The organism is Mobiluncus sp. (assembly GCF_985070215.1).
On record NZ_CFKZQR010000004.1, the window covers coordinates 1 to 57,671 of the forward strand.

51 protein-coding genes and 1 riboswitch (1 of these 52 running past the window's edge) are annotated in these 57,671 nt (G+C 56.2%); of the genes, 42 read left to right on the forward strand and 9 right to left on the reverse strand.

All coding sequences use genetic code 11. The features are described from left to right. From AC5LBQ_RS01430 to AC5LBQ_RS01445, 4 genes are all read left to right on the forward strand, one after another. A partial coding sequence (locus tag AC5LBQ_RS01430; protein WP_493264416.1) for a preprotein translocase subunit SecD occupies positions 1-702 on the forward strand: 702 nt, incomplete at its 5' end. Then, positions 699-1,814: a protein translocase subunit SecF gene (gene secF / locus AC5LBQ_RS01435; protein ID WP_297345844.1), complete on the forward strand. Its 1,116-nt coding sequence runs from the start codon at positions 699-701 to the stop codon at positions 1,812-1,814. The genes AC5LBQ_RS01430 and secF, both read left to right, overlap by 4 nt. Next, positions 1,811-2,356, forward strand: a complete 546-nt coding sequence (locus tag AC5LBQ_RS01440; protein WP_282921632.1) for an adenine phosphoribosyltransferase — start codon at positions 1,811-1,813, stop codon at positions 2,354-2,356. The genes secF and AC5LBQ_RS01440 overlap by 4 nt, the downstream gene beginning before the upstream one ends. Positions 2,357-2,489: 133 nt before the next feature. Next, complete coding sequence (locus AC5LBQ_RS01445) at positions 2,490-4,832, forward strand: RelA/SpoT family protein (protein WP_493264417.1); 2,343 nt, start codon at positions 2,490-2,492, stop codon at positions 4,830-4,832. A gap of 44 nt (positions 4,833-4,876) precedes the next feature. Here the strand turns inward: AC5LBQ_RS01445 and AC5LBQ_RS01450 are convergent, their stop codons facing one another. Further along, entirely contained in the window at positions 4,877-6,427 is a 1,551-nt protein-coding gene (locus tag AC5LBQ_RS01450; protein ID WP_493264418.1) for a DUF349 domain-containing protein, read from the reverse strand. Positions 6,428-6,577: 150 nt separating this feature from the next. Here AC5LBQ_RS01450 and AC5LBQ_RS01455 point away from each other — a divergent pair, with 150 nt between their 5' ends. The 6 genes from AC5LBQ_RS01455 (at position 6,578) to AC5LBQ_RS01480 (ending at position 14,858) form a co-directional block, all read left to right on the forward strand. After that, positions 6,578-7,288 carry an MBL fold metallo-hydrolase gene (locus AC5LBQ_RS01455; protein ID WP_491680491.1) on the forward strand — a complete coding sequence of 237 codons (711 nt, stop codon included), beginning with the start codon at positions 6,578-6,580 and terminating at the stop codon, positions 7,286-7,288. Positions 7,289-7,307: 19 nt separating this feature from the next. Then, entirely contained in the window at positions 7,308-8,627 is a 1,320-nt protein-coding gene (gene hisS / locus AC5LBQ_RS01460; protein WP_493264419.1) for a histidine--tRNA ligase, read from the forward strand. A gap of 16 nt (positions 8,628-8,643) precedes the next feature. Then, positions 8,644-10,314, forward strand: a complete 1,671-nt coding sequence (locus AC5LBQ_RS01465) for a dynamin family protein (RefSeq protein ID WP_493264420.1) — start codon at positions 8,644-8,646, stop codon at positions 10,312-10,314. Continuing rightward, positions 10,314-12,173, forward strand: a complete 1,860-nt coding sequence (locus tag AC5LBQ_RS01470; protein ID WP_493264421.1) for a GTPase — start codon at positions 10,314-10,316, stop codon at positions 12,171-12,173. Before AC5LBQ_RS01465 ends, AC5LBQ_RS01470 begins: the two co-directional genes overlap by 1 nt. Positions 12,174-12,314: 141 nt before the next feature. After that, a complete protein-coding gene (aspS, locus tag AC5LBQ_RS01475) occupies positions 12,315-14,132 on the forward strand; it encodes an aspartate--tRNA ligase (protein ID WP_493264422.1) in 1,818 nt (605 codons plus the stop codon). A gap of 102 nt (positions 14,133-14,234) precedes the next feature. Beyond that, positions 14,235-14,858, forward strand: coding sequence for an L-threonylcarbamoyladenylate synthase (locus AC5LBQ_RS01480; protein ID WP_493264423.1), 624 nt, complete (start codon positions 14,235-14,237; stop codon positions 14,856-14,858). Between the two features lies 1 nt (position 14,859). Here AC5LBQ_RS01480 and AC5LBQ_RS01485 read toward each other — a convergent pair whose 3' ends face one another. Then, positions 14,860-17,202: an MMPL family transporter gene (locus tag AC5LBQ_RS01485; RefSeq protein ID WP_493264424.1), complete on the reverse strand. Its 2,343-nt coding sequence runs from the start codon at positions 17,200-17,202 to the stop codon at positions 14,860-14,862. Positions 17,203-17,252: 50 nt separating this feature from the next. On the opposite strand from AC5LBQ_RS01485, the gene AC5LBQ_RS01490 reads away from it, so the two are divergent. From AC5LBQ_RS01490 to AC5LBQ_RS01525, 8 genes are all read left to right on the forward strand, one after another. Continuing rightward, a complete protein-coding gene (locus tag AC5LBQ_RS01490; protein WP_493264425.1) occupies positions 17,253-18,590 on the forward strand; it encodes a replication-associated recombination protein A in 1,338 nt (445 codons plus the stop codon). 139 nt (positions 18,591-18,729) lie between these two features. After that, positions 18,730-19,350 carry a 30S ribosomal protein S4 gene (rpsD, locus tag AC5LBQ_RS01495; RefSeq protein WP_282921621.1) on the forward strand — a complete coding sequence of 207 codons (621 nt, stop codon included), beginning with the start codon at positions 18,730-18,732 and terminating at the stop codon, positions 19,348-19,350. A gap of 115 nt (positions 19,351-19,465) precedes the next feature. Continuing rightward, complete coding sequence (locus AC5LBQ_RS01500; protein ID WP_321076162.1) at positions 19,466-19,822, forward strand: DUF948 domain-containing protein; 357 nt, start codon at positions 19,466-19,468, stop codon at positions 19,820-19,822. An 8-nt stretch (positions 19,823-19,830) separates the two neighbouring features. Then, positions 19,831-20,124: a hypothetical protein gene (locus AC5LBQ_RS01505; protein ID WP_295026786.1), complete on the forward strand. Its 294-nt coding sequence runs from the start codon at positions 19,831-19,833 to the stop codon at positions 20,122-20,124. A gap of 105 nt (positions 20,125-20,229) precedes the next feature. Continuing rightward, the gene (gene alaS / locus AC5LBQ_RS01510) at positions 20,230-22,917 is read left to right on the forward strand and encodes an alanine--tRNA ligase (RefSeq protein ID WP_493264426.1); all 2,688 of its coding nucleotides are present in this window, start codon (positions 20,230-20,232) and stop codon (positions 22,915-22,917) included. Between the two features lie 60 nt (positions 22,918-22,977). Next, positions 22,978-23,439: a Holliday junction resolvase RuvX gene (gene ruvX, locus AC5LBQ_RS01515; protein WP_493264427.1), complete on the forward strand. Its 462-nt coding sequence runs from the start codon at positions 22,978-22,980 to the stop codon at positions 23,437-23,439. 21 nt (positions 23,440-23,460) lie between these two features. Further along, positions 23,461-24,909 (forward strand): endolytic transglycosylase MltG, encoded by a 1,449-nt coding sequence (gene mltG, locus AC5LBQ_RS01520; protein WP_493264428.1) that lies wholly within the window; start codon positions 23,461-23,463, stop codon positions 24,907-24,909. Between the two features lie 6 nt (positions 24,910-24,915). Continuing rightward, a complete protein-coding gene (locus AC5LBQ_RS01525; protein ID WP_493264429.1) occupies positions 24,916-25,758 on the forward strand; it encodes a shikimate dehydrogenase family protein in 843 nt (280 codons plus the stop codon). Between the two features lie 29 nt (positions 25,759-25,787). On the opposite strand, the gene AC5LBQ_RS01530 is transcribed toward AC5LBQ_RS01525, so the two are convergent. The 6 genes from AC5LBQ_RS01530 to AC5LBQ_RS01555 all read right to left on the reverse strand — a co-directional run bounded on the left by AC5LBQ_RS01530 (position 25,788) and on the right by AC5LBQ_RS01555 (position 32,275). Continuing rightward, complete coding sequence (locus AC5LBQ_RS01530) at positions 25,788-26,453, reverse strand: hypothetical protein (RefSeq protein ID WP_493264430.1); 666 nt, start codon at positions 26,451-26,453, stop codon at positions 25,788-25,790. A 16-nt stretch (positions 26,454-26,469) separates the two neighbouring features. Beyond that, positions 26,470-27,555, reverse strand: a complete 1,086-nt coding sequence (locus AC5LBQ_RS01535; RefSeq protein WP_295026781.1) for a LacI family DNA-binding transcriptional regulator — start codon at positions 27,553-27,555, stop codon at positions 26,470-26,472. 26 nt (positions 27,556-27,581) lie between these two features. Then, positions 27,582-29,093, reverse strand: coding sequence for a 4-alpha-glucanotransferase (malQ, locus tag AC5LBQ_RS01540; RefSeq protein WP_282921612.1), 1,512 nt, complete (start codon positions 29,091-29,093; stop codon positions 27,582-27,584). A gap of 2 nt (positions 29,094-29,095) precedes the next feature. Next, the gene (locus tag AC5LBQ_RS01545; RefSeq protein WP_374043466.1) at positions 29,096-29,950 is read right to left on the reverse strand and encodes a carbohydrate ABC transporter permease; all 855 of its coding nucleotides are present in this window, start codon (positions 29,948-29,950) and stop codon (positions 29,096-29,098) included. Positions 29,951-30,000: 50 nt separating this feature from the next. Next, positions 30,001-30,846, reverse strand: coding sequence for a carbohydrate ABC transporter permease (locus AC5LBQ_RS01550; RefSeq protein WP_282921610.1), 846 nt, complete (start codon positions 30,844-30,846; stop codon positions 30,001-30,003). Positions 30,847-30,940: 94 nt separating this feature from the next. Then, complete coding sequence (locus tag AC5LBQ_RS01555; protein WP_295026779.1) at positions 30,941-32,275, reverse strand: ABC transporter substrate-binding protein; 1,335 nt, start codon at positions 32,273-32,275, stop codon at positions 30,941-30,943. 321 nt (positions 32,276-32,596) lie between these two features. Here AC5LBQ_RS01555 and AC5LBQ_RS01560 point away from each other — a divergent pair, with 321 nt between their 5' ends. The 6 genes from AC5LBQ_RS01560 (at position 32,597) to nusB (ending at position 37,927) form a co-directional block, all read left to right on the forward strand. Then, the gene (locus AC5LBQ_RS01560) at positions 32,597-33,280 is read left to right on the forward strand and encodes a prepilin peptidase (RefSeq protein WP_493264431.1); all 684 of its coding nucleotides are present in this window, start codon (positions 32,597-32,599) and stop codon (positions 33,278-33,280) included. A 69-nt stretch (positions 33,281-33,349) separates the two neighbouring features. After that, on the forward strand, positions 33,350-34,597 hold the full coding sequence (aroC, locus tag AC5LBQ_RS01565; protein WP_493264456.1) for a chorismate synthase: 1,248 nt from the start codon (positions 33,350-33,352) through the stop codon (positions 34,595-34,597). Continuing rightward, positions 34,594-36,204 (forward strand): 3-dehydroquinate synthase, encoded by a 1,611-nt coding sequence (gene aroB, locus AC5LBQ_RS01570; protein WP_493264432.1) that lies wholly within the window; start codon positions 34,594-34,596, stop codon positions 36,202-36,204. Before aroC ends, aroB begins: the two co-directional genes overlap by 4 nt. Then, positions 36,201-36,647, forward strand: a complete 447-nt coding sequence (locus AC5LBQ_RS01575) for a hypothetical protein (RefSeq protein WP_493264433.1) — start codon at positions 36,201-36,203, stop codon at positions 36,645-36,647. The genes aroB and AC5LBQ_RS01575 overlap by 4 nt, the downstream gene beginning before the upstream one ends. 70 nt (positions 36,648-36,717) lie before the next feature. After that, positions 36,718-37,281: an elongation factor P gene (gene efp / locus AC5LBQ_RS01580; protein ID WP_282921604.1), complete on the forward strand. Its 564-nt coding sequence runs from the start codon at positions 36,718-36,720 to the stop codon at positions 37,279-37,281. Between the two features lie 70 nt (positions 37,282-37,351). After that, complete coding sequence (gene nusB / locus AC5LBQ_RS01585) at positions 37,352-37,927, forward strand: transcription antitermination factor NusB (protein WP_282921603.1); 576 nt, start codon at positions 37,352-37,354, stop codon at positions 37,925-37,927. 9 nt (positions 37,928-37,936) lie between these two features. On the opposite strand, the gene AC5LBQ_RS01590 is transcribed toward nusB, so the two are convergent. Continuing rightward, positions 37,937-38,158 carry a hypothetical protein gene (locus tag AC5LBQ_RS01590; protein ID WP_282921602.1) on the reverse strand — a complete coding sequence of 74 codons (222 nt, stop codon included), beginning with the start codon at positions 38,156-38,158 and terminating at the stop codon, positions 37,937-37,939. 173 nt (positions 38,159-38,331) lie between these two features. Here AC5LBQ_RS01590 and pyrR point away from each other — a divergent pair, with 173 nt between their 5' ends. From pyrR to AC5LBQ_RS01680, 18 genes are all read left to right on the forward strand, one after another. Next, positions 38,332-38,901, forward strand: a complete 570-nt coding sequence (gene pyrR / locus AC5LBQ_RS01595) for a bifunctional pyr operon transcriptional regulator/uracil phosphoribosyltransferase PyrR (RefSeq protein WP_282922657.1) — start codon at positions 38,332-38,334, stop codon at positions 38,899-38,901. Positions 38,902-38,906: 5 nt separating this feature from the next. After that, a complete protein-coding gene (locus tag AC5LBQ_RS01600) occupies positions 38,907-39,875 on the forward strand; it encodes an aspartate carbamoyltransferase catalytic subunit (RefSeq protein ID WP_282921601.1) in 969 nt (322 codons plus the stop codon). Beyond that, positions 39,872-41,182 (forward strand): dihydroorotase, encoded by a 1,311-nt coding sequence (locus AC5LBQ_RS01605; RefSeq protein ID WP_493264434.1) that lies wholly within the window; start codon positions 39,872-39,874, stop codon positions 41,180-41,182. Before AC5LBQ_RS01600 ends, AC5LBQ_RS01605 begins: the two co-directional genes overlap by 4 nt. Before the next feature lie 70 nt (positions 41,183-41,252). Further along, the gene (carA, locus tag AC5LBQ_RS01610; RefSeq protein WP_493264457.1) at positions 41,253-42,458 is read left to right on the forward strand and encodes a glutamine-hydrolyzing carbamoyl-phosphate synthase small subunit; all 1,206 of its coding nucleotides are present in this window, start codon (positions 41,253-41,255) and stop codon (positions 42,456-42,458) included. Next, positions 42,458-45,787, forward strand: a complete 3,330-nt coding sequence (gene carB, locus AC5LBQ_RS01615) for a carbamoyl-phosphate synthase large subunit (RefSeq protein ID WP_493264435.1) — start codon at positions 42,458-42,460, stop codon at positions 45,785-45,787. The genes carA and carB overlap by 1 nt, the downstream gene beginning before the upstream one ends. Before the next feature lie 69 nt (positions 45,788-45,856). Next, complete coding sequence (pyrF, locus tag AC5LBQ_RS01620; protein WP_493264436.1) at positions 45,857-46,747, forward strand: orotidine-5'-phosphate decarboxylase; 891 nt, start codon at positions 45,857-45,859, stop codon at positions 46,745-46,747. 85 nt (positions 46,748-46,832) lie between these two features. Further along, positions 46,833-47,144, forward strand: coding sequence for an integration host factor, actinobacterial type (gene mihF, locus AC5LBQ_RS01625; RefSeq protein WP_295026758.1), 312 nt, complete (start codon positions 46,833-46,835; stop codon positions 47,142-47,144). After that, positions 47,144-47,716 (forward strand): guanylate kinase, encoded by a 573-nt coding sequence (gmk, locus tag AC5LBQ_RS01630; protein WP_493264437.1) that lies wholly within the window; start codon positions 47,144-47,146, stop codon positions 47,714-47,716. The genes mihF and gmk overlap by 1 nt, the downstream gene beginning before the upstream one ends. 48 nt (positions 47,717-47,764) lie before the next feature. Further along, positions 47,765-48,133, forward strand: coding sequence for a DNA-directed RNA polymerase subunit omega (gene rpoZ / locus AC5LBQ_RS01635; RefSeq protein WP_297346787.1), 369 nt, complete (start codon positions 47,765-47,767; stop codon positions 48,131-48,133). After that, complete coding sequence (locus tag AC5LBQ_RS01640; RefSeq protein WP_493264438.1) at positions 48,120-48,707, forward strand: flavoprotein; 588 nt, start codon at positions 48,120-48,122, stop codon at positions 48,705-48,707. The genes rpoZ and AC5LBQ_RS01640 overlap by 14 nt, the downstream gene beginning before the upstream one ends. Positions 48,708-48,725: 18 nt before the next feature. Further along, a complete protein-coding gene (locus tag AC5LBQ_RS01645) occupies positions 48,726-49,385 on the forward strand; it encodes a phosphopantothenoylcysteine decarboxylase domain-containing protein (protein WP_493264439.1) in 660 nt (219 codons plus the stop codon). Between the two features lie 9 nt (positions 49,386-49,394). Further along, on the forward strand, positions 49,395-50,588 hold the full coding sequence (metK, locus tag AC5LBQ_RS01650; protein ID WP_282921592.1) for a methionine adenosyltransferase: 1,194 nt from the start codon (positions 49,395-49,397) through the stop codon (positions 50,586-50,588). 93 nt (positions 50,589-50,681) lie between these two features. Continuing rightward, a complete protein-coding gene (locus AC5LBQ_RS01655; protein ID WP_493264440.1) occupies positions 50,682-52,733 on the forward strand; it encodes a primosomal protein N' family DNA-binding protein in 2,052 nt (683 codons plus the stop codon). 52 nt (positions 52,734-52,785) lie between these two features. Then, positions 52,786-53,751 (forward strand): methionyl-tRNA formyltransferase, encoded by a 966-nt coding sequence (fmt, locus tag AC5LBQ_RS01660; protein ID WP_493264441.1) that lies wholly within the window; start codon positions 52,786-52,788, stop codon positions 53,749-53,751. Beyond that, positions 53,748-55,274, forward strand: a complete 1,527-nt coding sequence (locus AC5LBQ_RS01665; RefSeq protein ID WP_493264442.1) for an RsmB/NOP family class I SAM-dependent RNA methyltransferase — start codon at positions 53,748-53,750, stop codon at positions 55,272-55,274. Before fmt ends, AC5LBQ_RS01665 begins: the two co-directional genes overlap by 4 nt. 65 nt (positions 55,275-55,339) lie before the next feature. Continuing rightward, positions 55,340-56,002 (forward strand): ribulose-phosphate 3-epimerase, encoded by a 663-nt coding sequence (gene rpe / locus AC5LBQ_RS01670; RefSeq protein WP_297346415.1) that lies wholly within the window; start codon positions 55,340-55,342, stop codon positions 56,000-56,002. A 57-nt stretch (positions 56,003-56,059) separates the two neighbouring features. Beyond that, positions 56,060-56,181: riboswitch (FMN riboswitch) on the forward strand. A gap of 98 nt (positions 56,182-56,279) precedes the next feature. Beyond that, on the forward strand, positions 56,280-57,083 hold the full coding sequence (locus AC5LBQ_RS01675; protein WP_307741586.1) for an ABC transporter permease: 804 nt from the start codon (positions 56,280-56,282) through the stop codon (positions 57,081-57,083). Positions 57,084-57,109: 26 nt separating this feature from the next. Next, positions 57,110-57,671, forward strand: partial view of an ABC transporter substrate-binding protein gene (locus tag AC5LBQ_RS01680; RefSeq protein WP_493264443.1) — the 5' portion only. It continues 554 nt past the right edge of the window; only the first 562 of its 1,116 coding nucleotides appear in the window; its start codon is at positions 57,110-57,112; the stop codon falls past the right edge of the window.

Here is a 57,671-nt window from a genome sequence, read left to right on the forward strand (position 1 = left end):
ATGGGATATCGTTTGTCTCTGGCGGGCGTGGTCGGTTTGATTGTGGCCGTCGGCGTGACCATGGACTCATTCATCATCTATTTCGAACGTATTCGAGACGAGGTACGCGATGGTAAGCCCTTGGCTACCGCGGTGGAAACCGGCTGGGATCGCGCGAAACGAACCATCGTGGTGTCCGACATCGTGAACATTGTGGCTGCGGTAGTCCTTTACGTTCTGGCTGTTGGCGGCGTACAGGGCTTCGCCTTCACCTTGGGCTTGACCACTCTGGTTGACCTGGGAATCATCTTCCTGTTCACCCACCCGATGATGTCGTTGCTCATCAAGACTCGTTACTTTGGTGAAGGCCGGAAGTTCAGCGGTCTGGATCCGCTACACCTCGGTGCCAGCAGCGACCGCATCTATATGCAGTCTGCCGTGACGGCGTCTTCGCCCCGTAAAAAGAAGTCTGCGCAAAAGGTCGCCGCTCCAGCCATTTCTTTGGCTCGCCAAAAGGCCGGTCTGCCTCAGTCTGATGAGGAGAACGAAATCGAGGAAACGTCTGCGGCTCCGGCTGAGAACACCGAGCCGGAAACTCCCGCGAAAGAACCCGAATCGGACACTTCCCCGGCAGAACCCACTTCCGAAACTGCGGAATCCGACGGAAGCGAGGAGACCGCCCCGAAAGATGAACCCACCCAGACAGAGGAGGACGCGAAATGATGAGTTACGCCCAGTGGGGTAATGCGCTTTACTCCGGGAAAAAGTCTTACGGAATCATTAAGAATCGCCGAATTCCGCTCACTGTCGGAGCTATTTTGATGGCTATTTCCGTCATCGGGATTGCGATTTTTGGGTTGAATCCGTCTATCGAGTTCACCGGCGGTGCCGAGTTCGTAGTCACTAACACAGCAACGAATCCGCCCCAGCAACCCGCCTACGATGCGGTGAAAGCCGCCGGCCTGAACGAACAGACCAAGGTTGCCCAGATGGGCACGAACGGTCTGCGCGTCCAAACCAGTCAGCAACCCACCGACGTGGAGCTGAAGATTCAAAAGGAGCTGGCCAAAGCCTACAACGTGGACATTTCAAAAGTCTCTAAGACTTCGATTGGCCCGTCTTGGGGGGCTTCGGTGTCCAAGCAGGCTCTGGTTGGTTTGCTGGTATTCATGGGCATGATTGCGCTGCTGTTGATGGCGTACTTCCGCACCTGGACCATGTCATTCTCAGCACTGTTTGCGTTGATGCATGACTTCCTGATTACTTTGGGCGTGTTCGCCTACACGCAGATTGAGATTACTCCGGCAACGATTATCGGTTTGCTGACCATCTTGGGTTACTCCCTGTACGACACGGTGGTGGTTTTCGATAAAATCCGCGAAAACACCCGCGATATGTTCAATCAGTCGCGCTCCAAGTATAACGAGCTGGCGAACCTGTCCATCAACCAAACGATGGTGCGTTCCATCAACACCTCTATAACCGGTATTTTGCCGGTGTCAGCGATTCTGTTCCTGGGCGCGGCATTGCTGGGTACCTCCACTCTGTTGGATATTTCGATGCCGCTGTTCATCGGCATGATTGTTGGTACTTTCAGTTCTATCTTTATCGCCACCCCGATGCTGACGCTGGTCCGGGGTCGTTCGCAAGCTATCAAAGACCACAACGCCAAGGTTGACAAGGCTCGTGCCGCCGCTGTGGAATCGGGTGCCGCCACTCTCAACGAGGACGGCTCGTTCAAGGAGGTCACGCCTGCCGTGGTGGCGGCCCCCATGGTTCCTGGACACCATAAGGGGCAGGCTGCGCAACCGAAACGGAAGAAGACCAAGAAATGAATTTCCCCGTTGACTTCGACTCGCGTCTGCACGAGATTATCGTTACGCACCTGACTGAGATTCCTGATTTTCCCCAGCCCGGTATCCTGTTTCGGGATTTTTCCCCGCTGCTCGCTTCCGGGGAGCCTTTTCAGGAATTGATTCAAGGAATTGCCCAGCACTATCGGGGGAGAATCAACGCGGTAGCCGGGTTGGAGTCACGCGGGTTTATCCTGTCCTCTCCTCTGGCTGTCGAACTGGGTGTGCCCATGATTATGGTGCGTAAGGCCGGAAAGCTGCCCGGACACGTGGTTAGCGAATCCTACGATTTGGAATACGGTTCCGCGACGATTCAAGTCCAACCGGAAACGGTGCAAGGCTTTGACAACATTCTGGTGGTTGATGACCTCTTGGCAACGGGAGGAACCGCCGCCGCTTCCGTGAAACTCTTGGAAAAAGCCGGGGGACACGTCTGCGAAATTATGGTATTGATGGAGTTGAAAGCCCTCAACGGACGTACTCACCTGGGCAATACGCCTTTCCACTCACTCGTGGAACTGTAAACGCGCTCAGCACCTGTCACCCGTATGGGATAGGCTGAGGAATTCATTGATTTCACGCTCGATTTTTGGAAAAGAATCCAGGTCACACCCCATTAAACTAACGTTTACCGGGCAAAAGAATTAGAATCTCTGTATGGAGCAAGCGCCGGAGATTGTCAACGAGCCCAGTGAGAATACTGGTGCTCTGCGCGGCTCTCTGTTTCGATTGGTCCGTTCCCGTAGTTCATACCGCGAGCTCGAACCCGTGTTGCGGGCAGTCAAGGAAAACCATCCCAAAGCTGACTTTGACCTTTTGGAACGGGCTTATGTGACCGCTGAACGTTACCACCGGGGACAATTCCGCAAGTCGGGAGAGCCCTACATTACGCATCCGGTCGCGGTCGCGACTATCCTGGCCGAACTGGGCATGTCGGAAACAACGGTTGCGGCGGGGCTGCTGCACGACACCGTAGAGGACACCGACTATTCTTTGGAACAATGTCGGCGTGACTTTGGCGAGGATATTGCCGCTTTGGTCGACGGGGTCACCAAACTCGATAAAGTGAAATATGGGGATTCCGCCCCGGCAGAGACTATCCGAAAAATGCTGGTCGCGATGGCTAAGGATATCCGAGTCCTGCTCATCAAACTCTCTGACCGTCTGCATAACGCACGTACCTGGCGCTACGTCAGTAAAGAAAGTGCAGCGCGCAAAGCTAAGGAAACCCTGGAAATTTATGCCCCGTTGGCTCACCGGATGGGGCTCAACGCCATTAAATGGGAGCTGGAGGATCTGGCGTTTAAAACCCTCTATCCTCAGATTTACCAAGAAATCGACAAGCTCATTCAGGAGGCCGCGCCCCGCCGAGAGGAACAGCTCAGCGCCATCATCCAGACTATTGAAGGCGACTTACGGGATGCGAAAATCAAGGGGACTGTGACCGGGCGCCCGAAACATCACTACTCGATTTATCAAAAGATGATTGTGCGCGGTCGTGATTTCAACGATATTTACGACTTGGTGGCGGTGCGCGTGCTGGTGGAATCCGTGCGAGATTGTTATGCCGTGCTGGGGTTGATGCATTCGCGGTGGTCTCCGATGCTGGGTCGGTTCAAGGACTATATCGCAATGCCGAAATACAACCTGTACCAGTCGTTGCACACCACGGTTATCGGCCCTAAGGGAAAACCTGTCGAAATTCAGATTCGCACCTATGAAATGCACCGCCGCGCCGAATTCGGGATTGCCGCCCACTGGAAATACAAGGAAAATCCCAATGCCAAATCGTTGAAAAAATCAGAGGGCGGCAAAGTCTTGGATTTGGAAAATGAGATGGGCTGGCTGCGGCAACTGGTTGACTGGCAAAAGCAAACCCAAGACTCAGGAGAGTTCCTAGACTCGCTGCGTTACGAAATTAACTCTGCCCAGGTCTATGTGTTCACCCCGAAAGGCCAGGTAGTAGTGCTGGCTGCCGGATCCACTCCGGTCGATTTCGCCTATTCCGTACACACCGAAGTGGGAAATAAGACGGTCGGCGCCAAGGTCAACGGCAAGCTGGTTCCCCTGGAATCAAAACTGGAAAACGGTGACACGGTGGAAATCTTTACGTCCAAGTCTCCCGATGCATCCCCCAGTCGGGACTGGTTATCCTTCGTGGCAACCCCGCGCGCAAAATCAAAGATAAAAGCCTGGTTTTCAAAGGAACGCCGCGAGGAATCTATCGATAAAGGCCGGGAAATTCTGGCGAAAGAAATTCGTAAACAAAAGTTGCCGATTCATCAACTTGCCAGCCATGAATTTTTGGAATCCGTAGCGAAACAGTTGGGATTACCCAATGTTGACACTCTCTATGCGACCATCGGAGATTCCCACGTCAGCGCCCAAAATGTGGTGGAACGCCTGCTGAACTTTACTGGTTCCCTGACAGAAGATGACGATGAGGAGGTTTTGGCCGAGGAAGAAGCCGTCCCCACCCATACGCCTACGACTGAATCTCGTGCCGGGGGCTCCGGGGTATTGGTCGACGGTCAGGACGCTGACGATTTGTGGGTTAAGCTGGCCAAGTGCTGCACCCCGGTTCCCGGAGATGAAATCATGGGATTTGTCACCCGGGGTCATGGGGTTTCCGTACACCGCGTCGATTGCGTGAATGCCAAGAATCTCAGCGTGGCTCAACAGGAACGCGTCATTTCCGTCAAGTGGGCGCAGCATTCCAAGACACCGTTCCTCGTCCAGGTGCAAATTGAGGCTCTGGATCGAGGAGGGCTATTGAGCGACGTGACCAGGGTTCTCACCGACAATCACGTAAACATTCTCTCAGGCAATATTTCCACCACACGCGACCGGGTGGCGTATTCCCGTTGGGCTTTTGAGCTCGCCGAGCCTTCCCATCTGCAAGACATTCTCAATGACTTGGGACGCATTTCGGGGGTATATTCCGCAACTCGAGTGACACCCGGACAAAACGGGGCCGCAGAGCCGACCCCGCAGCCTTAGACTGGGGGAGATAACCCAGAAAGATACGGGATTCTCGGAGCGGATTATTCCGCCGCGGCTTTACGAGCCTGGTCGAGCCAGCCCTTGCGGGCCTGCAAATCCTCTTCGAGCTTTTTGGTGTCCTTGCCGTCTTGCTTCGCAGCGGCAATCTCAGCTTCGAGTTTGGCGATTTTCTCTTCGAGCTGCCCGACCAGACCCTCAGCGCGAGCTTTCGTTTCCGGATTGGACTTAACCCACGCCTCGTTTTCAGCTTTCGCAATAGCCTGTTCCACGGAACGCAAACCGTTTTCCAAACGCTGTATATCTCCGCGGGGAACCCGCCCGGCTTCATCCCACTTATCCAGCAGGTCGCGGAATTTTGCCTTGGTGGTTTCCAAGTCTTTCACCGGCATGAGGGCTTTCGCCTGTTCCAGCAGCTTTTCTTTCACCTCAAGGTTGGCTTGTTCCTCGGTACTGGTCTTGGCGTTGTCGGCGCTGCGAGCATCGAAAAAGACCTGCTGAGCGGCGCGGAAACGTTCCCACAGCGCGTCGTCGTCCTTGCGGGAAGCCCGCCCGGCAGCTTTCCATTCCGTCATCAAATCCCGGTAAGCTGCGGAGGTTCGCGCCCAATCGGTCGAGTTTGCCAGCTCCTCAGCGCGTTTGATCAGGGCTTCTTTCGTAGTGCGAACTTCTGCCCGTTTGGTATCAAGCTGCGAGAAGAATGACTTACGATGCCGGTCAAAAGACGTGCGGGCTGCTGAAAAACGCTTCCATAAAGCGTCCTCGGTGGCACGATCGATACGCGGTCCCTTGCGTTGGGATTCTTTCCATGATTCCAGCAGTTCGCGCAAGCGTTCCCCGGATTGCTTCCACTGGGTGCGTTCCGGATCTTGGGCGGCAATTTTTTCGGCTGCCTCCACGATCTTGTTGCGTGTCTCCAGGGCTTGTGCCTTGGCGACTTCACGTTCCTCAGCCAGCTGTTCCTTGCGAGCTGCACCCAGTTCCCGCAGTTTTTCAATGCGAGAACGCAAACCGTCGAGGTTGCCCACCACCATGGGGGACTCCATCGCCTTGTCTAAGGACTTTAGGGTGGCATCGATATCGTGAGCCTTTAACGTTGCCAAACGTGCTTGAGCCAAATCGACTTGGGCTTGCAGGTCGAGGAAACGACGTACGTAAAGCGCTAAGGGTTGCTCCGGGATTCCGTCCGCGTATTGGCCGACTTCCCGCTCGGTATCGCCGTCTTTGACAAAAACCCGACCCTGGTCATCAACGCGCCCGTATTTGGAGGCTTCGTCCATAGCGATTTTCTCGATGGGTCCCAGGGGCTTGTTTTTATTGGTGTCTTCCAGGTGTACCGGCGTGATTTGCGGGGTTTTTTCACCGGTTTGGGGCGCGGATGCTGCGGGAGATGCTTCAGTCGGTGTTGGTGTAGGAGCGGTGGGAGATTCCGGTGCCGCCGTGGGTTCCGGGAGGGAAGCGGCTGGCGATTCAGTCTGAGGTAAACTATCGGCCTCAGCTGCTGTCTGGGCAGGTCCTGTTGAGGTTTTACCAGGTTGGTTTTCCTGCGTTTCCTTGATTTCGCTGGTGATGGATTCCTGTTCAGACGTGGCCATGAATTTTTCCTCCTGACGGGGTTGGTGCCGCGGCACGTTCCGTTCGCGTTGGTAAGTATATTTCCAGGATTACTTTACTTGAAAAGACACGGTTTCGGGAAACTGGGTGAAAGAAAATTCGTGACGGAAAAAATCAGTTAGCCTTGAACTATGGATGTGTTACGGATTGTTTCGCCGATTTACGGGGAAAATTGCTATGTTTTGGTCACTGCGAACAAATCCGCTCTGGTTATTGATCCCGGCGCGAAAACCGCCACGCGGATCAAGGAACTATTGACACAGCTCAATGCTGAGTTGGCTGCAATCTTGCTGACTCACGGCCATGCTGACCACCTGTGGAATACGGCTCAGGTTGCTGCCTGCAACACCGAGGCACCCATTTATTTGGCAAAACCGGATCATTTCTGGATGGATGCTCCCGGTCCGGGAGTTCAGCTAGGTGTTAACAATTACTTCACCGAAATGGACGGGGCGTGGGAACCGGTTACGGTCCAAGCTCCGCCCGATGCGCTGTTTGCCGGTGGGGGAGCGCAAATTATTCCCGATTTAGTGTTGCGTGCCCTGCCGGCTCCGGGACATTCGCCCGGATGCACCATGTTCTTTGGTGCTGACAAAGGCGAGGACCACGGTCAGGGGCTCGGTTTTGACGGCCGCGACGACCAGGCATTTTGTTTTTCCGGGGACGTAGTTTTCAAAGGCTCGATTGGCCGTACCGACCTGCCCCATTCCGACCCTGAGGTGATGACGGAAACTTTGCGAACCCTCAAAATCAGCGTCAACCCCGACACTCTGCTGCTGCCCGGTCACGGAGAGACGACCACCTGGGCGGCAGAGCTCGCGAACAACCCATTTCTGAGATGACTTGGGAAAATGAGAGAATATGCCCATGATGACATCACTTTCAGGTTTTCCCGAGTTCACCCCGGAGGAAAAAATCCTTGAGGACGAGTTGATTTCCCGTCTGACCAGGGTATTTGAACTGCACGGATTTTCCCACCTGGAGACGCGTGCCATCGAACCTCTCAGCGAGCTGGAACGCAAGGGAGAAACTTCCAAAGAGGTCTACGTACTGTCGCGGCTGCAGGATAAGGAAGGCAAAGAGGATCGCAAGAACGGGCTCCACTTTGACCTGACCGTGCCGTTGGCGCGTTACGTGCTGGAAAATTCCCACCTGTTGCGTTTCCCCTTTAAGCGTTACCAAATTCAAAAGGTGTGGCGCGGCGAACGACCCCAGGAAGGTCGTTTCCGCGAGTTTGTCCAGGCCGACATCGATATGGTCGCTGCGGAAACTTTACCGCCCCAGTTTGAGATTGAAGCCCCGCTGATTATGGCTCAAGCGCTGGAATCTCTGCCGATTCCCACCCCGGTGGTGCACGTGAATTCCCGTAAGATTTTGCAGGGAGTCTGCAATGCTCTAGGTATCACGCAAGTGGACGAGGTTCTGCAAGTCATCGATAAACATGACAAGGTGCGCCCCGAAGACTTCACACAGATACTCAGCGAACTTGGCCTCGATGCGTCTCAGATACAAACTCTGGTCAGTCTGGCAGACATCAGCGGAGCCGACGAACGCGTCATCCAGCAGGTGCGCGATTTGGGACTGCACGATGACCTGTTGGAGGAAGGTCTGTCGGACGTGGCGAGAATGCTGCGTAGCGTTCCTGATCATGAGAAAGGCAACGTGGTAGCGGACTTTAAGATTGCTCGCGGGCTGGATTACTACACCGGCATGGTCTACGAAACGTTTATTACAGGGGCTGAATCTTATGGTTCGATCTGTTCCGGGGGGCGCTACGATAACTTGGTTTCCCAAGGTAAGCGTCACTTTCCCGGGGTGGGGATGTCTATCGGTTTGACCCGGCTCATCTCGATTATTCTGGCTAATGATTGGGCTAAAGTGTCCCGTCCGGTTCCGACCTGTGTTTTGGTTGCGGTGGATAGCGAGGATACACGGGGACAAGCCGAGGCGGTGGCTTGGCAGTTGCGGGCTCGCGGCATCAGCACGGAAGTAAGCCCCACCGCCGCCAAGTATGGGAAACAAATCAAATACGCGGTGACCCGCGGCATTCCCTACGTGTGGTTTGTGGAATCCGGGGAAGTAAAGAATCTCATTAGCGAGACCCAGGAAAGTGCCCAAGCCGACACGTTTACCCCCGCCCCCGAACTTTTGAAACCGCAGGTGATTGCCAACTATGAGTAGATCGCCATCGAAGAGTATGGATGAGTTAGCTCAGCAGCTGGAGGACCTAATCTTTGGTTTTCCGGTGGCGCAGGCTCCTGCCGTAAAGCTGCGAAACACGGCAGTCTCCCGGCTTCGCGAGCATTTGCGCGCGCGGGGTACTGACCTGGACGGTCCCCTTGTAGCGGTACTGGCCGGTTCTACTGGGGTGGGCAAATCGACGCTCCTGAACTCTTTGGTCGGTGCGCAAGTTCCGACTTCCGTGAGGCGTCCCACGACTTTGACCCCGGTACTCGTGTACCATCCTGACGACGAGTTGTGGCTGGCGGCAGACCGCATCTTGGAAGGATTTGAAAAGATACGTCTGTTAGACGATGATGCCTGGGACGATCCCGCCGTCGCGTCTGCCGTACCGGAACGTGTGCCAGCGGGCGAGGAGGCTGCGACAGCACCGGCGCCGCAGCTCATCTTGCGTTCGACTCCCAAGATGCCTCCGGGAATGTGCCTCATCGATTGTCCCGATTTGGATTCCTATTTGGACACGAACCGTGAATTAGCTCAGCACCTGTTGGAAGTTGCTGACTTGTGGATTTTTGTGACTACCGCCAACCGTTACAGGGACGAGCCGGGGCTGGAGCTGCTGCGGAAGGCTGTCCGGCGCGATGTCGCTATCGGTGCGGTGCTGAACAGGGTCACACAAGGTTCCCTCCTGGCGGCTAAGCAGGATCTCAGCGCGGAAATCGCTGCTAGCAACCTCAAAGATGTTCCGATTTTTGCCATTATGGAAACTCAGATTGCTGACGGAGAACTGCCCGCCGAAGATTTAGTTTCCCTGCGTAACTGGCTCGATAACTTGGCTGGTGACGCCTTGATGCATTCCGCCATGGCGCGTCAGACCCTGTTTGGGTCTCTGCATGAAGTCCTGGATTTGAGCGAAAAAGTGTTCGATGCCGCCGCCACTGAGGGACAAATGCGCAGCGATGTCCAGCAAACCGTGGAGCAACTGGAACAGCAACTGCTGGTATTTGTTGATGCTCAGATTGTGGCTCCCACCTGGTTCCAAGGTGAGCCTGCCGACCTTTTGGAGCCCTGCGTGCGCTGCCAACTCGAGGAGTACCAGGCTGAAAACAGCTGGGTACGCCAGCGGCTGAAATGGAAAAATGCCTGGCTCAATCAGCAACCCCAACCTGATGCGGCGCTGGATGCTGTAAAGCGGGCGGTGGCGAGCAGCGTGTCGAACCTCGACTTTCAGATAGAGCAAATGATTGCTGACGCTCTCCAGGACTCTGTGTTGCCCGACTCCGTTCAGATTGTAGACGAAACCGCGCAGTCCTTGGACGGTAGCGAACTCTTGGAGCAGTGGTCTCTGACCCCTGCGGAATGTTGCCGCCAAGCTGGCTGGAATCACGATGAGAAGCTCTCGACAGACGATGCCCAGACGCTTTTCTTGGCGGTTCTCTTTGCTGGAATGGCCTCGCCCGAAACTTGCCAGTTCACCGGAGTTGACGAGCTTTTGGGAGCTTTTTTTGATATCTCGACACGTTTGCGACTGCGGTCGTGGAGCCGATCCACGCTTCGCCGCGGGCTGCACGCTCGGGTCAACCAGCGCATCGCCACCTTGCGTCAAAGCATTCCTGATTCCGACAACTCTGAACTAATCGCCGCGGGACGAAAAACGCTGCGTACCCTGCGAGAGGAGTGGTCCTAGTGCCGCGGAATAATCCCGAACAACGCAAAACTCGAATGCAAGCAGCGCTGCACCGCGCGGCGGAGTGTCTCGATGTCGTTCAGGGAACGTGTAGCTCCGAGACGTTCCTGGTTCAGGCTCGCGAAGATTTACGCCGTTTAGAGAACCAGCTAGAACGCCGGGATGCCTTAGACCCCCGAGTAACCGTGATAGCGGTAGCCGGACCGAGCGGCACCGGAAAATCCACGGTGGTAAACACCTTGGCCCGTCGCAACAGCTTGGTGCCAACGGGGATGCACCGACCGACCACAACTGAGCTGGTGGCCTATGTCGACGCGGAGGTGACTGCCGCACCGTTTTTAGAACTGAGCGGAATTCCGCGCAGTGTCAGCGTGGAGTTTTGTACCACCCGTTCCAATCCACTCCGGGACAGTTTGGGAATGGTAGGCGAGGGTCACCAGGTACGGTCGGTTCTTACACAGTGCGGTCACCCGATTGTGGTCGAAGTTCCCGATACACTGCTGGTTCCCGAACTGACATCAGCGGCATCCCAGGTCCTAGAAACAGCGGATCTCATCTTGTGGACTACGGATTCCCAAAAATATGCCGATGCCGTTTTCCACAGCCGAATTTCGGCGTTCCCACGTCACCCGAACTCGTACTTTGTCCTGACCCACACCGAGGGCTTGACTGAGTCTCAGCTACAAACCCTGAACCAGGAGCTGGCCGCCATTGCCGAACGGATAGGGGTCAGTCCTGAAATTTTGCAGATTTCGCTTTACGATGAGTCAAGTTTGGCGCGATTCCGCGAAACCGTAGCCGAGTTATCCCACGCCCCGGAAGCCCGCTGGAGGGGCGAACAAGCCGCGATTCATCACGCCGCCACGAAGCTAGGCCAAGATTTGGAACTGGATGTGACCGGAGAGTTCTCAACGCAGCCCGTTCAGGCTTCGTCCGTTGCTTCGCCGCTGTCTCCAGCCGAAACAAAACTGGTGGACCAGGTGACCCAGGTCAGCGGTCTGTCGGCCGTGGAAGCGAACTTTTCCAAACAATACTTGAGGGCGGGAGGCTTTTGGACGCTGTGGCCGGTGCTGAACTGGTTGGCGGGAATCAAACCGTTGGCACATGTCAATCAGGATAATTCGGCCACGCCCGGCGAACCTGAAGCGGACAAACCCGTCGGCCCTTCTGCGGACCCCTCCCCAGAACAAACGGCCGACGAGAGCGCGACCCCAGCCGTAGCTGACTCCACTCCAGACCCAGACCTTCCTTCGGTAGCCCCGCAAGCCGACTCGCTCAACCGTTTCTTCCCCCGCGTCAACGTGGCGGGAATTACCAGCGCGGCTCGCACCTACGCGGCGACCGCCAGTGCGCACCGTCCGTCCAAATGGGTGGACTTTGCTCAGCTCAAGGCCGTGGAACTGTCCGGAAATCTGGTCAGCGCCCTCAACCTAGCTTTGGAATCCTGGAAATTCCCGGCTCGTCCCGCCCGGACCTGGTGGCGGATTTGGCGACTCGGACATTGGTTCTGGTTAGCTGCGTTAGTGGTGGGACTGCTGTGGAGTCTCGTTGCGGGGGTGGCGTTCCTAGGCGGGGCTGGCACCAGTGCGGCCGTGTGGATGGTGGGACCGGTGCCGTTCCCTCTCCTGGTCTTGGTTGCCGCAGTTGCGGGCACCCTGGTGTGGAGCCTGGTGGGAACTAAGATACTGCACTGCGGGGCGCGAAACTACGGGAGAGAATGTGCCGACAAATTCCGCTCGCTGATCCAGGAAGTGACTCGTCAGGGTTTCCTGGTCAAAATGAACCAGAATTTGGATTTGTACCCCCAGCTGTCCGAACTGGTTTCAGAAATGCGTTCGCGAGACGCCCAATCGCGTTAGCTTTCGTCTCACCCGTTCAAGGAACAGCTTCCAGGGTTTCCCCTCAGCTCAGATAGGCGTTAAACTTTAGAGAGCCCACTTATGGGAACGGGGTGTCGCACCCCGATTGACTTGAGACGAATTTTCAAAGGAAGGCATAAGTTGCTGCGAACTCACAAATGTGCGGAATTGAACCTGAAACACGATGGTCAGACCGTCACCCTCTGCGGTTGGGTGGATCGTCGCCGAGACCACGGCGGGGTAGCTTTCATGGACTTGCGTGATGCCTCCGGAATTGTCCAGCTGGTCGTCAGTGAAGAAGTGGTCCGGGAAGTTCGTAACGAATACGTGCTCAAGGTCACCGGCAAGGTGCGCAAACGCCCCGAAGGCAACGAAAACCCCGAAATCGTCACCGGCGATATTGAGGTTATGGCCGATGATGTCGAAATTTTGAACTCCTGCGCGACGCTGCCTTTCCAAGTTTCTGAACATGCCGAGGACTCCAATGTTGGTGAGGATATCCGGTTGCGTTACCGTTTCGTTGATCTGCGCTGCCGTCAGCTGCACGACAATCTGGTGCTGCGCTCGCGGATTTCTCAGATTGCCCGGCGGGTTATGGAAGAACACGAATTTATTGAGATTGAAACCCCAACTTTGACGCGTTCCACCCCGGAAGGGGCGCGAGACTTCGTAGTCCCGGCGCGGATTCGGCCCGGTTCGTGGTACGCCTTGCCGCAGTCGCCCCAGCTGTTTAAACAGCTGCTGATGGTCGGCGGTATGGAACGCTACTTCCAGTTGGCTCGCTGCTACCGTGACGAAGATTCCCGCGCCGATCGTCAACCCGAATTTACGCAGCTCGATCTGGAAATGAGTTTCGTCGACCAAGACGATGTCATCGAGGTAACCGAACACCTGCTGAAAGAGATTTGGAAAGTTATCGGCTATGACCTGACCACTCCGATTCCGCGGATGCCTTTCCAGGAAGCCATGGATCGTTTCGGTTCGGATAAACCGGATTTGCGTTTCGGCTACGAACTCGTTGATTTGACCGAATTCTTTAAAGACACTCCGTTTAAGATTTTCCAAGCACCCTACGTGGGGGCAGTGGTCATGCCCGGTGGCGGTTCCCAGCCGCGGCGTACTTTTGACAAGTGGCAGGAATGGGCGAAAGCCCGCGGTGCGAAGGGTCTGGCCTACGTGACGTTGAATGAAAAGGCCGAAACTGCCGGCCCGGTAGCCAAAAATATTTCTGACGCGGAAAAGGCCGGCCTGGCTGCTGCCACCGGAGCCCAGCCGGGGGACTGCATTTTCTTTGCCGCCGGGGACAAGACCGCTTCGCAAACGTTGCTGGGGGCAGCTCGCCTGGAGATTGGGAAGCGTTGCGACCTCATTGATGAAAAGGCGTGGGCCTTCACTTGGGTGGTGGACGCGCCGCTGTTCAAGCCCTCCGGCGAGGCAGTAGCGGAAGGCGACGTGGCGCTGGGCCACTCCGCTTGGACCGCCGTACACCACGCTTTTACTTCGCCCAAACCGGAATGTCTCGATACCTTCGATACCGACCCCGGCAATGCCTTGGCGTACGCGTATGACATCGTGTGCAATGGGGTGGAACTCGGTGGTGGTTCTATCCGTATCCATCGCCGCGATGTTCAGGAACGGGTGTTCAAGGTTATGGGATTTTCGCAGGAGGAGGCGCAGGCACGCTTCGGATTCCTGCTCGACGCTTTCAAGTACGGCGCTCCGCCGCACGGCGGTTTGGCTCTGGGGTGGGATCGCATTGCCGGAATGCTGACGGGTTCCCCGTCGATTCGCGATGTTATTGCCTTCCCGAAGGCTGGCGACGGCTTAGATCCGCTCACCGGTGCGCCCGCCCCGATTACGGACGAACAGCGCAAAGAAACCGGCGTGGATTACGTGCCGGAAGATGACGAAGACGCCGAGGACGCTGAGGAAGCCGAGGACAGCGAAAAAACGCTGTAAAAGCTACTTCTGAGGAAAATCACCGCGAGTTGTCTCTCAACTGCCAACTGTCCCCTCTAGAATAGATGGAATAGTTGGCAGGGTTTCACCAAGGGGGAAATTATGAGCGCAAAAATTTTTGAACTGCACCCGGCAAATCCGCAGACGCGTTCGTTGAACCAGATTGTGGAGATTATCCAGGACGGCGGCATAATGGCGTATCCCACTGATTCGGGATACGCGCTAGGCTGTGCTTTGGCCAACGGGGCTGGCCTGGAACGCATCCGGAAAATCCGCCAGCTCGATGATAGGCACCATTTCACGCTGGTGTGCCACGATTTCGCCCAGCTGGGTCAGCTGGTGATGGTGTCGAATTCCCAGTACCGGCTGATTAAATCGTTGACTCCGGGGCCGTACACGTTTATTTTGAAAGGTACCAAGGAAGTTCCGCGCGCCACGCTGAACAAAAAGAAGCACACTGTCGGCGTGCGGATTCCCGCGCACAAGGTAGCCTTATCGCTGGTAGAAGCCTTGGGGGAGGCTATCTTATCCTGCACCCTGCTGCTGCCCGGAGATACGGAACCACTGAGCGATCCGGTCGAGGTCATCGCCAAGCTGGGGCACCTGCTCGATATTATCGTCGATGCGCCGATCGGTTCGGACCAGGCCACTACCGTTATCAACATGGAGGACGACGTCCCGGTGGTAACCCGCGAGGGAGCCGGTCCGGTTGATTTCTTGCAGTAGATTACTCGCCGGTGCTCTCGGCGGCGTCACTGTGCTGATTGTGTGCAAGCGCGGTTGAGTCGTCCACCGTGTCGGAATCGGCCAGATTGGGAAGGTCGTCTTCCCACACCAAACCGGGGTCTTGCGGTTTTTGATCCGGGTAGGGCTCCAGGAGGGGAGAGAGAAACAGGCGGCTGAACAGCACGTTGAGCAGCACCACGATAACCAGGGCAAAAGCCGACTGTTTCACGGGCACGGCGTTCATTGGCAGGAAAGCCAGGAAAATCGCCAGGTGGATGACTGAGCGTGTCCACAGTGCCCCGCGGGTTTGGGTCAACTCGTTCAGCAGCGGGTCGTCGTCCAGTTCCGCCAGTTCCTCCGGCAGATGATGTTTCGCTCTATTCATGGCATAGAACTGGTAATCCAGGGATAGCGCGAAACCGAAACCCGCCAGTAACACTGCCACGTTAGGGTCGACACCTCCGGAACGCGCCAGTTTGGGCAGGAACGCGCCCCACCCGTCTTGGAACACCAACGCCGTCAGCCCCAAAGCCACCAATAGGTTCAGGGAGTTCAATAAAGTCGCCCACACCGCAGCCGAAGCACGCCTGGTGGCGCGCAAAATGACCAGAAAAGTCGCCAGCACCATGATTCCGGCCAGCGGGGGAACAAACTTAGTGAGTTGGTAGGCAAAGTCAACCTGGTTAGCAGCCTGGCCGGTGGTCCACTTGGGGAAATCCGAAGGTAAGCTGCGAATAGTTTTCACGATTTCACCGGCTTGACGATTGGTGACGCCCGGCTTCAAATCTACGTCCAAGACGCTATAGTCCCCAGCAATTTCAGTGTTTCCGGCAGTCATCGCATCGACACCGGGAATCTTGCCCACCGCAACAGACCAGCTTTGCATATTTGCGGCGGTGGTTTTCCCTAATATCTGGATATCCGGAGTGGCTGCGGTAGTGCCGTAGTGAGCTGCGCGTAGAGCTTCAAACTTCGCGGCATTCGTTCCTGGAGGAAAAGTTGTCTGCCCTGAGGTGTGCCAGGTAATTCCGAAGGCGGGAATCGCCATCACTAACAGAAAAACTACCAGGACACCGGTCAAAATGGGTTTGGCAGGTTTCCGTGAGCCGAAAAGTTTCCGTAGCCGGTCGTTCAGAGAACGGAACCAGGAGGAAATAGTGGTAAAAATCCGCCGATGCCATTGCGGACGGGGGTATTCCAGCCACCTGATGCCGAGGTACAGCAGCGAGGGAATCAACGTCGTCCCAATTGCGTAGCATCCCAGGATAGAGAACATACTGACCAGAGCCACCCAGCGCAGGCTGCTAGCAGGGAAGATAGCTACCATAATCAGACCCAGCACAATTAGTGCCGTGGAAATAAGCATAGCCGGAGCCGAGTGGGTAAACACCTCGTCTAAGGGCGTGAGAGAGTCACGGCGCTTGCGCAATCGACGTTCATGTGGCTTGGAAATACGCGGAATCTCGGCGGTGTATTTGACCACTGCCAGACGGGAGCGGCTGCGGCTGATGAGAAACACCGTATAACTGGTCACCACGCCTAGTGAAAGCATGGTGACCAGGGCAGAATCACCGGGAGCGGGCTTGACGATGAGGGAAGCCAGGGTGGCGATGGTCCGCGTCACAATCCATCCGCAAAAGGTCGGAATGAAAGCGAGAAAAGCCAGGCGCAGACGTCCCATAGCCCCGAACAGCACCACAAAAATCATCAGCAAGGCAATGAGATTCGCCTTGAGAGAATCATGGTGTGCGCTCGCGGCAACTTCTTGATTGTTCAGGTCTTCATCCGTGACGATGCCCTCGGCGTGAGGTGCGAAAGAACGCATATCGCCGGCAATTTGGCTCAAAGCATTCTCAGTCATGGCGCGGATGTCGTCGGCGCGTTGGGGGAACTGGGTCAAGTCCAGCAGCACCACCATCATGAAACCCTGCTTATCCGCGGCAATAAATTTGTCCATCAAAGTTTTTGCATCGGGGTTATTAACATCGTCGCCTTTCGCAAACGGATACAGCACTCCCGCCGGAATAACCCCCGGAACCTCACTGAAACTCGCCGCCGCGGAGTCCAGCACGTTCTTGACTTCCGCGCGCTGTTTATCCATGTCCACCCCGGTGACGATGAGGTAAGCCTGATAGTTGGAGCTGCGGCTGTCATTCAGGATTTGTGACGCGACGTAGGATTCCGAACCGGGGATAGAAACCAGGCGGTTTTCGACACGATTCCACATGTTTCCGAAGCCAAAACCGGTCAATGTAAAGGCTGCACAGATGACTATCACCAAAGCCCAAATCAACACCGTGGGCAGAGGGCGTCGATTCAAACGGCGATATAGTTTCAGGAACATGTTATGCATTGTCTCACACACTTTAGGGTAGTTTTCACTAGGGTGGTTTCATGGACTTGTTTGATTCCTTGAGCGATACCGGCAGAGGGGTTCCGGAGTTTCGTCCGGATGCTCCTCTGGCGGTGCGGATGCGTCCACGTAACGTAGCAGAATTGGTGGGACAGTCACACCTTTTGGCGCCCAATTCGCCGTTACAGCGGCTGTTGCGGGCAGACACCGAGATGACTTCCTCCGTGATTCTCTACGGTCCGCCCGGAACTGGCAAAACAACCTTGGCATATATGGTGGCGCAGGCAGGGGGCCGGGAATACGCCCAGCTTTCCGCCATCAACGCGGGAGTCAAGGAAGTCCGTGAGGTCATTAACGCGGCGAAGCAACGGCTGAGCCTGAGCGGTCAAGAAACGATTTTATTTTTAGATGAGGTTCATCGGTTTTCTAAATCGCAGCAGGACTCGCTGCTGCCGGCAGTGGAAAACCGGTGGGTTATTCTGGTCGCCGCCACCACCGAAAATCCGGCTTTTTCCGTCATTTCTCCACTGTTGTCCCGATCCCTGCTGCTGACGTTGAAACCACTGACAAACCAGGATATCGAGACCATTATGGACCGGGCTTTGGCGGACGAACGCGGACTGGCTGGAAAGTACACCCTGACCTCGGACGCTAGGGAAAGCCTCATCAGATTGGCCGGCGCGGACGGGCGTAAAGCCTTGACCCTGTTGGAAGCTGCCGCCGGGGGAGCGGATTCCCGCGAGGCCAGCGAGATTACCGAAGACGATGTTGCGGTTGCGGCAGACACGGCCGTGGTGCGTTACGGCATTGACGAGCATTATGACGTGGCTTCGGCGTTTATCAAGTCGATGCGAGGTTCCGACCCCGATGCCGCCCTGCACTATTTGGCGCGGATGATTAAGGCCGGGGAAGATCCGCGCTTCATTGCCCGCCGAGTCGTCATTGCGGCGGCAGAAGACGTTGGGTTGGCTGATCCGACCGTGCTGCCCCTCGCGGTCGCGGCGGCACAAGCGGTGCAGTTGATTGGGATGCCGGAAGGGCGGATTCCGCTGGCTGAGGCGGTGGTCGCGGTAGCGACGGCCCCGAAGTCGAATCGGGCTTATGTCGGCATCAACACCGCGGTGGCTGACGTGGAGGCCGGAAACATTGGCACCGTTCCTTCCTATCTGCGTGACCAGCATTATCCGGGGGCTGACGCCGACAGGAAAGCTCTGGGGACCTATAACTATCCACACGATGACACCCGCGGGATAGTCGCGCAGCAATACCTGCCTGACCCGCTGAAAGACAAGATTTATTACGAACCTTCTGCCCACGGGTGGGAAGTCACGTTGGGCGAGAGACTGGCCAAAATACGCAAGATTCAAAAAATGCGGTAAGATAGCCAAGTTGCCCGGTGTTTTGTCCAACCCTCGGTTGGTTGACGCCCGGACACCTGGGGTCTTAGCCAAAAAGGTGACCCCTCCCCGCCGAGATGCCCTCGCGGGGTGACTTTGCAATAAGACAGGAAGAATATAAATGGGAAACCGTTCTCGGAAAATGGTGCGTTTGTCGCGCGCCTTGGGGATGCCGCTGACCCCGAAAGCTAAGCGGTACTTTGAACGTCGTCCTTACGGACCCGGTGAACACGGCCGTGCCCGCCGCCGTAGCGAATCTGACTACGCGGTGCGTTTGAAGGAAAAGCAGCGTTTGCGCGCCCAATACGCGATTCGTGAGGCGCAGCTGGTCAAGACGTTCCAGGAGGCGCGCCGGATGGAAGGCCAGACCGGTGACAACCTGGTGGAATTGCTGGAAACTCGGCTTGATGCCCTGGTGTTGCGTGCCGGTTTCGGACGCACCATGTTCCAGGCTCGTCAGGCGGTAACCCACCGTCACATCTTGGTCGACGGCAAGATTGTGGATCGCCCCTCTTACAAGGTGCGTCCCGGCCAGACCGTCCAGGTCAAGCCGTCCTCCCAGGTCAAGGACCCCTTCGTGGTGGCTGCCCGCGGTTCTCACCGCGATGTGCTGCCTGATGTACCGCCCTATTTGAAGGTTGATTTGGAAAAGCTGCGCTTTACTCTGGATCGCCAGCCTAAGCGTGAAGAAGTCCCGATTCAGTGTGAAGTGCAACTGGTTGTGGAGCACTATTCCCGCTAAAACTTTCAGTGACCCCGGGATTTTCCCGGGGTCACTTGTTTAAAGTTAGAATATCACGGTGCGTTACGCGCAGACTGCGCGGAATTCGGTCGCTACACCGGGACAGGAGAATGACATGATTGGTGAAATTGCCGGGATTATTGCCGCCGTGGCTTTCGCGGTATTGGTGCTTTTTTTGGCAGTGCCGCTGTGGAAACTGGGTGGGGTGTTTTCCCAACTGGAGCAATCCATCAAAACTGTCGCCGACGAAACGGTGGTGGCGGTCAAACAGGGACAGACGTCTTTGGACCAGGTCAATAATCAGTTGGAACGGGTCGATTCCATGACCTCGGCGGCGAATCGTTCTGTCGAGGATCTTTCGGCTCTGACGACCTTGTTTACGGCAACGCTGGGCCGGCCGCTCATTAAAGTCGCCGCGTTTAACTATGCGGTGCGTAAAGCCATGGGCATTGACGCGAAGAAAGCGAAGTAGGGGGACCGATGTCGAATACAGCAAAAGCAGTCGGGACGACGCTGCTGCTTTCCGCGGGGGCGGCGCTGGCCGCGTACTTTACCGTGACCCCGTTTCGGCAGACTGTCGATCAGATGACCCAGGGGTTTCGTGCGGATATGTCGCAGCGCGAGGGAGAACTCATCGAGGCTCTGAGCTCCAGTGATTCAGAAATCGAGCAAGCCCGCGACACTTGGAGCGCCCGGAAGGAAGATCGCGGCGGCTTTAAAGTCGGACGTGGACGTCACCGTGACTCCACGCTGGACGACGAACTGGACTTTTAGCGAAACTAACTGACAATACACGAAAGTTGCCCGGAGCAAACTGACCGGGGGACCAGGACAGATAATCCGGGAAACTGCCCGGACACGAAGGAAAGATACATATACATGCGTACTGCGGAAGTTCGTCAGCGTTGGCTGGATTTTTTTGCAAAGAACGGTCATGAGGTTCGCCCCTCGGTGCCGCTCATTTCGCCCGACCCCTCGATTTTGTTCACCATCGCGGGCATGGTTCCGTTCATTCCCTACATTGTGGGAACCGAACCGGCGCCGTGGCCGCGAGCCACCTCGGTACAAAAATGTATCCGCACCAACGACATCGACGAGGTCGGGAAAACCACGCGTCACGGTACGTTCTTTCAGATGTGCGGGAACTTTTCTTTCGGCGACTACTTTAAGGAAGGCGCGTCTCAGTATGCCTGGGATTTGCTGACCGGTAGTCAAAAGGACGGCGGCTATGGCCTGGACGGCGACAAGCTCTGGGTCACGATTTGGGACCAAGACGAGGCCGCTTGGGATATCTGGACTCGGCAAATCGGTTTGGATCCGACCCACGTCCAAAAACTTCCACGCGAAGAAATCTTTTGGGATACCGGCCAGCCCGGCCCCGCCGGCCCTTGTGCGGAAATCCACCTGGACCGCGGACCTGAATACGGTCCCGAGGGCGGTCCGGAAGTTGACACGCAAGGCGACCGTTACCTGGAACTGTGGAACCTGGTTTTTGATGAGTTCCTGCGCGGCGAAGGCTCCGGCAAAGACTACCCACTTTTGGGCAAGCTGGACCAAACCGCTATCGATACGGGCTTGGGCCTGGAACGTCTGGCCTTTGTCCTCCAGGGCAAAGACAATATGTACGAAATTGACGAGGTGTTCCCCGTCATCGAAGTCGCTCAGGAAATGTCTGGGCGCCGCTACACTTCCAGCCCCGACCCGATGGACGTTCACTTCCGTATCGTGGCTGACCACGTGCGTTCCAGCCTGATGCTGATTGGCGATGGGGTTCGTCCCAGCAATGAGGGACGCGGCTACGTGCTGCGCCGCCTCATGCGCCGCGCGGTGCGTTCCATGCGGCTGTTGGGCGTAACCGAGGCCGTAATGCCGCAGCTGTTGCCCGCTTCGATGAATGTGATGAAAGCCTCTTATCCCGAGCTGGAGAAGGACTGGAACACCATTTCTGACGTGGCTTACGCTGAAGAAGACGCTTTCCGCCGCACCCTCGACGCCGGAACCCTCATCTTGGATACCGCGGTGACGAAAGCGAAACAGTTGGGCGCGGCCCTGAGCGGCGACGACGCTTTCCAACTGCACGATACCTACGGTTTCCCGTTGTCTCTGACGCTGGAAATGGCGGCGGAAGCCGGGGTCAAGGTGGACGAAAAGCGTTTCACCGAGTTGATGAACGCACAAAAGCAGCGCGCCCGGGCGGACGCGGTGGCCAAGAAAACCGGACACGTCGATGCTCACGTCTATCACGAGCTGGCGGCGAAACTTGGCGAGAGCAACACGGTGGAGTTCCTGGGGTATACCGAAACCAGTGCTCCGGCGCGGGTGGTCGGTATTTTGCAGGACGGCAAACCGGTACCGGTCGCAACAGCCCCGGCTACCGTTGAGGTCCTGCTGGACCGGACCCCGTTCTATGCGGAGGCCGGCGGGCAGCTGGCTGACCAGGGTCAGGTGACCTTTGCGGGCGGTGGAGTACTGGATGTGGCTGATGTGCAGGCTCCGGTGAAGGGACTGCCCATGCATCGGGGGACTTTGACGGAAGGTCAGGTTGCTCTCGGTGAGGATGCCCAAGCTACGATTGATGTGGAGCGCCGCGGCGCGATTGCCCGAGCCCACACGTCTACCCACGTCATTCACCAAATTCTGTTGGATTCCCTGGGGCAGGGTGCGACCCAAGCCGGGTCGGAAAACGCCCCGTGGCATGTCCGTTTCGATTTTCGTAACGCGACGGCTTTGCCGGATTCTTTGGTGGCGGACATTGAGGCGGAAGCAAACGAACGAGTCCAGACCAATATGACTGTTACCGACTATCAGATGCCCATCGAGGAGGCGCGAAAGACCGGCGCGCAGGCCATTTTCGGGGAAAAGTACGGCAAGATTGTGCGCATCGTTGATATTGGCGATGGTTGGTCTCGAGAGTTCTGCGGCGGCACCCACGTCCCACTGACCGGGCATATCGGCTCTATAGCCGTGTTGGGAGAATCCTCGATTGGTTCAGGAGTGCGGCGTATTGAAGCACTGGTCGGAAATGGTGCTTCCGGATTCCAAGCTAAGGAGCACGCCTTGGTGTCTCAGATCACCCAGCTGGTCGGCGCCAAGCCGGAAAGCCTGGTGGAGCGCATTACTTCCCTGATGGATCGACTCAAGGTCGCAGAAAAAGAACTCGAAAAGACCCGGTTGGCAGCTTTGCTGTCCAATCTGGACGATTACGTAAAATCCGCCGAAACGCTCCGCGGCGTGCAGGTCATTCACCAGGTCGCTCAGGCAGGTTCCGTGGACGATTTGCGTCAGGCAGCCACCACTTTGCGCGGGCGGTTCTCTAACGCGGATCCGGTGGTCGTTGCGCTGGCGGCCGATATCGGTGGAAAACCGATGCTGGTCGTGGCCAGTAACGAAGCGGCTCGCGACAAAGGTGTGAAGGCCGGGGCATTGGTGAAGGCCGGGGCTGCGGCCATGGGTGGCGGCGGCGGCGGCAAGGACGACTTGGCGCAAGGTGGCGGAGCTCCCGCAGGCAAACCGGAAAACGGTTTGGATGCCGTAGTGGCCGCACTGCAGTCAGTACTCGCCAAGTAAACAACCGCCGGTTCGGGGCTTTCCGCCGAGCCGTCACACCGATAGGGGATAACGCACAGGATGGTCGCCGGAAACTTTCTCGCCATAGACGTGGGTAAGGCGCGCGTGGGTGTCGCCCGCTCGGTCGCGGGGACGTCCCTGGCGTTGCCAGTGGAAACCTTGCAGGTTCGGCCGGACGGTTCCGAACTGGACGAACTGGTGGGAATCATCGAGGAAAGCGATCCTCGGGCCGTATTTGTGGGTTTACCGAAATTGATGAACGGCAAGGAGGGCGAGGCTGCCCGGATGGCGCGGTCTTACGCCCGACGTCTGGTCAGACGGCTTGACACACTGCCGGTCCATCTCATTGATGAACGGTTGAGCTCGGCTGACGCCCACTCCAAACTGCGCGATGCCGGGGTTAGTACCCGCCGGCAAAAGGAGATGGTTGACCAACTTGCCGCTGTGACCATCCTCACTCGAGCTTTAGAAACTTTGACTCAAACAGGGAACTTACCTGGCGAGTTGGTTATCATTGAGTAAACCACGTAACGAGGGAAGTACATGTCAGACACTGAAGATCTAGCATCGATGGGACCGCGGCGCCGACGTCGGTATTTAGCGCAGCACGGTCAAGCCGCCTTAACCCAGACTGACTCGCCGGCCCCCTCTAACCCGGAACTTCCGCCCCAGGCGGCATCCTCTCAATCCCCCAATCCCGCGATTGAACCAACGCCGCGCACACTTCCCAGCCGACGCAATCGCCCAGAGGAACTTGACACCCCGTCTTTTCCTCGCGTGACCTCTGGAGTATCCCAGGTCGCGGACACAACCGTAGAATCTCTCCTGCAAGAGACGCAGGTTGCCCCCGCTGAACAACCGGAAGTAACCCCGAGCGAACACCATCGGCGTGACAAACGTTCTCGAATTCGGCGTCGTAAGACCATGCGGAATCGCACGTTTATCGTCCTGACGATTGTGGTCACGCTGCTGGTAGTAGCCATTGTTTTTGGCGCAATCATTTTTAATCGTTGGCTCAGCGCCAAGGGAGCCGATTACGAAGGTAGCGGCACCGGTCAGGTGATGGTAACAGTTCCCGAGGGTGCGCTGGGCTCAGACATTGGCAATATTCTAGCTAAAGCGCAGGTCGTAGCGTCCTCACAGGCGTTCTTTAACGCGTGCCGCGACCAGGAAGCCGCCTGCTCGGCGATTCAGCCCGGAACCTACGCGATGGCCAAACACATGTCTGCCGTCAATGCTTTGTCCATCTTGATTGACAAAGCGAACCGGGTTGACGATCAGATTACGATTGGTCCGGGTCTGACAAAGTGGCAGGTCAAAGAGCAACTGGTGACGAATGCAGGTTTTAGTGACGCTGACGTGGAAGCTGCTTTTGCCAACGCTCCGGGACTGCCCAAAGTCGCCGGTGGAAACATCGAGGGGTGGCTAGCACCCGGAACTTACCTGGTGGGACCCGGTCAGGACGCGACCGAAACGGTGCGCCAGATGGTAGCCGCCAATGTCAAGCGACTGCGGGACGCGGGAATTCCCGAGGCCCAGTGGGAGACGTTCCTGACCAAGGCGTCTATCGTCCAGCGTGAGGGCAGCGACCTGCAAAAACAGGACTACGCAAAGATTGCACGAGTGTTAGAAAACCGGATGGATACCAGCAAGGAAACTGTTGGATTTATGAATATGGATTCCACGGTTATATACGGTTTGGGCGAATCCTCGAAGTCCCGCAAAATTCCGACCGCCGCAGAGGTCGCTGACGCTTCCAATCCGTACAATACCTATCGTCACAAGGGGCTGCCGCCCGGTCCTATCGGGGTCGTGGGCCAGGACGCTTTTGACGGCACCCGCAACCCGCCGCCGGGGGACTGGCTGTACTTCACCACGGTGGATTTGAATACGGGTGAGACTCGTTTCAGCGCGACCATGGAGGAACAGAAAGCCAACGTGGAGCTGTTGAAACAATTTTGTAAGGACCACCCCGAAATCTGTAAAGGGTAGCGGGTAGTGCCGTATTGTCTGGTTGTGGGAGATCCGATTGCGCATTCCTTGTCTCCCGTAATTCATCTGGCTGCGTATCGTGAGCTGGGTCTGAACTGGGATTTTCGCTGCCAGCGCGTTCGGTCGGGAACGCTCAACGCATTCCTAACCGAGGCGGATGCACAGCTGCGTGGCTTGGCAGTGACTATGCCTTTGAAACCGGAGGCGCTACAGGCTGCGACTTTCGCTGACGGCTTGGCCAAGGTCACCGGGGCGGTGAATACGCTGGTCCCCGCCGCGGGAGGAGATTGGACCGGATTCAACACTGATGTCCGCGGCGTCGTCGAGGCTTTCCGCCAAGGTGGCGCGACGAATCTACCGTCCGGGGGTAGCGGGGTTATCTTCGGTTCGGGTTCCACAGCGGCTTCGGCCTTGGCGGCTTTCACCGAGTTGGGACTCACAGAGCTGACGGTCATTTCCCGGACTACTGCCCAAACGGGCGCGGCTTTTCAGGCGGCACAACGGATGGGCTTGAGCGTCCGGGCGGTGGCATGGCACCAGGTTGAGGACGTTAACCGGGCACTGCGCGCGGCACAGCTGGTGATGGGGACTGTGCCCGCCCCCGTCCAAGATGCTCTGCCCCTGTCACTGCTACAGATTATCTCCCACGCAATTTTTCTTGATGCGGCATATGCGCCGTGGCCAACCCCGCTTGCCAGTTGGGCACAGAGGTGTGGAGCGCAGGTCATTCCCGGATGGGAAATGCTGTTGCACCAGGGCGTCGCCCAGGTAAAGCTGTTTACGGGACAGGAAGTCAACGCCGAAATTTTGCGTCCCGCTTTGCTGAGGAATTTGCCCAATCGGCACTGAAACTCGACAGTGGGGGCGAAGCCAGACATTTAGGACGTAAACGGCCGTGTTGGGGCGCCGGGTTCTGTACAAAAATCGCCTAGAGGCTGGTGAATCAGCAAAACTATGAGATAAACACCAAAAGATACGCCAAAACAGATTAGCCAAGTCGCTACTTGCCAAAAAAAACTGGGAAAAATCATCATTATGAGGGCTGGCACGGTGATTATAGCGATACAGACGACGGTACGACCCAAATAGTGAAAAGAGAGCAACAAGCAGGTACGTAGGTAATCAAGAATCTCAGCTGAGGCAATTTTCCTTTTCACCAACATCGGCCAAATCCACACATTTACGCTCAATACAAGGAATACCGCGAGGCAAAGCAACGCCCCCCACAGGAGCTTGAATACCCCAGACTTGAGGCTACCTAGGGCATAAAATTCCCAAATCACCAAGGCAAAAAACAGTAAGTCAACGAACCATAGCAACGTAGCTATCAACCAATTTTGCCTGATTGCTGTCCATACTGAGCGAAAACTTGCGGTGTTGTTTTCAATGAGGGATAAGTTGATGGCAAACAGCATCAACCATGCCCAGCCACCGGTGAGGATTAAGCCTAGACCCAGCATGGCTGCCAAGTTAGACAAAAATACCGTGATGATGAAAGCTAGAACCTGGTTCAGGCGAGAATCTGGCGCGAACGGGTTTGCCATGAAAGACTATGCCTCACTATCTGTTCTCTCTAATATCAGAAAGCTGCGCAGGGGCAGCGGTAGTACCTTTCGGTAACAGGTGACCGGGTACGATGATATGTCGGGGCTGCTCTCCATTGAGCTGAGAGAATAATAAATCGCAGGTGATTTCGGCAATCTCATCAGCCGGTTGATTAACAGTCGTGAGAGCTGGATAGACGTAGGAACCCAAGGGAATTCCATCAAAACCGACAATCGAAATATCTCGAGGAATACATAGATTCATATCTCTGGCTGCTTGCATTGCTCCGATTGCCAGCACATCGGCAATGGCAAAAATGGCAGTGACATCAGGGCATTCTTGCAGCAGGTCACGGGTCATTCGATAACCATTTTCAAACGAATAGGGGGAATCTTCGGAGTTGTCAAAAGACCGCACCCATTGGGGATGTGGTTCTATTCCGTGTTTGCGTAAGGCGTCGAAGTATCCAGCCAGACGGAGAGAACCTACGGAATTATCCAGAGAATCTGAACCAATGATGCCTATCTGACGGTGTCCTAGTTGATAGAGATAATCGACTACGCGACCGGCTTCTCCATAGTCGTCAATGGCAACCGAAGCGTAACGTTCACGATGCGCGCTGTCTTTCATGCTGACCGTAGAAACCACGAAAGGAACCGAAAGTTTCTCTAAATCATCCACGCGATGTTGGAAATGCGCACCCAAGAAAATGACGCCGAGAGCGGAATCTTCATCGACTGTTTGAATGGCGTCTCTCAGCTCATCCGACCAGTGTGGAACCGAGACGATGTTGACTTGATAGTCGTGGCTGCGGATAGCCCTCTCTAACTGATCTAAAATTCGTGCAAACAGGGGATTCTCTAAACCCTTGATGACAACTGCTATCGAGCGGTTTGAGTTGAGTTTTAAAAACCGCGCGTGACGATTGGGCTGGTATCCCAAAGTGGCAGCGGTTTCTTCAATACGTTTACGTGTCTGTGCAGAGACCCCCTCTTGACCATTGAGAGCTCGGGAGACAGTGGCTATACCGACCCCGGCTGCCCGGGCAACGTCTTTGATATTTGCAACTTGGTGTTTATCCGGGTATTCCGCAGGTAACATGGCTCCCATTCTATTAGAGATGATGGTCAGTGCTGGGTATGATGCGTACCCGGAGCACGTCCAGAGATGGCAGTAAGCTGTGCAATTTCATCCCATGGATAGGCATTCCAGTCAGATTGCGACAATCGCCACCCCCAGTTGCCCTGCATTTGCCCCGGAGTGTTTATACGTGCCGAGCTGTCCAGCCCCAAGTAGTCCGCAGCGGGGATAATGCAGGTATCCGCCACGGAGGTCATTGCCCGGGCTATGAAGCACTGGGGCATGTCCTCAATTGCGGTGTGTGAAGCTCCGCAATAGATCCTGGCTAGTTCTTGATCTTCTGGGGCGAGACTGGCAAACCAGCCTTGCAGCGTGTCGTTATCGTGAGTTCCTGTATAAACAACCGAATTTTTCGGAATTTCATGAGGCCAATAATCTGCAGGTTCGCGGCTGTCGAAGGCAAACTGAATGAGTTGGATGCCTGGTTGACCCGTCGCATTGCGCAGGTCTTCGACTGCAGGAGTCAAATAGCCGAGATCTTCAAGCACCAATGGTAGCGTGCCCAATTGCTTTTCTAAGGCTGTGAAAAAGTCAATGCCCGGTCCAGGTTCCCAAGTTCCCGCCACCGCACTGGTCGCGTCAGCAGGAATGGCAAAGTATGACTCGAGACCGCGGAAATGGTCGATTCGCAGGATATCTACGCGTTGTAGCTGGCGACCGATGCGTTCCTTCCACCAGGAAAAATCGGAGCGTTGGTGCGCTGGCCAGTCATAAAGTGGGTTTCCCCAAATTTGACCGGTAGCAGAGAAACCATCCGGAGGTACTCCCGCCACTTTTTCGGGATAAAAGTCGGAACCCAGTTGGAACAGTTGCGGATTAGCCCAGGTATCTGCGGAATCGAGAGAGACGTATATGGGTATATCACCCAGAATTTTGATTCCTTTACCGGTTGCGTAGTCGTGTAGTTCATTCCACTGGGTTTCAAAGACCCACTGGCAAAATTCGTGGAATTCGATTTCTTCACGCAGATCTGCGGTGACTCGAGCCAAAGCTTGTGGTTCACGATGACTTAACTCTTTGGGCCATTCCTGCCACGGCTTGTGTTTGAATTCATGACTGAGTGCCAGGAACAGGGCATAATCTCGAACCCAGGGATTGCTGGCGCGAAATTGTTCAAATGAATCGCGTGAAACATGTGCACAAAACGTAGCGTAAGCATAGCGCAGTGCCTGGTGTTTTGATTGGCTGACTGCCTCATAATCAATGTAGGGGGATTGAGCCTCCCAATCCAATCCTTGCAATTGGGAGGCTTCAATCCACCCCCTTTTCATCAAATTGTCTAAATCAATGAAGAGGGGATTTCCGGCTTGGGCTGATTGACTTGAATAAGGCGAGCCGCCATATCCCGGGGGGCAGAGGGGCAAAATTTGCCAGATACTTTGATTCGCTTGAGCTAAAGCATCTATAAATTGATAGGCAAAACTGCCCAATGAGCCCATCCCGTAGGGACCGGGTAGGGAGAACACCGGTAGCAAGATACCAGCTTGCCTCTTTCGCATGGTTAGCCCTTCACCGCCCCTGCCACAACACCTTCGATGATGTACTTCTGTGAGAATAGATAGAAAACCACGATGGGAATGATTGCCAAGACGAGCATAGCCATCATTGCTCCCATGTCGTTGGAACCGTGGGAACCAACTAGCTGTTGTACTACTACGGGAATAGTCTTGTAGGGAGTGGACAGACCGATGACCAGGTATGGTAACAGGTAGTCATTCCATACCCACATGGTCATCAGAATCGATACTGTTATCGTTACGGGTTTCAACATTGGCAGAACCACTAAAAAGTAATTTCGCAGAGGTCCGCATCCATCAATCATGGCAGCCTCTTCAACATCTACGGGAATACCTTTGATGAATCCAGAAAAAATGAATACTGAAAGACCTGCACCAAATCCCAGATACAACAAAATCATGCCCAGGGGATTAGCTAAACCTAATGAATCAGCGATTTTCACGGTTGGGAACATGACCATCTGAAATGGAACCACCATAGAAAAAACCAGTACCAAATAAATCAGATTGGTCCACCACGTTTTCACCCGCGTGATGTAATAAGCGGTCATGGCTGCAAAGAATACGATGATGATTACGGAAAAAACCGTGATAAAAGCTGACCAGCCGAATGCTGAAAAGAAGCCGGTGGCTGCTAGCCCTTGCACATAGTTAGTAACTCCCGCGAAGTATTGTCCAACGGGAAATGCAAAGGGTGCGTCGGAAATAAAGAAACGTCCCTTAAAGGAGTTCATGAGTATGAACAATAACGGACCGATAAAAATGACTGTGAGAAGCGTCAGGAAAAGATAGGTGATGATTTTACCGACAGTTACGCCGCCAGAGTGAGCGGTGTTCATCGTGGCCTGGTTAGTGTGGTTGCCGGGCGCAGAAGTCAGAACAGGAGTGCTCATGATTCAACCTCCTTTGAGCGGGTGATGCGTAGTTGTAAGAATGCGATTAAAGAAACAATGAGGAAGAAAATGACAGCTTTGGCTTGACCAACGCCCTCGAAGCCGACCTTGCCGAAGAAGGTGTTGACGATGTTTAGAGCAGCCATTTCTGTTTGTTTCAATGGGGCGCCGTTGGTTAACGCCAAGTTTTGGTCAAACAATTTGAATGAGTTACTCAGAGTTAAGAACGTACAAATTGTGATGGAAGGCATAATCATCGGTAACGTTACGTGCCGGATTACCTGCCAACGACTGGCACCATCAATTTGCGCAGCTTCGACTAAATCTGGAGGAACTGATTGCAAGCCGGCAATATAAATGACCATCATATAGCCAACCTGCTGCCAGTTTAACAGGAGTATTAAACCAAACAGGCCAAGTCGTGCATCGGAGACAAGAGTAGTATCAAAGTTCCGCAGTACTGCATTGATGATGGTTTGCCAAGTATATCCCAAAACGATACCACCGATGAGGTTCGGCATGAAAAATACAGTGCGGAAAAAGTTGGTTCCTTTGAGCTTGCGAGTCAACAGATAGGCGATAGATAAGGCAAACACGTTGACAGTAATGATTGCTATAGCCGTGACTAATACTGTGAACCCCAGAGCGTGGACAAATCCCTGACGTTCACTAAAGGCTTTGATGTAATTTTCAACTCCGTTGAAAGTAGCGTTAGTTACCGTGGTGAACTTGCTGAAGGAAAGGTAAATGCCAATAAAGAATGGCGCCAAAAAAGCGATTGTAAATGCGAGCAGAGTGGGACCGGTAAATACTAAACCCCATCGTTTAAGACTTTGTTCCATGGTTTTCTCTTTTTAAGATTGTGTATTTGTAGCATCGGTGAGGGGCGAACATGCCCAGGTTAGAAGCGTTCGCCCCTCACCGGAATATGACTATTTAGGATTGCTTCTCAGCAGCCCAGCCAGTCTTGAACATTTCGACTACCTCATCCCACTTCATCTGACCGGCAGCATATTGGGACAGCGCTTGGCCAAAGTCGTCCTTAAAGGTTTGGCTCGGGAACGTAGTAAATACCCACGGGATGGTCTTAAGTTCACTGTTGGACATGTAAGAAACAACTTCCTTTGCCAACGGATCAGCAGGCTGTTCGGTTTCGCTAAAGGTGCTGAACGGGGGAATGAAGCCAAGCTCGTCAACCATGTATTTCTTGCCAGCATCGGAAGAAATCAACCAATTCACGAAGTCTATGGAGGCCTTTTGATCAGCAGGTGAGGCTTGGGAGTTAATTGAGAAGAAGTTCTCAGTACCGATGTTCAAGCCCTGAGTTTCCTCTCCGGATTTGCCGGTATAGATGGGGAGCATCTTAACGTCTTCAGCCTTAACCGTGTTCCCGGCGACTTCGGAAATCTGACCATATGCCCAGTTACCATTTTGCACCATTGCGGCTTTACCCAGAGCGAATTCTGCCATTGAGTCAGTTACGGCTTTGGAGCTTGCTAAAGTCGGCGCAATTGTGGAGTTGTTCAGATAAAGGTCAAAGATGTTCTTGTACTCCTTGTTGTACTTGAATTCCAACTCATCCATGTCCTCGGTGTCATTGTCCTGGTATTCAAAGTAAACAGGTAAATCCGCCAAGTGAGTCTGCCAACGCCAATCTTCACCGGGTTTCAGCGAAGTGGAGGCAAATACCCCATCAATGCCCAAGTCCGCCTTTTTAGCTTGCATGTCTTCTACCAGGGTCTTCAGGGTGTCGAAATTCTTTACTTCCTCCATCGAGGTGACCTTGGCACCGGGCAGACCAAAATACTTGTTCAAGATTGATTGGTTGTAGATGATGCCGTAGCCTTCTACCACATAGGGAACGCCGTAAATCTTGCCGTCTTCGCCGACTGCCATCGACTTATCCAAAAGATTGTTGTAGAAATCTGTGGAAGAGAGGTCTGCAGTGTAGTCTTTCCACGATTGCATACCAATCGGACCGTTGATCTGGAACAGGGTCGGGGCTTCTTTCTTGGTTACCTCTGCCTTAAGAGTTTGTTCATAGGTGCCGGATGCTGCTGTGACGACCTTTACCGGAACGCCAGTCTCATCGGTGTAGGCCTTGGCAATTTTTTGCCAAGTTTCGTCTTGCTCAGGTTTAAAGCTGAGGTAATAAACTTTACCCTTGCCGTCATCGGCGGCGGTGTTATCAGATCCACCGCAAGCGCTCAGGGTCAGGGTCAAAGCGGTTGCCGACAATAAGGCGGCGATTTTTGTGAATTTACTTGCCATTTTTTCTCCTAGCGTCCGCTCCGCAGCACCGGTGCTGGGGAGTCGTTACGGAAACGTTTCCGTATAGATAAAGACTACACTTCACCGTGATAGAAAACAAGTATTTGAGAAAAGAATTTTTAAGATTCGCCTGTTTGGTCGCACGAGTCCTTGATGCTTCGATAGTGTGGGCGCTACGGGCGCCCGCCAGCGCTCTATGTACAATTTTTGAGAAAACAGCACCATCTTCACGCTTTACCCAGCTAAAATAGAAGCAATTTACAGCTGTTGCTCAGCCAAAATGTAGGCAATGATTAAGCTTTTGCGCAAGGAGGGGGAGGGATGCTCTGGCACGTTCTGGCATGGATTGTCAGCGGAATCTGGGGTTACGCGGTGGGCGCGGTCACGACCAAAATTCTGCGCGAGCGTAGCATCGAATTGCCGGACCTGTTCTACCTACCCTTTTCGTTGTGCCTCACCTTAGTTACGGTTTTCCTCAATGTGATTCAGTGGTCCATCCTCAACTACTTTTCCCACGGTTTGTGTTTCACCCATTTCCTCGTCACCTTGCCGGTGTACCTGGGGACCGCCCCATTTTGTGCGATGCTTCTGACTGATGCCCGTTTTCGACTGTTGCCCAATCGGCTACTGGGCCTGGGGGCTGCGATGCTGTTGCCCGTACTGAGCATTGTCGCCTTGATTTTGCGTAGTCCCGAAGCGCTGGCGCGAGTTTGGGTTTTGGGGCTAGCCATGGGGCTGGTTCTGGCTCTCGCCACGTATCTCGGTTTAGGGATGGGAGATGTCAAGCTCGCAGCGCTGCTCAGTGCGTGGCTAGGTCTTTATAACTGGTTCGCGCCCCTAGCGATGCTGCTACTGGCCTCACTCTTGGGCGGCGCGTTTGCCTTAATCCAGGTCATCCGTAAAAAACTTGATTTAGATAAAGACATTGCTTTTGGCCCGTGGCTCATCACGGGCGCCTACATCACGTGGGTGGTGTATCTGCCCTCGATATTGGCGGGCATCTAGCCGCTTTCTTACCGCCCAGGCCGAGTAACCCGGTTCGGGATGTGTGGCGAAATGTGGCAAGATGAACTCATGTTGGAATGTGTCACTGCCGGGGAATCACACGGCGCCGCCCTGATAGCCGTACTCAGTGGACTGCCGGCAGGGATAGAAATCACCACCAATACCCTGACCAAAGTCCTCGCGCAGCGACGGAAGGGCTACGGCAGGGGAACGCGCCAAAAATTTGAGCAAGACGCGGTGACCATCCTTTCGGGACTGCGTCACGGGAAAACCCTGGGCTCCCCGGTCGCGGTTGAAATCAAGAACACCGAATGGCCCAAGTGGCAAACGGTCATGAGTCCCGACCCGGTGTCTCGTCAGGCGCTGCTGCGGGACGCGGGTCGAGGTGACGCGCGCGAATTAGCGCGGAACCTGCAGCTTACGAAGCCGCGGCCGGGACACGCCGATTTTGCCGGCATGATGAAGTACGGTTTCACAGATGCTCGTAACGTGTTGGAGCGTTCTTCCGCTCGGGAAACGGCCGCCAGAGTGGCTTTGGGGGCTTTCGCACAAGCATTGTTGGATCAGGTCGCGGGGATTCGTTTAGTGTCTCACGTCACGTCCGTTGGTTCAGTTTCCGTTCCACTTGACGCCCCGGTGCCGCGGCCAGAAGATGCGGATTATCTCGATAGTGACCCGGTGCGCTGCCTGGATGCGCATACGGCTGAACAGATGGTACAAGCTATCGACAACGCGCAGCATACGGGCGACACGTTGGGAGGAGTGGTGCAGGTCATCGCCTACGGGGTGCCTATCGGTTTAGGCTCTCACGTGAGCCGTGACCGCCGACTGGACGCGCGCCTGGCCGCCGCCCTCGTGTCTATTCAAGCCGTAAAAGGGGTGGAAATCGGCGCGGCTTTTCTGCAAGCATCCCTGCCGGGCAGCGAAGCCCACGATCCCCTCTACCGCGGTGACCAGCCAGCTGACGCAAACACGGGCTTGGGCACGATAGCGCGACCGACTAACCTGGCGGGTGGCATCGAAGGCGGGATGTCCAACGGCAATCCCATCGTGGTTTCCGCCGCCGTGAAACCTATCTCTACCGTGCCCCACGCTCTGCCGACCCTGGATTTGGTCGATGGCAGCGTGGCGACTGGGTTGCACCAGCGTTCGGACACGACCGCGGTGGTGCCGGCAGCCGTCATCGCCCAGGCCGAGGTCGCGCTGGTGCTGGCAGACGCTTTGCTGGAAAAAACGGGCGGGGACTCGGTGGCGGAATGTTCGCGAAACTTGTGGGCCTACCTGGATGAGGTTACGCAAAGGACGACTTTTTCATGACACGTAAAATCGTTCTGATGGGATTGCCCACTTCCGGTAAATCGAAAACTGCCGGGATCTTGGCCCAAATTTTGCACACCACCTGGCTTGACACTGACCTGGAAATCGAGCGGCGCTTCGGCCAATCCGTTCCCTGGATTTTTAAAGAACTCGGAGAACAGGGCTTTCGCGCCCTCGAATACGCGGTCGTTCGGGATGCGTTACAGGGCTCAGCCCGGATTGTTTCCCTGGGCGGCGGTGCCCCGACATACGCTCCGACCCGCGAGTTGCTGAGCGAACACACCGTTTACTACCTGAAAGCGGACCCGGACTTCCTGGTGAATCGGCAAATCCAACGCTCCGAGCGCTCTGGCCAGAAAAAGGATGCGCAAGTCCGTCCCTTGCTGGAAGGCAACCTGCGGGAAAGGATGCACGAGCTGTATCGGGAGCGAAAAGACATCTATGAGAGTACCGCCACGGTCATTATTGACGCACAGAGCAAACGTAGCGAAATGGCTGGGGCAATCATCGCTCATGAAGAACGCCTGGCTGACCGCATCTGGGTATCCACCCCCGGCGAACCCTATGCCGTCAGCTTTGGTGAAGACCTGAACGCGCAGGTAGCAGCCTTGATGAAGACGCACACAAACAAAGTCCTGGTGCTCAGCGCCCCCCCGGTAGCGTCGGCGGCTAACGGTTTGGCACAGCACTTGGACTCGCTGGATAAACAAACCACAGTGAAAGTGCTGCCTGACGGAGAAGCCGCGAAACAGCTCACGGTGCTTTCCGAGGTGTGGGAGGCGGCAGCCAGCGCGGGTCTGGAACGCCGTGATGCGATTGTTGCTCTCGGTGGGGGAGCTACCACTGACCTGGGAGGTTTCGCAGCGGCGACCTGGCTGCGCGGCGTTGACCTCATTACGGTACCGACGACCTTGTTGGCGATGGTTGATGCCGCTGTCGGAGGCAAGACCGGCATTGATTGGAGTACCGGGAAAAACTTGGTGGGGGCGTTTTATCCTCCTCTCGGAGTGGCAGTGGATTTCACGACTTTGCGTACCCTGTCGCCAGACCACCTCCGAGAGGGGCTGGCGGAGGCATTGAAGTGCGGGTTTATCTGCGACCAACAGATTTTAGACATTGCCCAGGACCACGCGTCGGCGCTGCTGAATCCGGATTCCCCTCAGCTTCGCGACATTATTCGCCGCGCCGTGAAGGTAAAAGCCGACGTTGTTTCCACCGATTTGTATGAATCGGGTCAGCGGGAGTACTTGAACTACGGACATACTCTGGCTCACGCCATAGAACGCGTGGAGGACTACCGTTTTCCCCACGGTTTAGCGGTCTCTATCGGGATGGTCTATGCCGCGAACCTCGCCGCGGTGCTGGGGATCGGTCCCAAAGACTTGGTTGTGCGGCTGCGCGATCAGCTGGAAGCGGTCGGCCTACCCACCACCTATGCTGCCCACACTTTTGCGGAACTGTCACCCATCATGTTTAGCGATAAAAAAGTTCGCGGCGGGCAGCTGCGGTTCGTCCTGCTGGAGGATTGGGGCAAACCTGTGGTCACTGCCGTGGCTGATTCTGAGGCTCTGACCAAAGCCGCCGAAATGACGGGAATTGCCCTGTGAGTTCACGCTGTTCGCTGGCTTTAGTATCCCTGCCGGGAGCCCGTTTGCAAGAGTTAGCCCAATCGATTTCACCGGACATCGGCCTGCCCGTGACTTCCGATTCAGGCCTTGATGCTTGGTCATCGCACAGTGCACCAGCCATTTTTATTCTGCCCTCTGACGTGCTCGAGAGTGGTTCATCCGCCCTGGTTGGGAACTTTCGACAGGCCGGGAATCTGGTATTTTTCCTAGATTTGCCCTGGGAGGAGTCGTGGCAGGCCATGAACCCGGAACAACTCAGCGACCCTAACGGCCTGCCTTGGCGCGCCACCTATCGCCGTCTGGCCCAAAAACGTCGTGAGGACCTAATAGCACACAGTGACTATACGGTGCCGACCGAGGGAACCTTGACCGAACTTGCACGGCGACTGTTGACAGTTATCGCTGAAAACGGCTGCAGTTAGCCAACGGCGCGCTTTTTCGGTAGACTGTTTTAGCTGATTTGCTAACTGTTAAGACTGTGAAGGATGAAACGTGGCAACGACTAATGATTTGAAAAACGGCTTGGTAATGAAGATTGACAACCAGTTGTGGCAGGTTGTCGAATTTCAACATGTGAAGCCCGGCAAGGGGCCGGCTTTCGTGCGCACCAAGATAAAAAACATCCTTTCGGGCAAGATTGTCGACCGCACCTTTAACGCGGGACTAAAGATTGAAACCGCTACCGTGGACCGCCGCGACATGACCTACTCTTACAACGACGGTACCGACTACGTGTTTATGGACGAAAAGACTTTTGAAATGGTTAGTGTCACTCCCGAAATTGTTGGGGACGCCGCACACTTCCTGCTGGAAAACCAGAAATGCATTTTGGCTTTCAACGAAGGCAACGTTTTGTTCATCGAGCTGCCGGCCTCGGTCGTCTTAGAGATTTCGCACACTGAACCGGGCTTGCAGGGCGATCGCTCCAATGCGGGCACCAAGCCGGCGACCCTGGAGACGGGCTGGGATATTCAAGTGCCGTTGTTCCTGAACATCGGCGACAAGGTGAAGGTTGATACCCGCTCTGGCGAATACGTTTCGCGGGTTACCGATTAAGACTGAGGTGGACGCGAGTCGGGGCGCAGGCTTCCGGCTCGCGTTACGCATTTTGTGAGGGGACAAGACAGTGGGACATAAATTGCCGCGGCGCACGCGGGAGCGGGTTAGAGCCGTAGATGTGCTTTATGAGGCACATGTTCGGGGTTGGGATACTCCCGAAGGCATTTTTTCCCTGGCCCAGATTCGTCAGGACGAGACGACCGCCCAGACCCCGCTTCCGGACTATGCCATCGAAATTTTGGAAGGTGTGGCTCAGCATTTAGAGCGGATTGATGCGGCTTTGGCGACATATTCAAAAGCGTGGCCTTTGCATCGGATGCCTGAGGTCGACCTGGCGATTATGCGGGTTGCGACCTGGGAGATTCTGTTCAATCCCGATGTGGAAGGAGCCGTTGCCATCACCGCCGCTATGCAAATCGCGGAGGAACGTTCTACTGACGAGTCGCCGAAGTTTATCAACGGTTTGCTGGGTGCTATCAACGATATGAAAGACGCGTTGACTAAAACCGAGGGTGAGCAAGCCTTGAGCGGTGAAGCGAGTGCCAAACTTGAGTCCTCGATGCCACAGAACTTTGACACCGCCGCAAAAACGGCAGCGGCGGGCGGTGTCTTGGAGCAGATTGACTTAGACACCCTGGAATAGCGTCCGCGGTTAGTCGCGGTTCATCATTTCGCGCAGGATATCTGCGGATTTTTCCGAGTTGTCCAAAGTTTCGTTGATAGTTTGGGCTTTCTGTTGCGCTTTTGCCCACTTTTGGAAACGAGCCGCGGCTTCGGGAGAGTTGTCGGGTTGCGTGACCTCATCCTGGTTCAGCTCCGGCGTGTCGTCGTTGCCAAAGAGAAGCTGCATTAAAAGCTCGCGTTTTTCATCCATAACCCTATTATCGGCGATTTTCCCCCGGAGTTTAGCTCGAAACCGCTCGTGTTCAGAAATTCCCTCGTCACCTGGAGGAATTCAACTTTCCCGACCCAATTTTCGGCGGCGCGGGCGCGGGATTCGGTGGAGCGGGAAAAAACGTGTACTATTGAGCCGCAATAAAACCTTTAATTTCGCCCTGTGAGGCAGAAAGGAAAAATATGGAAAAAACAGTGTTGGGCAGTGCTGACATTGCCCGTTCGCTGAAACGACTGGCCTTCGAGATAATGGAGAAAAACCAGGGTCTTGAAGATGTCGTTCTGTTAGGAATCCCCACCCGTGGCGTTGAGTTAGCCAATCGGTTGGGGACTTTTTTAAAGGAAAATAATCCCGATACAGATGTTCCGATTGGCACCCTGGACATCACCCTGTACCGCGATGATCTTTCCCGTCAACCGATACGAGTACCCAAACCAACCGTGATGCCTCAGACCGGCATTGACGGCAAAACGGTCATCCTCGTCGACGACGTGCTCTATTCCGGACGCACGATTCGGGCTGCGCTCGATGCGTTGAACGATCACGGCCGACCTGCCCAAGTGCAGCTAGCCGTGCTGGTGGACCGCGGTCACCGGGAACTTCCGATTCGTGCAGACTACATCGGCAAGAATCTGCCCACGTCACGGACGGAACAAATACTCGTAAAACTTCAAGACAGTGACGGCGAAGACGCCGTGATTATTGCAGACGGGAAGGAATAAAAATCATGCGACATTTACTCTCTGCGGCTGATTTGAGCCACGAAGATGTCCTGAAAATTTTGGATACTGCCGAAGCCATGGCGATGACCCAGGCTCAAAAGGTGAAAAAACTGCCGACCTTGCGCGGCAAAACCGTGGTCAACCTCTTTTTTGAGAACTCCACCCGGACCCGGATTTCTTTTGAAACCGCGGCCAAGCGCCTCAGCGCGGACGTCATCAACTTTTCCGCGAAAGGTTCCTCGGTAGCGAAAGGCGAATCCCTGAAAGATACGGCTTTGACCCTGCAGGCTATGCGGGTTGACGGCATCGTTATCCGCCATTCCTCCTCCGGAGCGGCCTACCGTTTGGCTAACGCCGGCTGGTCTGACGTGCCCGTGCTCAACGCGGGGGATGGGGAACACCAACACCCCACTCAGGCTCTGCTCGACGCGATGACCCTGCGCCGGCACTACCTGGGCTTGAGCGGCGGCGACCTCGCCGGTAAAGACCTCAACGGTGCTCACGTGGTCATTGTGGGCGATATCCTGCACTCTCGTGTCGCTCGTTCCAACGTGGACTTGATGTCGACTTTGGGCGCTCATGTGACCCTGGTCGGTCCGCCGACCCTGATGCCGGTCGGGGTGGAAGACTGGAAGTGCGATGTGTCCTACGACTTGGATGCGGCTCTGGCCACCAATCCCGATGCGGTGATGATGCTGCGGGTGCAGCGCGAGCGTATGAGTTCTGCCGGCGGGGGCTACTTCCCCTCCGTGGTCGAGTATCACCGGGCTTACGGTTTGAACAACACCCGTTTCACTAACCTGCCCGAACGTACGGTTATCATGCACCCCGGTCCGATGAACCGTGGTATGGAAATCTGCGCCCAAGCCGCAGATTCCGCAAAGTCTGTCATTGTTGAACAAGTTGGAAACGGCGTGAGTGTCCGGATGGCTGCCCTTTACCTTTTGCTCGCGCCGGAAGGAGGCCTGCTGTGAAGGAATATTTGATTAAGAACGTGACCCTGCCGAACGGTGAGGGGGCTGACATTGCTGTCAAGGACGGCATTTTTGCGGGTGTAGGCGCGAATGCGGCGGATGCTGTTTCCGCTGGCGCTACCACCATTGATGGCAACGGCTTGGTGGCTTTGCCCGGCCTGGTTGATATGCACACTCACCTGCGCGAACCTGGCGGCGAGGACGCGGAAACGGTCGCTTCCGGCACCCTCTCGGCGGCTTACGGCGGCTACACCTGCGTTCACGCGATGGCCAACACCACTCCCGTCCAGGACAACGCCGGTATCGTCGAGCAGGTCGTGCACTTGGGGAACCTCGCGGGCTGGGTACAGGTGTGCCCGGTCGGTGCCGTTTCCGCCGGTCTGCAAGGTGAACACCTGGCCGACTTGGGGTCCATGAACCGTTCAGACGCACACGTCACGGTGTTTTCTGACGACGGAAAATGCGTTTCCGACCCGGTGTTGATGCGCCGCGCCCTGGAATACGTAAAGACCTTTGACGGTGTGGTCGCTCAGCACGCCCAAGACCCGCGCCTGACGGAAAACGCGCAGATGAACGAGTCTCCGCTGTCTGCGGTTATGGGTATGCCCGGTTGGCCGGCCGTGGCGGAAGAAGCCATTATTCTGCGCGATATCCAGTTAGCTTCCCACGTGGGTTCGCGCGTCCACATCTGTCATGTGTCCACCGCAGGCTCGGTCGACATCGTGCGGTGGGCCAAGAGCCGCGGCATTGCCGTGACTGCCGAAGCTACCCCGCACCACATCCTGCTGACCGAGGAAATGGCTCAGACCTACGACCCGCGCTACAAGGTCAACCCGCCGCTGCGCACTGCTGCGGACACTGAAGCCTTGGTGGCTGGTCTGATGGACAGCACCATTGACTGTATCGGTACCGACCACGCGCCTCATCCTTTGGAGGAAAAGGACTGCGAGTGGCAAGCCGGGGCTTTCGGCATGATTGGTTTGGAAACCGCCCTGCCGGTGGTTCAGAAAGTCATGGTCGATTCCGGCAAGTTCACGTGGGAGGACGTGGCGCGAGTCATGTCTACCGCGCCGGCGCATATTGGCCGAGTCAAGGAACAGGGTCAGGGCATCGTCACCGGTAAACCGGCGAACCTGACCTTGTGGGATCCATCCACACGCCGCACCATTGACCTGGAGTCGCAGCATTCCCTGTCCACAAACACCCCCTACCTCGGCATGGAACTGCCCGGCCAGGCGCGGTACACCATGTGGAAGGGCGAGTTCACGATTATGGACGCCACGGCTATCCCGCTCGATCAGCGCTAAGAATATGACAACGATGGAAATGCCTGGTCAAGGCCATAATCCGCAAGGTGGTGCCCGCCCCGCGCTCCCGATGGATCGGGCAGACGCGGTGCTGGTTCTGGAAGATGGTTTTGCCCTGACGGGCAAGGCTTTCGGAGCCAGCGGGCGAACCTTGGGCGAAGTCGTTTTTTCCACTGGAATGACCGGCTATCAAGAATCCCTCACGGATCCTTCCTATCATCGGCAAATCTTGGTCATGACCGCACCGCATATCGGCAACACCGGCATGAACACGACCGACCCGGAATCTAACCAGATTTGGGTGGCGGGTTATGTGGTGCGCGATCCGGCTCGCCGAGCCTCGAACTGGCGTGCCGAAAGTGACCTGGAAGATGAGCTGGTGCGTCACGGCATCGTGGGAATCAGTGATGTGGATACGCGAGCCTTGACTTTGCATATTCGTCAAGCCGGTGCCCTGCGGGGTGGCATTTTTTCGGGCGACGCCCTGCCGGTCGGCGCCGAAAACTTGGAACCCCACGCGGTCGCGGCTTTGCGTTCCATCATTCAAGACTCCCCGCGTATGGCGGGGGCGGCGCTCAGCGCCGAAGTCTCTACCAAAACCCCCTATGTGATTGCTCCCACCGGTGAATTCGCCGGTGGGAGCCCACGGGCGATGTTGGCGGCATTGGACTTGGGGGTTAAGTCTCGCACCCCGGAAATTTTGGCTTCCCTGGGCGTGGAAGTTCATGTGTTTCCCGCGGACTCGACCCTGAAAGACCTGCAGTCCATCAACCCCGACGGGGTATTTTTCTCAAACGGGCCCGGCGACCCCAGTGCAGCCACCCACGAAATCGAGCTGCTACGCGAGGTACTGGACGCGGGACTGCCGTACTTCGGAATCTGTTTCGGCAACCAGCTGTTGGGCCGCGCCCTAGGCTACGGAACTTACAAGCTGGTTTATGGCCACCGGGGAGTGAACCAGCCCGTGCTGGACAGACGCACCGGGAAAGTCGAAATTACCGCCCACAACCATGGTTTCGCGGTAGATATGCCGCTAGGGGAAGCCTCGGTAACTCCCTTTTGTAACGGGAAATACGGCCGGGCGGAAGTTACCCACATCGGACTGAACGATAATGTCGTGGAAGGTCTGAGGTGTCTGGACATCCCGGCTTTTTCCGTGCAGTATCACCCCGAAGCTGCCGCCGGTCCGCATGATGCCTCACACCTATTCAACGACTTTTTGCAGCTGATGTTGCAACACCGCTGTGAAAAACCCACCGGGAAGGCGGATGCCTGATGCCGTTGCGTCAAGATTTACATTCTGTTATGGTCATCGGCTCCGGGCCGATTGTCATCGGTCAAGCGGCCGAATTTGATTATTCGGGAACTCAAGCCTGTCGAGTGCTGCGTAATGAGGGCTTGAAAGTTATCCTGGTCAACTCCAACCCCGCCACGATTATGACCGACCCGGAGGTTGCCGACTGCACCTATATCGAACCGATTACCACCGAGTTTTTGGAATCGATTATCGCTAAGGAACGCCCCGACGCGTTGCTGCCCACTCTGGGCGGACAAACGGCCTTGAACGCGGCGGTTAATCTGAGCGAAGCCGGGATTTTGGACAAATACCAGGTCGAACTCATCGGCGCTAATGCCGCGGCCATCAACGCGGGCGAGGACCGGGAAGAATTTAAGAAAGTCGTGGAACGCTGCGGTGCGGAAGTGGCCCGGTCTTTCATTGCTCATTCCCTAGAGGAGGTCAACGCCGCGGTCGCGCAGCTCGGTTTTCCGGTCGTGGTGCGCCCGTCCTTTACTATGGGGGGCTTGGGTTCCGGGATTGCCTATAATCAACAGGATTTGGAACGGATTGCCGCGGCGGGGCTGTCCGATTCGCTGACGAACGAAGTTCTGTTGGAAGAAGCCATCATCGGGTGGAAGGAATATGAGCTCGAACTGATGCGGGACCGCGCCGATAATGTCGTGGTCGTGTGTTCTATCGAGAACCTGGACCCAGTCGGGGTGCATACGGGGGATTCCATCACGGTAGCGCCCGCCATGACTTTGACCGATCGGGAAATGCAACGGTTGCGCGATATCGGGATTGCCGTCATTCGTGAGGTCGGTGTGGACACGGGCGGGTGCAATATCCAGTTCGCCGTCCACCCCCAGACCGGCCGGATTATCGTCATTGAAATGAACCCGCGCGTGTCGCGTTCTTCGGCTCTGGCATCAAAGGCAACAGGTTTCCCGATTGCCAAAATTGCCGCGCGGCTGGCGGTGGGTTACACCTTGGACGAGATTCCCAACGACATTACGCTGTCCACTCCGGCGTCTTTCGAGCCCACCTTGGATTATGTGGTGGTGAAAGCCCCGCGGTTTGCTTTTGAAAAGTTCCCCGCGGCCGACCCGACACTGACCACCACCATGAAATCGGTGGGGGAAGCGATGGCTATCGGCAGAAACTTTACCGAGGCCCTGCAAAAGGCGTTGCGCTCCCTGGACAAGCGCGGATCCAGTTTTGACTTTGCCCAGCCCGCTCCCAACCCGGAGCAAACCGCGCAGTTGTTGGAACAAATGGCTACCCCGACGGAGCGACGCTTGACCCAGGTGGTGCAGGCAATCCGTGGGGGAGCGTCGGCTGCGGACATCTATGCTGCAACCAAAATAGACCCGTGGTTTATCGACCAGTTGTTTATCCTCTGCGAGGTGGCCCAGCGTCTGCGGGAAGCTCCCGCTTTGCAACCCCAGCTGCTGCGCGAAGCGAAACGTCATGGATTCTCAGACCTGCAAATTGCCCAGATTAGGGGCATTTCAGAGGACACCGTGCGGGAAGTTCGGGACGCTTTTGGCCTACACCCGGTGTACAAGAAGGTCGACACCTGCGCCGGGGAATTCGCCGCGAACACGCCTTATCATTATTCGTCCTACGACCTCAGTACCGAGGTGCAGCCGCGTGAGAAGCCGGCGGTCATCATCTTGGGTTCCGGACCGAATCGAATCGGGCAGGGTATCGAATTCGACTACTCTTGTGTGCACGCTGCCCTGACGCTGAAAGACGACTACGACACGATTATGGTCAACTGTAACCCCGAAACCGTGTCGACTGACTATGACATCGCCTCGCGGCTCTACTTTGAACCCTTGACCTTTGAAGACGTCTATGAGGTGTACCGGGCGGAACTGGCTTGCGGTCCGGTGGCTGGGATGATTGTCCAGTTGGGAGGCCAGACCCCGCTGTCCCTGGCGCGGCGCCTTACTGATGCTGGAGTGCCAATTTTGGGCACCCAAGCGCGCGCGATTGACCTGGCCGAGGACCGCCAGGAGTTTGAACGGGTCTATACCGCCGCTGGAGTGGCTGCCCCCGCCCACGGCACCGCCACCACGAATGCCGGAGCGCGAGACATCGCCGCCGAGATTGGGTTTCCCCTGCTGGCCCGCCCCTCCTACGTGCTGGGGGGTCGAGGCATGGAAATAATTTTCAACGCCGACCATTTTGAGGATTACCTCAGTCGATTGGGGCCGGATTCGGCCGGAGTTGGCGCCGGACCGCTGCTCATTGACCATTTCATGGACGATGCCATCGAAATCGATGTGGATGCGCTCTATGACGGTCACGAGCTGTACCTGGCTGGTGTGATGGAGCATATTGAGGAAGCGGGTATTCACTCCGGAGACTCGGCTTGCGTGCTGCCTCCCGCCACGCTCTCGGGCACGATAATCAATCAGATACGTGCTGCGACCGAGTCCATTGCTCAAGGCGTCGGCACTGTCGGGCTCATCAACATTCAGTTCGCGCTGGCGGCGGGAGTGCTCAACATTATCGAAGCGAACCCCAGGGCGTCGCGCACCGTTCCGTTCGTGGCGAAAGCGACCGGGGTTCCCCTGGCGAAGGCGGCCGCCAAAGTCATGACCGGCACCACCATTGCCCAGTTGCGTGAATGCGGCATGCTGCCGGGCGTGGACTTTGCCCAGTGGAGTAGCTTTCCCGATATTGCCGTCAAGGAAGTGGTCCTTCCTTTCAAGCGTTTCCGCACCTTTAGCGGCACGATGGTCGATACGATTCTGGGACCGGAAATGCGTTCGACCGGCGAGGCGATGGGCTTGGGAATGAATCTGCCCATGGCCTATGCTAAGTCGGAGCTGGCTACGGTAGGAGCGCTGCCCAAACCGGGCAAGACTATCGTGGTGACAGTGTCTGACCGGGATAAACGCCACATTATTCTGCCGTGTTCGCGCCTCCACCAGCTGGGTTACAAGCTGGTGGCTACCGAGGGGACGGCTTCGGTCTTGGAACGCAATGGGATTCCGGTCACTCGGGTGGAAAAGGATCGGCAACTCACCGATGGGTCAGCCGACACGGCTTTCAGCTCTTTCGTGAAATCTGCGGAAGTTGGCATGGTCGTCAACACTCCGGAACGCGGCAAGGGGACTCGCGAAGCGGGATACCGGATTCGCACCGCGGCCGCTACCGCCAACAAGGTCATCATCACGACTATGCGCACTCTCCAGGTCGCTGTCCAGGTGATGGATTTCCTCAGCCAGGGACAGACTTTTACGGTGCGGTCTTTGCAGGAACGACAAATTGAAATGGAAAAGTCCGATACTCCGATGCCCGGTAAGGCATAAAATGGCTTTTCAGGGAGCTCGGATTTTTGCTCCGAGCGAGTTCCTGATGTCACTTGAGAAAGGGAAGTCATGAGCGCTGCGCCAGAAGCAAATCCTGTCGAACCGTTTGGAAAACGTTGCCTCGAAACCATTGCGGACCGGGGATCTCTCTGCGTGGGGATAGATCCTCACCCGGAGTTATTAGAAGCCTGGGGTTTGCCGCGCAGCGGGGCTGGCGTATGGGATTTTTCCATGCGCGTGCTGGACGCACTGGGCGATTTGTGTGGATTCTTTAAGCCGCAATCGGCGCTGTTCGAGGAATATGGTGCTTCCGGTATTTCCGCGCTCACCGCGACTTTGCGGGCAATTCACGACGTTGGCGCAATCAGCATTGTGGATGTGAAGCGCGGCGACATCGGTTCCACCATGAGCGCCTACGCGAGGGCGTACCTGTCAGAAGGGCCGTTGGAGGCTGACGCGATGACACTGAGCCCGTTCTTGGGATTCGAGTCCCTGCGTCCTGCGCTGGACCTGGCAAAACAGAACGGCAAGGGGACGTTTGTACTGGCGTTAACCTCAAACCCGGAGTCCGCCTCAATCCAATCAGCGATGATTGTGAATGAGGGTGGAACACCTGAGAAGTCCCTGGCTGCGGATATTATGCAACGTGCGGGTGAGGAAAATCGTCAGGCGGCACAAGCGGGGTACTGGGGTCACGTAGGTTTGGTCGTGGGAGCCACCGTCGGGGAGCGTATGCGCGGTTTAGAGTCTCTCCTTGACGAAGCGAATGCGCCGCTGCTGGTGCCCGGCTTTGGCGCTCAGGGTGGAAACCCGGAAAGTATCGCCAAAGTCTTTGGGAAAGCCACAGACCGGATTATAGTTTCGAGTTCTCGCGGGATTTTGCGCCGCGGTCCCGAGGCAGGTGCGCTACAAGCCGCCTTCGGAGAAAATTTAGATTCCCTTAAATCCCTAATTTCGTGAAGCAATACTGTATAGAATGCTCACTAGGGTTGGTCGTTGACCAATTCGGGCCCACAAAGAAGACAGAAAAACAGGAGTATAGCAAATGGCACTTCCTCCACTTACCGCTGAGCAGCGCGCGGAAGCCTTGAAAAAGGCTGCGGCGGCGCGTAAACATCGTGCTGAAGTCAAAGCCGATTTAAAGAACCGCAAAAAGACGCTGTCCCAAGTTTTGAAGGCTGCCGAAAAGGACGAAGCCCTGGCAAAGATGAAAGTTCAGTCTTTGCTGGAGTCGCTTCCTCGCGTCGGAGCTAAGACCGCCGCCTTGGCGATGGAAGAAATCGGGATTTCTCCGGCTCGCCGCATCCGTGGTCTTGGTCCCCACCAGACCGCCGAACTCATCAAGCGTTTCGGCTGATGGCGGCCGCCGGCGCTACCGCCCGGCTGTTCATACTTAGCGGACCCACCGCTGTTGGAAAGGGAACAGTGGTGGGTTCTCTCTGTGCGAATTTTCCGGGAGAGTTTTACCTGTCCATTTCTGCCACCACTCGAGATTCTCGACCGGGGGAAGTCGATGGGCAGTCCTATATTTTCATGACGAAACCCCAGTTCGAACAACTTATCGAATCCGGGGGACTGTTGGAGTGGGCACAGGTTCACGGCAAAAACTACTACGGTACCCCAGCCGCCCCGGTCGATGAGGCTTTACGTCAGGGCAAACCGGTTCTGTTGGAAATCGACTTGGCGGGCGCCCGGCAGGTAAAAGCTCTGCGTCCAGATGCGCACACCATTTTCCTCAAGCCCCCGTCTTGGGAGGAACTGGTGCGCCGTTTGCAGGGGCGTGGCACGGAGTCCCCGGAAGAACAGCGCCTGCGCTTGGATACGGCGCGCACCGAGTTGGCTGCCGCTGAGGAATTTGACGAAATCGTGGTCAATGACGAAGTGCCTAACGCTACCGCGCAACTGGCTAAAATTATGGGTTTGCGCTAAGATAGCTGGGCTGAAGAAACCAAAAATCACTATTGAGGGGGATTTTTTATGACCGGAACCGTCGCTCACCCCGAGGGTATCACTGACCCGCCTATTGACGACCTGCTGGAAAACGTTGATTCTAAGTACGCCCTGGTGGCTTTCGCGGCTGCTCGTGCACGCCAGATTAACACCTATAACCAGCAGCTGGAAGCGGGTCTGTTGGACACTATCGGCCCGCTGGTTGATCACGGTCCGCGGGAAAAGCCCCTGTCTATTGCCATGCATGAAATCGCGCAGGGCATGTTGGATATGCAGTTAAAGGGCGATGAGCCAGAAGACGAGGCTCCTGAGGAGGACACCTCGGAACCGGTAAATCCGCTGGAAGCCTTGGCGGTCTCTTTCTCCGAGGGCCTGGCGAAAGATGACAACGCCTGAACTTGACGCCCCCCACGGTCCAGAGAAAACCGTCATCTTGGGGGTGGGAGCCTCCGTGGCCGCGTTTAAAGCCATTGAAGTGCTGCGCAGTCTCATCGCTGCCGGGGTCAATGTGTGGGTTTGTCCCACGGTTGATTCGCTCAATTTTGTGGGGAAGGCGACCTGGGAATCCCTGAGCAATCACCCGATTCATACGGATGTGTTCCAGACCCCTGACTTCATTACCCACGTAACCCTAGCCAGCCAAGCTGACCTGTTCCTGACGGTGGGAGCTTCCGCCGATTTGATGGCACGTTTCCGCATGGGTCTAGCTGACGAGTTCCTCACCCTAGTTGCAATCACAGTCGACTGCCCGCGTCTCATCGCCCCGTCGATGCACCCCACAATGTGGGAAAACGCGGCGACCCAGGACAACGTGGCGGTGCTGCGTGAACGGGGCTGGCGCTTTATTGGTCCCGAAACCGGCAAGCTGGCCGACAACTCCCATGGCATCGGACGCCTCAGTCAACCAGACGTCATTTGTGATGCGGTTTTGGCACAGCTCGGTATGAGTGCCCTCGGTTCCATCGATTAGTTTTCACAAGGCCGCCACATGAGTTTTCGTTCCGTAGTGGTTTCCGCCGGGGGGACTCGCGAGCCCTGGGACGAAGTGCGCTTCTTGGGGAATCGGTCTACCGGACGCCAGGGCTGTGAGGTGGCTCGGGCAGCTCTAAAGACCGGAGCCGACGTCACGTTAGTGGCCGCCAACGTGGAAGCAGCCCTCATTCCTCGCGGGGTCAAGGTCATGGAGGCCCCTACTGCGGAGCAGATGCTGCACCAAATGAACGCCGCCGCCGCGGGGGCAGACCTGATAGTCATGTGCGCTGCCGTAGCGGACTTTCGCCCCATCCGAGTCTCGGGCAAGATTACCCGACACGCCGACACTATCCCCACCTTGCAGTTGGAACGCACCCCCGACGTCCTGATGAATCTCATTAAGCACCGCCGCGAGGGACAGACCATTGTCGGCTTTGGGGCGCTGACCGGTAGTGAGGCGCAGGTGCGGGAACAAGGTCGTAAGAAAGCCCTGGACAAAGGCGCCGACCTGCTGTGCGTCAATCGAGTCGGGGACGGCCACGGTTTCGCAGCCGCGAGGAACACCTTGTTCTTTTTCGATTCGCAAGGTAACGAACGAGGTCAAGCCAGCGGCACGAAACTTGAAGTCGCCGAGGTCTTGCTCCAACTAGCTGGAGAAATCTCGCAAAGTCACTAGAATTCTTTTATGAGTAAAAAAGTCACTTTCACATCTGAATCTGTCACTGAAGGACATCCCGATAAGGTTTGCGACCGGATTGCCGACTCAATTCTGGACGCTATCTTGGAACAAGATCCGGCGGCGCACGTTGCGGTAGAGACGTTCGTCACGACCGGGCTGGTCCATGTTATGGGTGAAGTGACGACCGAGGCTTACGTAGAGATTCCCCACATTGTGCGTCACGAGATTGCCCAGATTGGCTACACGTCCTCGGAGATCGGCTTTGATGGTCGCAGCTGCGGCGTGATGGTGTCCTTGGGGCAGCAATCCCCGGACATTGAAGCGGGCGTCAGCCATTCCCTGGAAGTACGTCAGCGGCCCGAAGCCTATGACCCCCTGGAACAGCAAGGCGCTGGTGACCAAGGGATTATGTTCGGATATGCTTGCGATGAAACCCCGGATTTGATGCCGATGCCGATTTGGTTGGCGCATAAACTGTCCCAACGCCTGGCTCAGGTGCGCAAAGAGGGAATTGTTTCCGGATTGCGTCCTGATGGCAAAACCCAGGTGTCGGTTGAGTACGAGGACGGGGTGCCGCGCGCCCTGTCGACTATCGTGGTTTCAACCCAGCATGCGCCGGATCGCACCCAGGCGGAACTGCACGCCATGGTCGAAGCGGAGGTCATTCGTCCGGTACTCGATCAGTTGAATATCGACCTGGACACGAAGGACGCGGAAATTTTGGTGAATCCTTCGGGTCAATTCATTATCGGCGGACCCGCCGCGGACTCCGGTTTGACCGGTCGCAAGATTATTGTGGATACCTACGGAGGCATGGCGCGTCACGGGGGAGGGGCTTTTTCCGGTAAGGACGCCTCAAAGGTTGATCGTTCGGCCTCTTACGCTTTGCGTTGGATTACCAAGAATATTGTGGCGGCCGGTTTGGCGAAGCGCTGCGAAATCCAAATCGCTTACGCGATTGGCCGAGCCAACCCGGTGTCCCTGTCAGTGGAAACCTTTGGGACTGGTGTCGTGGCCGATGAGGAACTGGCCGCGGCGATTCGTGAGACTTTCGATTTGCGTCCCGCCGCTATCATTCGGGATTTGGATCTGACCCGTCCGATTTTCCGCTACACCAGTAACTATGGCCATTTTGGGCGTGATGGCTTCAGTTGGGAAGAAACCAATCGGGCGCAAGCTCTCAAGGATTATTTCCAGTAAAACCGGCTGTGGGGGCTGGTCATGGCCCCGACTTCCGGGACGAAATGGCAACTGCCGGATTTTCGTATTTGGGGTATGAGTTGTAATTAAGTCGTGTTTGCTGAACCGATATTGCCACTGGACGATTTCGCACCTCCCGGACCACGGGCGGTGCAGGTCGATGGTGTGGAAAAGCCCGTGGCGGCGGTTCTGCTCAACACGTTTACCCCCGCTTTGTCCCGGCCTCTCGACTTCCTGATTCCCCCAAAGCTCGATGCCGCGGCCGCTCCGGGGGTGTTAGTGAAAGTGAAAGTCGGGACAAAACGCTACACCGGTGTCATCGTGGACCGTAAAGACAGCACCGACTGGCAAAAACCGCTGCGGGAAATCGAACGCACTTTAGGCGACCTGCCTCTGTTGGATACTTCCACCTTGGAATTGCTGGAAAATGTCTCACTCTATTACGGGACAGGACCCTCCTCACTGCTGCGTTACGCCTTGCCAGAGCGGCGCGTCAAGGTGGAACAGGCCTTTTCTACCGACCCTCCTCAGTGGGATACGACCGCGGTCACGGTGGAGCCACCGGAACAAACGACCTGGGCGCGTTATGCCGGGGGCGCCGAGTTCTACTCTGAACTGTGTCGGGGACACCACCCTCGTGCCGTGGTCAGTGCGCTACCGCTGGGGAACAATCCGCATTTCCAGCCCGCCTCGCGTTTCCAACCCATAGCCGAATTAGCGGCGGCGGCCTGGGCTAACGGGGAACAATCCCTGGTGGTGATGCCCACGGTAGAGCAAGCTGATGAAGCCTACCTGTATCTACGTGACTACTTTGCCGACTCGGACCAAGTTGTGCTGTATACCTCGGAAATTCCCACTGCCGCCTCCTATGAAACGTTCTTGCGTTCCCGTTTTGGCACCGCCGCGATAGTGGTCGGCACCCGCGGTGCCGTATTTTTGCCACTGGCCCGCCCCGGTTTGTTTTACCTCTGGGACGACTTAGCATGGTCACTAAGCTCGGACATGTTCCCGAACTTTTCTGCCCGGCAAGTCCTGCTGATGCGTTCCCAGCTGTGCGGCACTGCCCTAGTACTGGCGCACTATTCAGTCAACGCGGGGGATTTGCAGCTGGTGACCCGCCACTTCGCCAGCGGTTTGGCCCCCCACCGCGAAGTTTTGCGCCAGTGTTCGGGACGCTTTGAATTTCTCAGCGAGGATGCACAGCTGGCGGAAGGCATGACAGGGGCGATGCTCCTGCCCAATGCCGCTTTACGCCTGGTGCGCCAGGGTTTGAAATCCGGTCCGGTTTTGGTGCTGGTGCCTCCTGATGGCGCGTTTTCGGTCGTGAGCTGTGCAAACTGCGGCGCTAATGCAGTGTGCGAAGTGTGCGGTGGACCGTTGACTTTCCAGGGTTCCCGGCTGGTTTGCACTCGCTGCGGAAACGTCCCCACCAACTATGCCTGTCCGAACTGTGCCAGTATGAAAATGCGCGGGCGCCACCTCCAGTCACGCACGGTAATTGATGACATTGGGCGGTCATTTTCCGGAGTGCCAGTGTTGGTTTCCCGCCCTGGAAAAGGCCGGGTTGGCCTCATCGATGGAGCATCGCGCCTGGTCATAGCCCATCCGGGGGGCGAACCTTTCGCCGTGGGCGGGTACGAAGCCGCGGTTATCCTACGGGCTCACATGTGGGCCAATCGTACCGCCCTGTGGACTGTCCAGGAAGTCATGCGGCAATTTCTGGCAGCCGGAGCTTTGGTGAAACCTCAGGGGCGCATCTTGGTGACGAACCGGATTGACCCGCGCCTGGAACAGGCTCTGGTACGGTGGGACCCCTGGGGTTTCGCCGCCTTAGACCTGCGGGAACGCGAAGCGGGACACTTTGCCCCCGCGTGGCGCACGGCTTTGTTGCAGGGGCAATCCCTGGGTGAGGTGTTAGCTTTTCTGCGCCAGAGATTTCCTGAAATCACGGTATTAGGCCCGGTTCCAGCACGGGAAAACCCCGCTCTCAGCACTGCGTTCGTGTCGGTGGCGCTGCGCGACAGTCAGGATTTCGGGCGGGCGCTGCGCGCGGTGGAACTGCAAAATGCTCGGGAGCGAAAATCCGGCAGCGACGCCCTGCGTATCGTAGTAGATCCCCCAGATCCCGCCGGTCAAATCGGGTAGACCCCGCCTTCACCTCGAAAAACCCCAGTTGAACTTAGATAGGATAGTTTGTATGCGTATTGTTTTTGCTGGATCTCCCCAGGCTGCCCTTCCCGTATTGACATACCTTGAGCAATCTACACACGACCTGGTGGCGGTGCTGTCGCGTCCCGATGCGCCCTCCGGCCGGGGTCGGAAACTGGCTCAGTCACCGGTTTCCAGTTACGCAGCCCAGCATGACCTGATGCTCTATCAGCCAAAAACCCTTAAGAACAATACAGAAGCCGCCACTTTTTTGCGTGACCTCCAGCCTGATTTGGGTGTCATCGTGGCTTACGGGGCGATTTTGCCGGCTGACATTTTAGAGATTCCCAAATTCGGGTGGATTAATATCCATTTTTCCCTGCTGCCGCGGTGGCGGGGCGCTGCCCCGGTACAGCGTGCTCTACAGGAGGGGGACACCCAAACCGGCGTCACGGTCTTTCAACTCGAACCTGCGTTAGATACCGGCCCCATTTACGCGACCTGCTCTTATGAGGTGCCGGAGTCGGCGACAGCGGGGGACGTATTGCTCGAACTCGCCGAACTCAGCGTCAGACCTCTGGAACAAGCCCTGTCCATGATCGAAGGGGGAGTTGCCCCGGAACCGCAAGCGGACACCGGTGTCACCTATGCGCCACCTCTACACCCATCGGAAGGCGAAATCGACTGGTCCGCGCCGAGCGACACGATTGCCAACCACATCAGAGGATTCACACCGTCTCCCGGTGCCTGGACGATGTGGCAGGAATCCCGCGTAAAACTCGGTGTCCTGGAGTCGAATCCGCCTTTGACGATGCCTATCCCGCCTCTGGAACCCGGTCAGATTTTTACCACTCGTCACGAAGTCTGGGTCGGCACCGGTTCCGCACCCGTGTGCTTAGGCAACGTAGCCCCCGCCGGGAAAAAACCAATGCCAGCTGAGGCTTGGGCACGCGGAGCCCACCTGGAAAGTAGCGCGAAGTTTACGACTTCGCGCTCGATGGGGGGTCAGGAGTGAACCATTCAGGGGGCGCTTCCGCGGGCAAATCTCGCTCAGCGGGCAACAGAGCGAAAACCGGGGGTGCAGTTCGAAATTTTCGTAACTCTCGCACCGGTTACGCCTACCGGAGCAAAGCCCGGCGCGACCCCGCTCGTGACGTTGCTTTTCAAGCCCTGCGCCGCGTCGACCAAGACCATGCTTACGCCAATCTGGTGTTGCCCGGTTTGATTGAGCGGGCGCATTTGCATCGGCGTGACGCGGCTTTTGCTACCGAGTTGGTGTACGGAACATTACGGTTACAAGGGCGCTACGATGCCATAATCGGACTGCTCAGCGACCGGGATGTTGCGGATTTGGATCCGGAGCTGCTCACAGTACTGCGGATGGGGATTCATCAAATTCTCCAGATGCGTGTGGAAGACTACGCTGCGGTAGACACGATGGTTGACCTGGCACGCGACCGTCTCTCCGCCGGCCCTGCCGGTATGGTAAACGCGGTGCTGCGCAAGGTTACTGAGCATGACCTGTCCTATTGGCTCGATGCCATCACCTCGGGACTGACCGGGGAAAAAGCCCTGAGCCGAGCATTTTCCTATCCGGAATGGATGGTGTGGGCCCTGCGCGATGCCTTGGTCGCTAACGGCCGTGATGCTGCTGAGTTGCCGGGACTCCTACACGCGCAAAACCGTCCCGCTTATGTGACGCTGTGCGCCCGACCGGGTTTCATTACCGCTGATGAACTGGCGACTGCAGCTGAGACCTATCTTGATGCCAATACTCGTTTGGGAGAACTCTCTGACTGCGCGGTGGTGCTTTCCGGAGGCGACCCGCGGCGACTGCGTGCTGTTGAGCGGGGCTTCGCCGGGGTCGAGGACGAAGGCTCACAGCTTGTCGCCAAAGTTTTGGCTGCAGCACCGGTGACCGGGGTGGAGCGTACCTGGGTCGATTTGTGTGCCGGACCCGGTGGGAAAACGGCGCTGCTGGCAGGGTTGGCTAGTTCGCGTAACATTTCCGTCATCGCTAACGAGGTTTCGCCGCACCGTGCTGAACTAGTGCGTGCCTCCACGCAAGCATTTCCGAACCAGACAGTGCAGGTTTTACAGGGCGACGGACGCGATTTTGGAGAGCTTCATCCGGGCAAAGCCGATCGGGTCCTCGTGGACGCACCATGTTCAGGCTTGGGCTCGCTGCGGCGCCGTCCCGAAGCCAGATGGAATAAATCCGCCACCGACCTGAAGGACCTGACCGCTCTGCAACAAGTTCTGCTGCAATCCGCGTTGCAAACGGTTAAGCCTGGGGGTGTGGTGGGATACGCGACTTGCAGCCCGCACTTGGCTGAAACTCGCCAGGTGGTGGAAAGCGTGGTAAAGAATCGCGCGGATTTGCGGGTGCTGGATGCCCCCGCCGTGGCACGAGACATTATCGTCAACCCGGAACATGACCTTGGGTCGGGGCCTTATCTGCAACTGTGGCCTGACCGTGACGGTACCGACGCCATGTTCCTGGCTCTGATTGAAAAGTTGCCTGATTCCCAGGAATAAATCCCAGCTAAAACCGTCCGAAGCTCACCGCGGAATTAGACAATAGAAGAAAGAAGGGAACCGATATGAGCCTTAAGATTTACCCCTCCGTGCTGAATTGCGACCAGATGCATTTCGCCCAGGCGCTGCAGGACATCAAGAGCGCCGACGGGGTTCACCTCGACATTATGGATAACCACTTTGTGCCCAATCTGACGTGGGGACTGCCAACCGCCACGGCGGTGTTGAACGCTACCAGACTACCGGTTGACGCCCACCTTATGATTGAAAATCCAGACCGTTGGGCTTTGGAGTACGCCAAGGCCGGCTGCGCCATTGTCTGTTTCCACCTGGAAGCCTCGAAAGCTCCGGTACGAACCGCTGACGTGCTGCACAGTTTAGGTGCCAAAGCCGGGATTGCGTTGAATCCAGCCACACCGGCCAGCGCCATCAAAGACATTTTGGGTCGTTTTGACCAGGTCACGGTCATGAGTGTGGAGCCGGGCTTCGGCGGACAACAGTTTATCCCCGAGGTGTTGCCAAAGATTCGCAAGCTGCGCAAATATGCCGAAGATGCCCGCATGAATCTCGATATCGAGGTTGACGGAGGCATCAATGAAGAAACCTTGCCCCTCGTGATGAAAGCCGGGGCAAACGTGGTGGTGGCCGGGTCCTACGTGTTCAAACGTAAGCCCGAACAGGCTATTGCCACGCTGCGCACCATCGGCGCTACCCCGCACACCCACTAACCCCATTAGCCCGCTTGTGGGATTTGACCTCAGTGGGCTATCGAGGGTCTATACTGGAAGTAGCTCTGGGGGCTGTGTAATTCAGCACCGGCGGTAAAGTCCGCGACCTCGTGTCCGCACGAGTTGAATCGGTGAAATTCCGATACCGACGGTTAAAGTCCGGATGGGAAGAGCCGCACGTCCACCGCGCCTGCGTATGTTTACTGAGGTGTTGGTGAACGTTCATCTTTCTTTGCCCTGGGCTGTCCAATGAGGTGACAAACCGAAAGGGGTGAAGATGTCGATGAGTCAAAACCGGGCACCGTCAACGGTTAACGCCGTCCCGGATTCCCGGCCGCTCAATGTCATTGCCCCGCTCGCTTTGGCGCTGCTCATTGTGGCAGTCTGGTTCCTCGCGACGAGTTCTGGAAACATCCCGACCTTTATCTTGCCGCGTCCCAGTGACGTAGTGCAGTCCGGTGTGGAGTTGTTGAGCGGCAAAACGTTCTGGCTTTACCTGGGCAACACGTTGCTGGCAGCGACGGGAGGAACCGTGTTGGGGCTGCTTGTGAGTGTGCCGCTTTCATTTTCGATCCATCACCTGCGTCTGCTCAACGCGGCGGTTCAACCGTTTCTGGGGGCTTCCCAAGCGGTTCCTGCGGTCGCGCTGGCGCCGCTGCTGTTGATTTGGCTACCGACGCCGCGTCTCGCCATTGCGGTGTTGTGCGCGCTGATGGTGTTTTTCCCCATTTTGGTTTCCACCACCGTGGGCTTGCATCATTTGAACGCCAGCATTTTGGAAGCTGCCAAACTCGATGGTGCCGGAACCTGGGACTTGCTGAAATACATGGAGTTTCCGCTGGTGTTGCCATCCCTACTGGGAGGCATTCGCAACGGCGTGACCCTGTCCATCACCGGAGCGGTGGTGGGCGAGATGGTCATCGGCGGACGCGGCATGGGCACCCTGATTACCCTGCAGTCACACAACGTGGATACACCCGGCATGTTCGTGAGTTTAATCATGATCTGCACGGTGGCCGCGTTGATATATCTGGGGGTCTATCGCCTGGAGCGTCATTCCAAAACGGTAAACGCAGTTTAGCTGCGTCTCAAAGAAAGGTTCACCAGATGTCACATCGTTTTATCAGGTCCCTAGCCGGATTGGCCGTCAGTGCCGCGGTTTTGGTCGGTTGTGCTGCCGGTTCCACTATGGAAAAAGGGAGTTCCGCTGGGTCTGCCAGTAGTCCCACCGGGGCGGACCGGGCGGTCACAATCGGTTTGACTTATATCCCCAATGTCCAGTTTGCGCCGTTCTATGTGGCGGCCCAAGACAGGCTGTTCCGTTGGGACGGTGGTGGGGGAGTTAGCCAGCAGCCCGTTAACCTGCGCCATCACGGTGCCGATGAGGGACTGTTCAACGCTCTTTTGTCCCATAAAGAGGACTATGTGGTGGCGTTCGCTGACGAAGCGGTACAGGCGATATCCGCGGGTATGGATTTGTGTGTCACGGGTATTCTGTACCAAAAATATCCGGTGGAAGTTATCGCGACCAAGCAGTCAGGGATTACCTCCTGGGCGGATTTGAAAGGAAAAACAGTAGGCGTACCGGGCCGCTTCGGTTCTAGCTGGTTTGGTTTCCAGGCGGGTTTGCAGCAGGCGGGTTTGAGCCTTGATGACGTGAGAATTTCGG

Coding starts and splice junctions, on each gene's coding strand:
- secF (WP_297345844.1), top strand. CDS start 699: ATGATGAGTTACGCCCAGTGGGGTAATGCGCTTTACTCCGGGAAAAAG.
- AC5LBQ_RS01440 (WP_282921632.1), top strand. CDS start 1,811: ATGAATTTCCCCGTTGACTTCGACTCGCGTCTGCACGAGATTATCGTT.
- AC5LBQ_RS01445 (WP_493264417.1), top strand. CDS start 2,490: ATGGAGCAAGCGCCGGAGATTGTCAACGAGCCCAGTGAGAATACTGGT.
- AC5LBQ_RS01450 (WP_493264418.1), bottom strand. CDS start 6,427: ATGGCCACGTCTGAACAGGAATCCATCACCAGCGAAATCAAGGAAACG.
- AC5LBQ_RS01455 (WP_491680491.1), top strand. CDS start 6,578: ATGGATGTGTTACGGATTGTTTCGCCGATTTACGGGGAAAATTGCTAT.
- hisS (WP_493264419.1), top strand. CDS start 7,308: ATGCCCATGATGACATCACTTTCAGGTTTTCCCGAGTTCACCCCGGAG.
- AC5LBQ_RS01465 (WP_493264420.1), top strand. CDS start 8,644: ATGGATGAGTTAGCTCAGCAGCTGGAGGACCTAATCTTTGGTTTTCCG.
- AC5LBQ_RS01480 (WP_493264423.1), top strand. CDS start 14,235: ATGAGCGCAAAAATTTTTGAACTGCACCCGGCAAATCCGCAGACGCGT.
- AC5LBQ_RS01485 (WP_493264424.1), bottom strand. CDS start 17,202: ATGTTCCTGAAACTATATCGCCGTTTGAATCGACGCCCTCTGCCCACG.
- AC5LBQ_RS01490 (WP_493264425.1), top strand. CDS start 17,253: ATGGACTTGTTTGATTCCTTGAGCGATACCGGCAGAGGGGTTCCGGAG.
- rpsD (WP_282921621.1), top strand. CDS start 18,730: ATGGGAAACCGTTCTCGGAAAATGGTGCGTTTGTCGCGCGCCTTGGGG.
- AC5LBQ_RS01500 (WP_321076162.1), top strand. CDS start 19,466: ATGATTGGTGAAATTGCCGGGATTATTGCCGCCGTGGCTTTCGCGGTA.
- AC5LBQ_RS01505 (WP_295026786.1), top strand. CDS start 19,831: ATGTCGAATACAGCAAAAGCAGTCGGGACGACGCTGCTGCTTTCCGCG.
- alaS (WP_493264426.1), top strand. CDS start 20,230: ATGCGTACTGCGGAAGTTCGTCAGCGTTGGCTGGATTTTTTTGCAAAG.
- ruvX (WP_493264427.1), top strand. CDS start 22,978: ATGGTCGCCGGAAACTTTCTCGCCATAGACGTGGGTAAGGCGCGCGTG.
- mltG (WP_493264428.1), top strand. CDS start 23,461: ATGTCAGACACTGAAGATCTAGCATCGATGGGACCGCGGCGCCGACGT.
- AC5LBQ_RS01530 (WP_493264430.1), bottom strand. CDS start 26,453: ATGGCAAACCCGTTCGCGCCAGATTCTCGCCTGAACCAGGTTCTAGCT.
- AC5LBQ_RS01535 (WP_295026781.1), bottom strand. CDS start 27,555: ATGTTACCTGCGGAATACCCGGATAAACACCAAGTTGCAAATATCAAA.
- malQ (WP_282921612.1), bottom strand. CDS start 29,093: ATGCGAAAGAGGCAAGCTGGTATCTTGCTACCGGTGTTCTCCCTACCC.
- AC5LBQ_RS01545 (WP_374043466.1), bottom strand. CDS start 29,950: ATGAACACCGCTCACTCTGGCGGCGTAACTGTCGGTAAAATCATCACC.
- AC5LBQ_RS01550 (WP_282921610.1), bottom strand. CDS start 30,846: ATGGAACAAAGTCTTAAACGATGGGGTTTAGTATTTACCGGTCCCACT.
- AC5LBQ_RS01555 (WP_295026779.1), bottom strand. CDS start 32,275: ATGGCAAGTAAATTCACAAAAATCGCCGCCTTATTGTCGGCAACCGCT.
- AC5LBQ_RS01560 (WP_493264431.1), top strand. CDS start 32,597: ATGCTCTGGCACGTTCTGGCATGGATTGTCAGCGGAATCTGGGGTTAC.
- aroC (WP_493264456.1), top strand. CDS start 33,350: ATGTTGGAATGTGTCACTGCCGGGGAATCACACGGCGCCGCCCTGATA.
- aroB (WP_493264432.1), top strand. CDS start 34,594: ATGACACGTAAAATCGTTCTGATGGGATTGCCCACTTCCGGTAAATCG.
- AC5LBQ_RS01590 (WP_282921602.1), bottom strand. CDS start 38,158: ATGGATGAAAAACGCGAGCTTTTAATGCAGCTTCTCTTTGGCAACGAC.
- AC5LBQ_RS01600 (WP_282921601.1), top strand. CDS start 38,907: ATGCGACATTTACTCTCTGCGGCTGATTTGAGCCACGAAGATGTCCTG.
- carA (WP_493264457.1), top strand. CDS start 41,253: ATGGATCGGGCAGACGCGGTGCTGGTTCTGGAAGATGGTTTTGCCCTG.
- carB (WP_493264435.1), top strand. CDS start 42,458: ATGCCGTTGCGTCAAGATTTACATTCTGTTATGGTCATCGGCTCCGGG.
- pyrF (WP_493264436.1), top strand. CDS start 45,857: ATGAGCGCTGCGCCAGAAGCAAATCCTGTCGAACCGTTTGGAAAACGT.
- mihF (WP_295026758.1), top strand. CDS start 46,833: ATGGCACTTCCTCCACTTACCGCTGAGCAGCGCGCGGAAGCCTTGAAA.
- gmk (WP_493264437.1), top strand. CDS start 47,144: ATGGCGGCCGCCGGCGCTACCGCCCGGCTGTTCATACTTAGCGGACCC.
- rpoZ (WP_297346787.1), top strand. CDS start 47,765: ATGACCGGAACCGTCGCTCACCCCGAGGGTATCACTGACCCGCCTATT.
- AC5LBQ_RS01640 (WP_493264438.1), top strand. CDS start 48,120: ATGACAACGCCTGAACTTGACGCCCCCCACGGTCCAGAGAAAACCGTC.
- AC5LBQ_RS01645 (WP_493264439.1), top strand. CDS start 48,726: ATGAGTTTTCGTTCCGTAGTGGTTTCCGCCGGGGGGACTCGCGAGCCC.
- metK (WP_282921592.1), top strand. CDS start 49,395: ATGAGTAAAAAAGTCACTTTCACATCTGAATCTGTCACTGAAGGACAT.
- fmt (WP_493264441.1), top strand. CDS start 52,786: ATGCGTATTGTTTTTGCTGGATCTCCCCAGGCTGCCCTTCCCGTATTG.
- rpe (WP_297346415.1), top strand. CDS start 55,340: ATGAGCCTTAAGATTTACCCCTCCGTGCTGAATTGCGACCAGATGCAT.
- AC5LBQ_RS01675 (WP_307741586.1), top strand. CDS start 56,280: ATGTCGATGAGTCAAAACCGGGCACCGTCAACGGTTAACGCCGTCCCG.